53 protein-coding genes (1 of these 53 only partly in view) are annotated in these 57671 nt (G+C 71.2%); 28 read left to right on the top strand and 25 right to left on the bottom strand.

The genetic code is table 11. The annotated features are described in order from the left end of the window. Positions 1-326, top strand: partial view of a pseudaminic acid synthase gene (pseI, locus tag ABGB18_RS39730; protein WP_347700833.1) — the 3' portion only. The gene continues 718 nt to the left of window position 1, outside the view; only the last 326 of its 1044 coding nucleotides appear in the window; its start codon lies off the left edge, out of view; the stop codon is at positions 324-326. Positions 327-330: 4 nt separating this feature from the next. Here the strand turns inward: pseI and ABGB18_RS39725 are convergent, their stop codons facing one another. Then, positions 331-1305, bottom strand: coding sequence for a hypothetical protein (locus ABGB18_RS39725; protein WP_347700832.1), 975 nt, complete (start codon positions 1303-1305; stop codon positions 331-333). After that, positions 1302-2030, bottom strand: coding sequence for an NTP transferase domain-containing protein (locus ABGB18_RS39720; protein WP_347700831.1), 729 nt, complete (start codon positions 2028-2030; stop codon positions 1302-1304). The genes ABGB18_RS39725 and ABGB18_RS39720 overlap by 4 nt, the downstream gene beginning before the upstream one ends. 102 nt (positions 2031-2132) lie before the next feature. Between ABGB18_RS39720 and pseB the strand changes: the two genes are divergently transcribed. Continuing rightward, positions 2133-3110 (top strand): UDP-N-acetylglucosamine 4,6-dehydratase (inverting), encoded by a 978-nt coding sequence (gene pseB / locus ABGB18_RS39715; protein WP_347700830.1) that lies wholly within the window; start codon positions 2133-2135, stop codon positions 3108-3110. Next, on the top strand, positions 3110-4234 hold the full coding sequence (locus ABGB18_RS39710; RefSeq protein WP_347700829.1) for a DegT/DnrJ/EryC1/StrS family aminotransferase: 1125 nt from the start codon (positions 3110-3112) through the stop codon (positions 4232-4234). Before pseB ends, ABGB18_RS39710 begins: the two co-directional genes overlap by 1 nt. Before the next feature lie 31 nt (positions 4235-4265). Here ABGB18_RS39710 and ABGB18_RS39705 read toward each other — a convergent pair whose 3' ends face one another. From ABGB18_RS39705 to ABGB18_RS39695, 3 genes are read right to left on the bottom strand one after another with little or no spacing between them, the layout of a single operon-like run. Continuing rightward, positions 4266-6152, bottom strand: a complete 1887-nt coding sequence (locus ABGB18_RS39705; protein ID WP_347700828.1) for a glycosyltransferase family 2 protein — start codon at positions 6150-6152, stop codon at positions 4266-4268. Between the two features lie 36 nt (positions 6153-6188). Continuing rightward, positions 6189-7910: a hypothetical protein gene (locus tag ABGB18_RS39700; RefSeq protein WP_347700827.1), complete on the bottom strand. Its 1722-nt coding sequence runs from the start codon at positions 7908-7910 to the stop codon at positions 6189-6191. Then, entirely contained in the window at positions 7907-8662 is a 756-nt protein-coding gene (locus ABGB18_RS39695) for a hypothetical protein (RefSeq protein WP_347700826.1), read from the bottom strand. The genes ABGB18_RS39700 and ABGB18_RS39695 overlap by 4 nt, the downstream gene beginning before the upstream one ends. A gap of 343 nt (positions 8663-9005) precedes the next feature. Between ABGB18_RS39695 and ABGB18_RS39690 the strand changes: the two genes are divergently transcribed. From ABGB18_RS39690 to ABGB18_RS39640, 11 genes are all read left to right on the top strand, one after another. Beyond that, entirely contained in the window at positions 9006-9254 is a 249-nt protein-coding gene (locus ABGB18_RS39690) for an acyl carrier protein (RefSeq protein WP_347700825.1), read from the top strand. After that, positions 9229-9987 (top strand): SDR family oxidoreductase, encoded by a 759-nt coding sequence (locus tag ABGB18_RS39685; RefSeq protein ID WP_347700824.1) that lies wholly within the window; start codon positions 9229-9231, stop codon positions 9985-9987. The genes ABGB18_RS39690 and ABGB18_RS39685 overlap by 26 nt, the downstream gene beginning before the upstream one ends. Further along, positions 9984-11297 (top strand): AMP-binding protein, encoded by a 1314-nt coding sequence (locus ABGB18_RS39680; RefSeq protein ID WP_347700823.1) that lies wholly within the window; start codon positions 9984-9986, stop codon positions 11295-11297. Before ABGB18_RS39685 ends, ABGB18_RS39680 begins: the two co-directional genes overlap by 4 nt. Positions 11298-11430: 133 nt before the next feature. Continuing rightward, positions 11431-12456, top strand: coding sequence for an acyl-protein synthetase (locus tag ABGB18_RS39675; RefSeq protein ID WP_347700822.1), 1026 nt, complete (start codon positions 11431-11433; stop codon positions 12454-12456). Then, complete coding sequence (locus ABGB18_RS39670) at positions 12456-13859, top strand: acyl-CoA reductase (RefSeq protein ID WP_347700821.1); 1404 nt, start codon at positions 12456-12458, stop codon at positions 13857-13859. Before ABGB18_RS39675 ends, ABGB18_RS39670 begins: the two co-directional genes overlap by 1 nt. Positions 13860-14095: 236 nt before the next feature. Further along, positions 14096-16243, top strand: coding sequence for a hypothetical protein (locus ABGB18_RS39665; protein ID WP_347700820.1), 2148 nt, complete (start codon positions 14096-14098; stop codon positions 16241-16243). 108 nt (positions 16244-16351) lie between these two features. Next, on the top strand, positions 16352-17563 hold the full coding sequence (locus tag ABGB18_RS39660) for a glycosyltransferase (protein ID WP_347700819.1): 1212 nt from the start codon (positions 16352-16354) through the stop codon (positions 17561-17563). Positions 17564-17569: 6 nt separating this feature from the next. Next, entirely contained in the window at positions 17570-18268 is a 699-nt protein-coding gene (locus tag ABGB18_RS39655) for a class I SAM-dependent methyltransferase (RefSeq protein ID WP_347700818.1), read from the top strand. Positions 18269-18332: 64 nt separating this feature from the next. Then, a complete protein-coding gene (locus ABGB18_RS39650; RefSeq protein WP_347700817.1) occupies positions 18333-19019 on the top strand; it encodes a polysaccharide deacetylase family protein in 687 nt (228 codons plus the stop codon). Between the two features lie 27 nt (positions 19020-19046). Then, the gene (locus ABGB18_RS39645; protein WP_347700816.1) at positions 19047-20609 is read left to right on the top strand and encodes a hypothetical protein; all 1563 of its coding nucleotides are present in this window, start codon (positions 19047-19049) and stop codon (positions 20607-20609) included. Between the two features lie 192 nt (positions 20610-20801). Further along, on the top strand, positions 20802-21095 hold the full coding sequence (locus ABGB18_RS39640; protein WP_347700815.1) for a hypothetical protein: 294 nt from the start codon (positions 20802-20804) through the stop codon (positions 21093-21095). A 139-nt stretch (positions 21096-21234) separates the two neighbouring features. On the opposite strand, the gene ABGB18_RS39635 is transcribed toward ABGB18_RS39640, so the two are convergent. Next, a complete protein-coding gene (locus tag ABGB18_RS39635; protein WP_347700814.1) occupies positions 21235-21609 on the bottom strand; it encodes a helix-turn-helix domain-containing protein in 375 nt (124 codons plus the stop codon). Positions 21610-21683: 74 nt separating this feature from the next. Here ABGB18_RS39635 and ABGB18_RS39630 point away from each other — a divergent pair, with 74 nt between their 5' ends. After that, positions 21684-22541 (top strand): MBL fold metallo-hydrolase, encoded by an 858-nt coding sequence (locus tag ABGB18_RS39630; RefSeq protein ID WP_347700813.1) that lies wholly within the window; start codon positions 21684-21686, stop codon positions 22539-22541. 259 nt (positions 22542-22800) lie between these two features. Here ABGB18_RS39630 and guaA read toward each other — a convergent pair whose 3' ends face one another. Continuing rightward, positions 22801-24405, bottom strand: coding sequence for a glutamine-hydrolyzing GMP synthase (gene guaA, locus ABGB18_RS39625; RefSeq protein ID WP_347700812.1), 1605 nt, complete (start codon positions 24403-24405; stop codon positions 22801-22803). 41 nt (positions 24406-24446) lie between these two features. On the opposite strand from guaA, the gene ABGB18_RS39620 reads away from it, so the two are divergent. Next, entirely contained in the window at positions 24447-25409 is a 963-nt protein-coding gene (locus ABGB18_RS39620; RefSeq protein WP_347700811.1) for a hypothetical protein, read from the top strand. A gap of 13 nt (positions 25410-25422) precedes the next feature. Here ABGB18_RS39620 and ABGB18_RS39615 read toward each other — a convergent pair whose 3' ends face one another. Both ABGB18_RS39615 and ABGB18_RS39610 read right to left on the bottom strand, forming a co-directional pair. Further along, a complete protein-coding gene (locus tag ABGB18_RS39615; RefSeq protein WP_347700810.1) occupies positions 25423-25674 on the bottom strand; it encodes a hypothetical protein in 252 nt (83 codons plus the stop codon). Positions 25675-25676: 2 nt separating this feature from the next. Continuing rightward, positions 25677-27170 (bottom strand): DUF885 family protein, encoded by a 1494-nt coding sequence (locus ABGB18_RS39610; RefSeq protein WP_347700809.1) that lies wholly within the window; start codon positions 27168-27170, stop codon positions 25677-25679. A 75-nt stretch (positions 27171-27245) separates the two neighbouring features. Here ABGB18_RS39610 and ABGB18_RS39605 point away from each other — a divergent pair, with 75 nt between their 5' ends. After that, positions 27246-27989, top strand: a complete 744-nt coding sequence (locus tag ABGB18_RS39605; RefSeq protein ID WP_347700808.1) for an N-acetyltransferase — start codon at positions 27246-27248, stop codon at positions 27987-27989. A 146-nt stretch (positions 27990-28135) separates the two neighbouring features. On the opposite strand, the gene ABGB18_RS39600 is transcribed toward ABGB18_RS39605, so the two are convergent. From ABGB18_RS39600 to ABGB18_RS39590, 3 genes are all read right to left on the bottom strand, one after another. After that, a complete protein-coding gene (locus tag ABGB18_RS39600; protein ID WP_347700807.1) occupies positions 28136-29113 on the bottom strand; it encodes a pyridoxal-phosphate dependent enzyme in 978 nt (325 codons plus the stop codon). Between the two features lie 107 nt (positions 29114-29220). Beyond that, positions 29221-29964, bottom strand: a complete 744-nt coding sequence (locus ABGB18_RS39595; protein ID WP_347700806.1) for an MBL fold metallo-hydrolase — start codon at positions 29962-29964, stop codon at positions 29221-29223. Between the two features lie 39 nt (positions 29965-30003). After that, the gene (locus ABGB18_RS39590) at positions 30004-31509 is read right to left on the bottom strand and encodes a succinic semialdehyde dehydrogenase (RefSeq protein WP_347700805.1); all 1506 of its coding nucleotides are present in this window, start codon (positions 31507-31509) and stop codon (positions 30004-30006) included. Between the two features lie 73 nt (positions 31510-31582). On the opposite strand from ABGB18_RS39590, the gene ABGB18_RS39585 reads away from it, so the two are divergent. The 4 genes from ABGB18_RS39585 to ABGB18_RS39570 all read left to right on the top strand — a co-directional run bounded on the left by ABGB18_RS39585 (position 31583) and on the right by ABGB18_RS39570 (position 38487). Further along, positions 31583-33799, top strand: coding sequence for a protein kinase (locus tag ABGB18_RS39585; RefSeq protein ID WP_347700804.1), 2217 nt, complete (start codon positions 31583-31585; stop codon positions 33797-33799). A gap of 32 nt (positions 33800-33831) precedes the next feature. Continuing rightward, the gene (locus ABGB18_RS39580) at positions 33832-35841 is read left to right on the top strand and encodes a beta-propeller domain-containing protein (RefSeq protein WP_347700803.1); all 2010 of its coding nucleotides are present in this window, start codon (positions 33832-33834) and stop codon (positions 35839-35841) included. 109 nt (positions 35842-35950) lie between these two features. Beyond that, positions 35951-37135 (top strand): AAA family ATPase, encoded by a 1185-nt coding sequence (locus tag ABGB18_RS39575; RefSeq protein WP_347700802.1) that lies wholly within the window; start codon positions 35951-35953, stop codon positions 37133-37135. 95 nt (positions 37136-37230) lie between these two features. After that, on the top strand, positions 37231-38487 hold the full coding sequence (locus ABGB18_RS39570) for a S8 family peptidase (RefSeq protein WP_347700801.1): 1257 nt from the start codon (positions 37231-37233) through the stop codon (positions 38485-38487). Between the two features lie 139 nt (positions 38488-38626). Here the strand turns inward: ABGB18_RS39570 and ABGB18_RS39565 are convergent, their stop codons facing one another. Both ABGB18_RS39565 and ABGB18_RS39560 read right to left on the bottom strand, forming a co-directional pair. Next, positions 38627-40363 carry a glycerol-3-phosphate dehydrogenase/oxidase gene (locus tag ABGB18_RS39565; RefSeq protein WP_347700800.1) on the bottom strand — a complete coding sequence of 579 codons (1737 nt, stop codon included), beginning with the start codon at positions 40361-40363 and terminating at the stop codon, positions 38627-38629. Positions 40364-40432: 69 nt separating this feature from the next. Continuing rightward, the gene (locus tag ABGB18_RS39560; protein ID WP_347700799.1) at positions 40433-41203 is read right to left on the bottom strand and encodes a DeoR/GlpR family DNA-binding transcription regulator; all 771 of its coding nucleotides are present in this window, start codon (positions 41201-41203) and stop codon (positions 40433-40435) included. A gap of 127 nt (positions 41204-41330) precedes the next feature. Between ABGB18_RS39560 and ABGB18_RS39555 the strand changes: the two genes are divergently transcribed. From ABGB18_RS39555 to ABGB18_RS39540, 4 genes are read left to right on the top strand one after another with little or no spacing between them, the layout of a single operon-like run. Beyond that, positions 41331-42203 (top strand): sugar isomerase, encoded by an 873-nt coding sequence (locus tag ABGB18_RS39555; protein ID WP_347700798.1) that lies wholly within the window; start codon positions 41331-41333, stop codon positions 42201-42203. Beyond that, positions 42200-43336: an N-acetylglucosamine-6-phosphate deacetylase gene (nagA, locus tag ABGB18_RS39550; RefSeq protein ID WP_347700797.1), complete on the top strand. Its 1137-nt coding sequence runs from the start codon at positions 42200-42202 to the stop codon at positions 43334-43336. The genes ABGB18_RS39555 and nagA overlap by 4 nt, the downstream gene beginning before the upstream one ends. Next, positions 43333-44313, top strand: a complete 981-nt coding sequence (locus ABGB18_RS39545) for a 1-phosphofructokinase family hexose kinase (protein WP_347700796.1) — start codon at positions 43333-43335, stop codon at positions 44311-44313. Before nagA ends, ABGB18_RS39545 begins: the two co-directional genes overlap by 4 nt. Before the next feature lie 12 nt (positions 44314-44325). Then, a complete protein-coding gene (locus tag ABGB18_RS39540; protein WP_347700795.1) occupies positions 44326-45150 on the top strand; it encodes a class II fructose-bisphosphate aldolase in 825 nt (274 codons plus the stop codon). Here the strand turns inward: ABGB18_RS39540 and ABGB18_RS39535 are convergent. The 3 genes from ABGB18_RS39535 to ABGB18_RS39525 all read right to left on the bottom strand — a co-directional run bounded on the left by ABGB18_RS39535 (position 45140) and on the right by ABGB18_RS39525 (position 46869). Continuing rightward, the gene (locus ABGB18_RS39535) at positions 45140-45574 is read right to left on the bottom strand and encodes a GNAT family N-acetyltransferase (RefSeq protein ID WP_347700794.1); all 435 of its coding nucleotides are present in this window, start codon (positions 45572-45574) and stop codon (positions 45140-45142) included. The genes ABGB18_RS39540 and ABGB18_RS39535 overlap by 11 nt on opposite strands. Next, positions 45571-46347, bottom strand: coding sequence for an aminoglycoside phosphotransferase family protein (locus ABGB18_RS39530; protein WP_347700793.1), 777 nt, complete (start codon positions 46345-46347; stop codon positions 45571-45573). The genes ABGB18_RS39535 and ABGB18_RS39530 overlap by 4 nt, the downstream gene beginning before the upstream one ends. Positions 46348-46449: 102 nt before the next feature. Beyond that, a complete protein-coding gene (locus ABGB18_RS39525) occupies positions 46450-46869 on the bottom strand; it encodes a nuclear transport factor 2 family protein (protein WP_347700792.1) in 420 nt (139 codons plus the stop codon). A gap of 93 nt (positions 46870-46962) precedes the next feature. On the opposite strand from ABGB18_RS39525, the gene ABGB18_RS39520 reads away from it, so the two are divergent. After that, a complete protein-coding gene (locus ABGB18_RS39520; protein WP_347700791.1) occupies positions 46963-47649 on the top strand; it encodes a TetR/AcrR family transcriptional regulator in 687 nt (228 codons plus the stop codon). Between the two features lie 481 nt (positions 47650-48130). On the opposite strand, the gene ABGB18_RS39515 is transcribed toward ABGB18_RS39520, so the two are convergent. The 3 genes from ABGB18_RS39515 to guaB form a co-directional block, all read right to left on the bottom strand. Next, positions 48131-48403: a hypothetical protein gene (locus tag ABGB18_RS39515; RefSeq protein WP_347700790.1), complete on the bottom strand. Its 273-nt coding sequence runs from the start codon at positions 48401-48403 to the stop codon at positions 48131-48133. A 61-nt stretch (positions 48404-48464) separates the two neighbouring features. After that, positions 48465-49586, bottom strand: a complete 1122-nt coding sequence (locus ABGB18_RS39510; protein ID WP_347700789.1) for a GuaB3 family IMP dehydrogenase-related protein — start codon at positions 49584-49586, stop codon at positions 48465-48467. A 4-nt stretch (positions 49587-49590) separates the two neighbouring features. After that, entirely contained in the window at positions 49591-51072 is a 1482-nt protein-coding gene (gene guaB / locus ABGB18_RS39505; protein WP_347700788.1) for an IMP dehydrogenase, read from the bottom strand. A 498-nt stretch (positions 51073-51570) separates the two neighbouring features. Here guaB and ABGB18_RS39500 point away from each other — a divergent pair, with 498 nt between their 5' ends. Beyond that, positions 51571-52560 (top strand): helix-turn-helix transcriptional regulator, encoded by a 990-nt coding sequence (locus ABGB18_RS39500; RefSeq protein ID WP_347700787.1) that lies wholly within the window; start codon positions 51571-51573, stop codon positions 52558-52560. Positions 52561-52703: 143 nt separating this feature from the next. After that, entirely contained in the window at positions 52704-53081 is a 378-nt protein-coding gene (locus ABGB18_RS39495; protein ID WP_090930411.1) for a DUF5319 domain-containing protein, read from the top strand. A gap of 109 nt (positions 53082-53190) precedes the next feature. Here the strand turns inward: ABGB18_RS39495 and ABGB18_RS39490 are convergent, their stop codons facing one another. The 5 genes from ABGB18_RS39490 to groES all read right to left on the bottom strand — a co-directional run bounded on the left by ABGB18_RS39490 (position 53191) and on the right by groES (position 57563). After that, entirely contained in the window at positions 53191-53826 is a 636-nt protein-coding gene (locus tag ABGB18_RS39490) for a sigma-70 family RNA polymerase sigma factor (protein ID WP_132334441.1), read from the bottom strand. Between the two features lie 173 nt (positions 53827-53999). Continuing rightward, positions 54000-54725: a carboxylesterase family protein gene (locus ABGB18_RS39485; protein WP_347700786.1), complete on the bottom strand. Its 726-nt coding sequence runs from the start codon at positions 54723-54725 to the stop codon at positions 54000-54002. An 89-nt stretch (positions 54726-54814) separates the two neighbouring features. Continuing rightward, positions 54815-55417 (bottom strand): hypothetical protein, encoded by a 603-nt coding sequence (locus ABGB18_RS39480; RefSeq protein WP_347700785.1) that lies wholly within the window; start codon positions 55415-55417, stop codon positions 54815-54817. A gap of 139 nt (positions 55418-55556) precedes the next feature. After that, a complete protein-coding gene (groL, locus tag ABGB18_RS39475) occupies positions 55557-57176 on the bottom strand; it encodes a chaperonin GroEL (RefSeq protein ID WP_347700784.1) in 1620 nt (539 codons plus the stop codon). 72 nt (positions 57177-57248) lie between these two features. Beyond that, positions 57249-57563, bottom strand: a complete 315-nt coding sequence (gene groES / locus ABGB18_RS39470) for a co-chaperone GroES (RefSeq protein ID WP_197093639.1) — start codon at positions 57561-57563, stop codon at positions 57249-57251. Between the last annotated feature and the right edge of the window lie 108 nt (positions 57564-57671).

The raw sequence follows: 57671 nt of genomic DNA, 5'->3' as shown, positions 1-57671 counted from the left end.
CCTCGCGGGCGGACGGCGGGGTGGACGCGGCCTTCTCGCTGGAGCCGGACGAGCTGGCGGCGCTGGTGGTGGAGAGCGAGCGGGCCTGGGAGTCGCTGGGCAGCCCGGCGCTCGGGCCACGCGCCTCCGAGCGCGAGGGTCTGCGCTTCCGCCGCTCTCTCTACGTGGTACGCGACGTCCGCGCGGGCGACCCGGTGACCCCGCGGAACGTCCGCTCGATCCGGCCCGCCGGCGGCCTGCCCCCCGAGGCCGCCGCCCACGTCATGGGCCGGCACTTCACCAGGGACGCGCCCCTCGGCACCCCGCTGAGCTGGGACCTGATCTAGCAGGTCACGGCCGGGCGAGCGCGAGCAGGGCGTCGGCGACGCGTTCCCTGCCCCGGCCGTCCACCAGGCCGCCACCCCGCCTGCCGTGCTCCTCGCGGGTGGCGGGGTCGGCGAGCAGCCGGGCGAGCAGGGCGACGGCCCGCGCGTCGGCGGCGCGCCCGAGCCCGGCCGCGGCGCCCCGGCCCACCAGCTCCCGGTAGCCGACGAGCTGGTTGTCGGCCACCCAGCTCAGCGCCGCGGGCACACCCAGGTAGAGCAGCTCCCAGACGGCCGAGCCGGCCGCGGTGACCACGAGGTCGGCGCAGGCCATGAGCTCGGGCAGCCGGTCGGTCGGCGGGATCACGGTGATCGGCCCGCCCGCCGCGAACGGCGTCGGGCTGACGACCGTGCCCCGGAACGGCACCCCGGTGGCCAGCAGCGCGGCGGCCCAGGCCGGGGCGACGCCGGCGCTGTCGGTGCCGCCGAAGAAGCACAGCACGCGCGGCACCGGGCCGGGCTCGGGTGTCCGCCTGTGCCGCCGTACGCTGTCGCGCAGCAGGGCGTAACGTGCTCCCGCCAGGCGGCTGCCGGGCCCGGTGAAGGGGCGGTGCTCGGCGCCGAGGTTCTGGTCGAGGTAGAGGTCGGCGTGCTGGCCCGGCGGGTCGCCGTCCACGATCGCGAGCACCGGGAACCCCGTGCCGCGCAGCACCGCCCCGGTGCCCGGGGGCAGGTCGTAGGAGTCGAGGACCACGGCGTCCAGGCGCAGCTCGCAGGCCAGCGCGGCCAGGCGTACCGGTGTCTCGGGCGCGGCCACCAGCGGCAACCCGCGCCCGCGCAACTGCGCCATGGCCCACTCCGACCCGCGCACCTCACCGAGGAAGACCGCCTCGACGCCCCTGCCGCGCAACTCCTCGGCCAGCGCCACGCAGCGCACCAGGTGGCCCACCCCGCTGCCGACCCCGGCGTCGCAGCGGAAGCCCACGCGCACCATGCCTGTCACGCGTCCTGCAGGGCCTTCTGCCGCACGTGGGCGTTGAGCCCACACACCTCGGGCCGGGCCCGCAGCCAGCCGACCAGGGTCCTGACCGGCACGCACCGGTCGCCGAACTCCTCCGCCACCCGCGAGATGAGCCGCCAGTCGTCCTCGGTGTCGAGCGTGACCCGCAGGTCGTCGGCGACCGGCCGGTAGGACAGCCCGAGCAGCCGCGCGTCGCCGGGATGCTCGTAGACGTAGGAGGTCACGTGGGTGCGGTGGAAGGAGGTCGCCTCCGCGTCGGCCCGCTCCAGCGCCGCCCGGCCCACGATCTCCACGTCCAGCCCGCGCGGCAGCGTGCGCGCCAGGCTCGTGCTCAGGTAGTCGAGCCCGGGAACGGCACGGAAGACCAGTGCCGCCTCCCTGATCACGGCGGGGTCGAGCAACGGGCAGTCCGCCGTGAACCGCATCACGGCCTGCGCCCGCCGCCCCGCCGTCGCCTGCACGAACCGCGTCAGCACGTCGTCCACGGGACCCCGGTGCCAGGCCACGCCGAGCCGGCGGCACTCGATGACCACGGCGTCGTCGGCCGCCTCCGTCGTGGTGGCCACCACGAGATCGTCCACCGCGCCCGCCTCCCGCGCGGCCCGGACCACCCACCCCAGCACCGAGCGGCCGCGCAGGTCCCGCAGCACCTTCCCCGGCAGGCGCGTCGAGCCCATACGAGCCTGAACAACCCCGACAATACGCACCAAAGCCCCAATCCCCCATGCGACTCTGTGTCATTGAACGATCGCGCTATGCTACCGCCTGCTTGAACGACTACAGCGCGTAAGCGCGACTCAGGGGGCCACGTGAGCATTCTCAGTGGATCGTCCATACTCGTCACCGGCGGCACGGGGTCCTTCGGCAAGGCCTTCATCCGCCACGCGCTCGACTCACTCGGGGTGCGGCGGCTGGTGGTCTTCTCCCGCGACGAGCTCAAGCAGTACGAGGCCAGGCAGCTCTTCCAGGACGACGAGCGGCTGCGCTGGTTCATCGGCGACGTCCGGGACCGCGACCGGCTGACCCGCGCCATGCACGGCGTCGAGCACGTGGTCCACGCGGCGGCGCTCAAGCAGGTGGACACGGCCGAGTACAACCCCTTCGAATACGTCCGTACCAACATCGCCGGGTCCCAGAACGTCGTGGAGGCCGCGATCGACTGCGGCGTGCGCAAGGTGGTCGCGCTCTCCACCGACAAGGCCTCCAGCCCGATCAACCTCTATGGCGCCACCAAACTGGTCGCCGACAAGCTGTTCGTGTCGGCCAACCACTACGCCGCCGCGCACGAGACCCGCTTCGCCGTCGTCCGCTACGGCAACGTCGTCGGCAGCCGGGGCTCGGTGGTGCCGTTCTTCCGGCGGCTGGCCGCGGAGGGCGGCAGCCTGCCGATCACCGACAAGCGCATGACCAGGTTCTGGATCACGCTGGAGCAGGCCGTCAGGTTCGTGGTCGACTCGTTCGACTCGATGCAGGGCGGCGAGCTCTACGTGCCGCGCATCCCCAGCATGCGCATCACCGACCTGGCCGAGGCGCTGGCACCGGACAACCCGGTCTACGAGATCGGCGTCCGGCCTGGCGAGAAGCTGCACGAGGAGATGATCGCGCCGGACGACGCCCGCAGGACGCTGTGCCTGGCCGACCGCTACGTGGTCCAGCCCACCATCGCGACCTGGGGCTACGTGCCGCCCAACGACGGCGAGCAGGTGCCGGAGGGCTTCGCCTACCGCTCCGACACCAACGACCGGTGGCTCACGGTCGGGGAGCTGCGCGGCATGGTGACCGGCTGATGCTGCCCTACGGACGGCAGTCGATCGCGGACTCCGACGTCGAGGCGGTGATCGAGGTGCTGCGCGGCGACTGGCTGACGACCGGGCCCGCGGTCGGCGCGTTCGAGGCCGAGCTGGCCCGCTGGACGGGCGGCGTGCCGTGCGTGTCGGTCACGTCGGGCACCGCGGCGCTGCACGTGGCCTACGTGGCGGCCGGGGTGCGGGCCGGGGACGAGGTGGTGACCTCGCCGCTGACGTTCGTGGCCACGGCCGCCACGGCCGCGATGCTGGGCGCGCGGGTACTGTTCGCCGACGTGCAGCCCGACACCGGCAACCTCGACCCCGGAGCCGCCGCGGCACTGGTCACCGCGCGGACGCGGGCGGTCACGGCGGTGGACTACGCCGGCCATCCGGCCGACTACGACGAGCTGCGCGCGGTCTGTGCGCCCGCCGGCGCGAGGCTGGTGGGCGACGCGGCGCACTCGATCGGGGCGGCCTACAAGGACCGGCCGGTGGGCGCGGTGGCGGACCTGACGACGTTCTCGTTCTTCCCCACCAAGACCATGACGACGGGCGAGGGCGGGGCGGTGGCGGCCGCCGACCCCGAGCTGCTCGCGCGGGCCGCCCGCTTCCGCAACCACGGCCTGGTCAGGGACCCCGCCGCGCAGCGCGACCCCGGAGAGGGCGGCTGGCACCAGGAGGTGCACGAGTTCGGGCTGAACTACCGGCTGCCCGACGTGCTCTGCGCGCTCGGCCTCAGCCAGTTGCGCCGCCTGGAGCGGTTCCGGGCGCGCCGGGCCGAGCTGGTCGCGCGCTACAACGCGCTGCTGCGCGACGTGCCAGGGCTCGGGCTGCCGGCCCAGCGGGCATACGTGACGCCGAGCTGGCACCTGTATCCGGTCAGGATCCGCGACGGCCGCCGCCGCGAGGTCTACGAACGCATGCGGGCCGCCGGCATCGGCGTGCAGGTCAACTACCTGCCCGTATACCGGCATCCGGTGTTCGAGGACCTGGGCTACCGGCGCGGGCTCTGCCCGCGGGCCGAGGCGTACTACGCCGAGCAGCTTTCGCTGCCGCTCTTCGCCGCCCTGTCCGACGCCCAGCAGGACCGCGTCGTGAAGACGCTGACCGGCATCCTGGCCTGACCCCGGCCTTCGCCGCGTCCTGGCGTGATCGTCAGCGCTCGGCGAGCAGCAGGCAGCCGTCCTCCGCCCGGTCGACGAGGAAGCGCCGGTCGGCGACGGTCGCGACCGGCCGCTGCCGCGTACGCACCAGCGGCCGGATGGGCTTGCCCTGGTCGATGACGACCTCCCAGCACGACTCGGTCCCGACGCTCTCGTCGATGTCGGCCAGCGGCACGCGGGCGTGGAAGTCCCGGCCCGCCAGCTCCACCGGGAAGTACATCTCCTCGCCATCGCTCTTGCGCCGCAACCTGAGCACCGGATCGCCGTCGCCGACGTCGGAGATCTCCCCCGAGAACACCAGGTCGCCGTCGTCCACCCGGCACTCGCCGATGACCGCCTGGGCCGTGCGCAGCCGCAGCCCCCAAACCCCCCGGTGATTGCGTACCGGCACCAGCCACACGCCCGCCCGCCGCCGCGGCGCCGGGATCAGGGGCGGCGACCAGCGCGGCCCGGCCACCCGGCCGTCCAGCTTCAGCCCGTACCCCCGGAGCTGGACGCGCAGGTCCCAGTGGCCGCACCGGGCGAGCTGCGCGGGCGACAGCATCGCCGGGTCGAACGCGAACCTGAACGGGAACGCGTGCTCGGCCACCGGGACGCCGTCCTCCTGCTCGACGCTCTCCCAGGTGGGCGTGGCCTCCGCCGCCGAAAGCCGGACGACGTCGCCGGTCTTGCGCTCGCGCATCCATACGCGTACCCGCAACCGGCGCAGCTCGGCCATGTCGAACCTGCCGACCGCCGCCCGGCCCACCCCGGTGAGCACGCCGTCGCGCCATTCGAGGCTCACCAGCCGGGCCACCAGGCCCAGCTCGTCCGACACCTCCGACAGGTCGGCCGGCAGCCAGGGGTGATGGCCGTACCAACGCTTGCGCACGACCCCGGTGGCGCTGATCCGGGGCTGCAGCCGCCCCGCGCGGGCCTGGTCGAAGGCGTCGGCCAGCTCGTCCAGGCGGCGCCGGTGCAGCAGGTGGACCTGGAGGCGGTGCTCGAACGGGATGCTGTGCCACGCCTCGCGCGAGACGCCGTCGAGATAGCGCACGATCAGGTCGATCAGCTCCGGGTCCGGCGCGGGCCCCATCGCGGCCACGGCCTCCACGGCGACGGCCATGTCGATGTCCAGCGTGTCGCGGTCGAAGTCCGGTTTGAGCTTCGGCGCCCCCCTTTCGAGCAGCGCGGACGTCTCCAGCACCGACAGCAGGCGGTCGCGCAGGTTGCCCGGCTCCAGGCAGCGCTGGGTGATCGAGGTGCCCGGCTCGTCGCGTTGCCGCCAGTGGTAGACGACCCTGGCCAGCACGTCCACGGAACGCGCTCCGACGTGGGCGGCCATGGCCACCGGCTGGTCCTCGTACATGCGCTCGGGAAAGCTCAGGCCGAGGCGGTCCCAGAAGGAGCGGCGGTAGACCTTGTTCCACAGCATGCGGTCGCGGATCAGCAGGGGGTGGCGGGTGATGTGGGTAGCCTCCATCGGCTTGGCGAACGCCTGCCGGTGCGCCCACGAGGGCACCAGCAGGTTGTTGTGCAGGCGCATGACGTTTCCGCAGGCCAGGTCGGAGCCGGTGGACTCGAGCGAGGACACCAGCCGCCGGAACGCGTCGCGGGGGACGGTGTCGTCACCGTCCACGAAGGCCAGGTAGCGGCCCAGGGCCCGGCTCACACCGACGTTACGGGCCCGGCCGACCCCCTGATTGCGCTGCCTGACGAGGCTGATCCGGGGGTCGTCCGCCTGCCTGGCCAGGACCAGGTCGGGGCCTCCGTCGGAGCTCCCGTCGTCGACGCAGATCACCTCCAGGTCCGTCATCATCTGGGCGGTGACGGAGTCGAGGCAGGGCCCGACGTATTTCTCGACGTTGTAGAACGGGACGATCACCGAGAGAACCGGCACATGCACTCCTCAGTCGTTGGGTCGGCCATCGTGAGGTCACCCGGACAGCAGGCGTATGACGCGGCGGGCGACCTTGCCGGGGCGGGCCAGGCGGCGGGAGAGGCGGTATCCGAGGGTTCTGCGGTAGGCGGCGGCCTTGCGCTGGATCCTGCGCAGCTTTGACCTCGCCCTGACCAGCTCGCGTTCCCGGTAGGAGAGTTTGGTCTCCAGGCGCGAGATCCTGGCCAGCGCGGCGGTGAGCTGGTCGGCCAGGCGATCGCGGGCGCCCAGCAGGTCGCGGTAGGTCGGCGCCTGCTCGGCCAGCTCGGCGGGCTGGCCCAGCTCGGCGTCCAGCTTGCGGGCCAGGTCGAGGTCGCCGGGGTCGCACGGGCGGCCCGCCATGCCGCACAGCGTCAGCGCGAGCTGGTCGGCCTCCAGCGGCCAGGGCCACGGGTGGTGGTGCCCGGCCGCCTGCAGCCTGACCGCGAAGCGCCACAGGATCCGGCACAGCACCACGCGCGGGTCCGGCGTCGTGGCCGGGAGCACCGCCGGGCCGATGGCCGCGAACCGCTCGCCGTCGTAGACCAGGCCGTCGGTCGCCGCCGACGGGTCGCCGCCCGCCTCCAGCCAGGCGGCCAGCTCGGCGAGCAGCTCGCGTACCGTGCGTACGTCCTCGCGGGCGCACGCCTCGACCAGGATCTCCTCGACCACCCGACCGGCCGGGATCGGGCGCTCGTCGCCGTCGGGCAGGCGTCTGAGGCCCGCCGGGGTGAGCTCGTAGAGGGACGCGCCCTCCTCGACCAGCCCGAGTGGCAGGTCGTCGTTCGGGGCGTCATATGGAGCGTCGTACGGCTCGTCGTGCAGGTCGTCGTGCAGGTCGTCATCGTGTGGGGCTTCGTGGCGCAGGGCTTCGTGGCGCAGGGCTTCGTGGCGCAGGGCTTCGTGGTGCGGGCGGGTGGCGACGGCGAGCCAGAGGGGGGCGAGTTGCTCTCCCAGGCGGTGCCTGAAGACCAGGCGGGTCAGCCGCAGCGGGTCGGCCACCAGCATCCGGTCGCCGCCCCTGGCGCTCAGCGGGAACGTGAGCGCCTCCGGCAGGTCGCGGGCCAGAGCCTCGCGGGACAGCAGCGCCCGGGGCGCCTGCCGGCCCGGGTAGGCCGCGTAGCAACGCTGCACGCGCAGCCCGGCCGACTCCAGCCCGCTGTCCAGCGCTCCAGGCCCGCTGGGGTAACTGGGGTCGAAGCCGTGCGGCGCCCACTGGTCGTCGCCGCCCTCCCGGTCGGCCGGCCGCGCCTCCATGAAACGGTCGACGCCCAGGTCGTTGCGTACGCCGAGGACCAGCCGCCCGCCGTGCGCGACCAGCGCGGCCAGCGCGTCGAGCGACTCGATCCAGGCGGCGGCCGGGGCCTCGGCGGAGTGCGTACGCAGCAGGCCGTCGAGCGCCAGCACCAGATCGTACGGCTGCTCCGCCTCGAACACCTCCAGCCGCCCGCAGAACACCGCGAGCCCCGGATGCCGCTCGCCGAGGGCGCAGGCGTCAGGGTAGGAGCGCAGCAGCACGGCGGCGGCGGGGGCCTGGGCGACCACCTCGTCCACCAGCAGCAGCGGGTGCGGCCCGACCAGCAGCACCCGGCCGCTCTCCGGGACCATCCGCCTGATCAGCTCCAGGGCCGCGCCCCGCCATTCCGTGACGCCCCCCATGGTGGACATGTCGGACCACAGCAGCATCTCCCCGCCGATCAGGCGGACGTTCTCGGGGGCCTCGTTCGTGCGCGTGTTCATGGCCGCGCTCCGAGAGGTGGGTTCGGCCGCCCGGACGCCTTCGCCTTCGCCCGCCGCTCCGGTCGCTTCAGCCCTGCCGCTCCCCCGCCGGGCGGTGGCGCCCCCACGCTCGTCCGCTTCCATCCGAACATTCGCCGTAGCTCCTCCGGTGTCGCCTGATACTCGAATCCCAGCTCGCGCCGCGCCACCTCCGCCGCCAGCCCGGGATCGACGCTCGTGCCGTGCATCTCGGGCCAGAGCCGCAGGCGGCGGGCCGTGCCGCCGTATTCGGGGCGCTCGTCCTCGTACTGCATCGGGTCTCCGTAGACGGCCACCTCGCAGCCCACCGACGCGCCGTAGAACAGCGCGCTGCCGAGCCGGTTGGAGGCCACCCTGCGGTGGCGCCGCAACTGGACCAACTGCTTGTAGAGGAAGTCGCGCCCCTTTCCCTCCCAGCGGGATCCGCGCTCGCCATGGCAGATGACCCGGAATCCCCTTGATTCGTACGCCCGCCGAATGTCCGGATTCGCGAATTCCAGCCAATAAAGGCAGACAGTGACGGGATCAGTCTCGACATTTCGGATTTCATCGGCGAGCTGGGCATGGTCACCACTGACGGAATACTTCTCCCAGCCGTGGAAGGGATACCAGATCGTACCCTTGCGCTCGGGCACTGTGCCCAGCTCGGGTTCGAGGTAAAGGAGGTAGATCCAGGGTGCCCCGACCAGGTATTGGCCCCGGCGGCCCATCGACCAGCCCCGGCGGCGCAGCACGTCGGACCAGAGGAAACGGGGATAACCGGGGCTGCACCAGTGGTCATTTGGGGGAAATCCATGCAGATAGTTCCATCCGTGCTGAAGGAAACCCTGGATTCGTTTTGGCGTCTCGTCCCGGAGACCACAGTATCTGCCGAGTATGCGGGAGTGCCCGTACCAGTGATTGGATTCGTCCATCAATTCCCCCGTACGGTTGTCGTGTCCCTTCCGACATTCCCAGCCCGCAACACGTGCCACGCGTCGTTATACGGTTCCATTACCCGGCACGGGGCCTTGGTTTCTCATGCCACGCGATTACCGCTACACTGCGTCGTGGCTTGAGGACAGAGAGTGAGTGATCATGAGTCATCTCGATCGCCTGCGGGCCGTCTTCCGCATGGCGCTCAACCTTCCGGCCGACGGCGACGTCGACGGCCTCGAATATCGTGCCATCCCCCAGTGGGACTCCCTGGCGCACATGGCGTTGATCGCCGCGATGGAGGACGAGTTCTCCGTCCTGATCGACACCGACGAGATGATCGATATGAGCTCGTTCGCGAAGGCGGCCGAGCTGTTGGAGAAGCATGGCATCGGCGCCGCCGCCGTCTGAGGCCAGGGTCGCGCTGGTCACGGGCTCGACCTCGGGCATCGGGCGGGCCGTGGCGACCAGGCTGGCCGCGACCGGCCACGACGTCGTGCTGCACGGCCGCGGCGAGGAGCGCACCGCGAAGGCCGCCGCCGAGGTGGCGGCCGAGACCGGCGGCGTGACCGACGCCGTGCACGGCGACGTGGCCGACGCCGGGGTGGTCGCGGCCATGATGCGGCAGATCTACCAGCGGCACGGCCGGCTCGACTCGCTCGTGATCAACGCCGGCGTCCACGCGGCCGGCCTGCTCGGCCTGGTCCGCCAGGACACGATCAGCAGGCTCTTCGAGGTCAACGCCATGGGCGCCGCCCACACCCTGCAGGCCGCGCTGCGGCTGCTGCGCCGGGGCACCGACCCCGCCGTGGTCCTCATCTCCTCGATCATGGGCCGCTCGGGCGGGCCGGGTCAGGCGGTCTACTCCGCCACCAAGGCCGCGGTCCTCGGCCTGACCCTGGCCGCCGCCAAGGAGCTGGGCCCGGCCGGGATCAGGGTCAACGCCGTCGCCCCCGGCTACGTACAGACCGACATGCTGGCCACGCTCGACGAGGAGGCCCGCGCGGCCACGGTCTCGGCGACCCCGCTCGGCCGCCTCGGCAGGCCCGACGACGTCGCCGGCGCCACCGCGTTCCTGCTCTCGGCCGAGGCGGGCTTCATCACCGGCCAGGTCCTCGGGGTGGACGGCGGGCTGGTGCTGTGACGTCCTTCCCGCATCCACAGGCCCGGCTCATCGTCGCCGGCGAGCCGGACGGCCTCACCGGCGACGACCTGGCCGACCACGTCACCCGCGCCGCGGAGGCGCTGACCCGGCTGCGCCCGGGCCCGCTGTTCTGCGGGATGCGCAACAACCTCACCTCGGTCGTGCGCTATCTCGCCGCCTGGCGGTCGGAGCGGCCGATCGCGCTGCTCGACCCCGACCTGTCCGCGGGGGCGCTGGCCGAGCTGGTGGCGCGCTTCCGGCCGGCCGCGCTGCTGGGGTTCACGCACGCGAGCGACGGCTCCCCGCCGCCGCGCCGCGAGGTGCCCGCCCCCCATCCCGACCTGGCCGTCCTGCTGGCCACCTCGGGCTCGACGGGCAACCCGCGGCTCGTCCGCCTCTCCCGCCAGGCCGTGTCCGCCAACGCCGGCGCCATCGTCACGGCGCTGTCCGTGCAGCCCGGTGAGATCGCGCCCACCAGCCTGCCGCTGCACTACAGCTACGGCCTGTCGGTGCTCAACAGCCATCTGCTGGCGGGCGCGACCGTGGTGCTGACGGAGGCCGGGCTGCTGGAGCGCTCGTTCTGGACCCATCTGGACGCGCACCGGTGCACGTCGCTGGCCGCCGTGCCCTACCAATACGAGATGCTGCGCCGGCTGCGCTTCGACCGCGCCGAGCACCCGGCGCTGACCACGCTCACGCAGGCCGGCGGGCGGCTGAGCCCGGAGCTGGTCACGCAGTTCGCGGGGCAGGCCGACCGGTTCTTCGTCATGTACGGGCAGACCGAGGCCACGGCCCGCATCGCCGTCCTGCCGCCGGACATGCTGGCCGCCAAACCCGGCTCCGTCGGGCGGGCGATCCCCGGCGGGCGACTGTCCGTCGACGACGGGGAGATCGTCTACCACGGGCCCAACGTCATGATGGGCTACGCCGAGACGGCCGCCGACCTGGCGCGGGGCGACGACCTGGGCGGGGTGCTGCGCACCGGGGACCTGGGGCGGCTGGACTCCGACGGGTTCCTCTACATCACGGGGCGCATCAAGCGCATCGCCAAGATCTTCGGGGTCCGGGTCAACCTGGACGACGTCGAGCAACTGCTGCGCGACACCGGGCCGGTGGCCGCCACCAGCGGGGACGACCGGGTGACGGTGTGGGCCGAGGGGCTCAACGCGGCGGGGTGCGCGGGGCTGGCCCGACGGTTGGGGTCCGAGTTGCGGGTGCACTGGAGCGGGTTCGACGTGCGGGGCGTCGACCGCCTGCCGCTGCTGGCCACGGGCAAGGTCGACTATCGGGCACTGGAGTCACGCGCATGACGGCCCCCGGGCACCCGCCCGGGCCGACAACCGTGCGCACGGCCAGCGGGCGCCGGACCGGGGCGTATTCGGCCCGGGTGGTGTGGTGGCGGATGTGTGGGTGGGGGCAGTCGATGAGGGTGGGGGTTCTTGTGTGAGCGTGTTCGGTCTGGGGGCGGCTCAGCGGGAACCGGTGCTGGTGGAGCGGCTGGCGGAGTTGACCGAGCACCATCGGGCGGCCTGCCCGCCGTACCGGGGGATTCTGGACGCCGTCGGCGCGGCGCCCCCGTACGAGCGGGTGGTGGATCTGCCGTGGCTGCCGGTGCGGCTGTTCAAGACGCACGAGTTGCGCAGTGTGCCCGCCGAGCGGGTGTTCCGGGTGCTGACCTCCAGCGGGACCACCGGACAGCGGCCGAGCAGGATCTTCCTCGATCGGGAGGCCGCGGCGGCGCAGACGCGGATGCTGGCGGCCACGCTGCGGGTGGTGCTGGGCGAGCGGCGGTTGCCGATGCTGGTCGTGGACAGCCGGTCCGTCGTCAGCGATCCCGCTTTGAGCGCTCGCGGGGCCGGCGTGCTCGGGATGATGAGCCTCGGCCGGGACCACACCTTCGTGCTCGACGAGCAGGGGCGGGTGGACACGGAGGCGGTCAGGAAATTTCTGGCGCGGCACGGGAGCGAGCGGTTCCTGGTCTTCGGGTTCACCTTCATGGTCTGGCTCTATCTGCGGGATCTCGGGGCCGATCTGACCCATGGGGTGCTGATCCACTCCGGCGGGTGGAAGCGGCTGGCCGAGCAGGCGGTGGACAACGCCGAGTTCCGGCGGCGGCTGGCGGCCGAGTGCGGGCTGAGCAGGGTGCACAACTTCTACGGGATGGTCGAGCAGATCGGGACCATCTTCCTGGAAGGACCGGACGGGGACGGGCTTTACTGCCCTGATTTCGCCGACGTCGTGATTCGTGATCCGGAGACCTGGGCGGAGGCGCCGCCCGGGGAGCCGGGGCTCATCGAAGTGGTCAGCACGTTGCCCACGTCATACCCGGGCCACGTGCTGCTGACCGAGGACCTCGGGGTGGTGCGTGGCGTGGACGACGGGTGCTGGCCGGGCAGGCGGTTCGAGGTGCTCGGCAGGTTGCCGCGGGCCGAGGCACGTGGTTGTAGCGACACCTTCGGGCGGGGCTGATGGACGACGATCCCGGTCTCGCGCTGGATGTCAGGTTCCCGGCCGCCGCGCCCGCGCCCATGCCCGTGCCTGTGCCCGTGCTGCTGGCGCAGATGCGGGACGAGGTGGGGGCCGGCGATGCGGTGGGGCGCGTTCCTCCGCAGGCGGGCGACGAGGGCGAGGGCTCGCCGCTGGAGGCGAGTGAGACGGGCGTGGGCTCACCGCTGAAGGTGAGTGAGACGGCCGTGGGCTCGTCGCTGGAGGTGGGCGACGGGGGTGTGGGATTGCCGTTGGAGGTGGGTGACGAGCGGGTGCGTGAGTTTCTGGCGGCGTTCGGGAGGCGGCTGCTGCGGCCCTCGCTGGCGCGGAGGCATCCCGAGCTCGGGTCGCTCGGCTTCTTCCTGCGGCCCAGCGAGCTGGCCCGCACGGTCGAGGCGCTGGGCGGCCCGCACATACGCGTCCCGCGGGGCCTGGTCTTCCACATCCCGCCCGCGAACGTGGACACCGTCTTCGTCTACTCCTGGGCCCTGTCGGCGCTGATGGGCAACCGCAACATCGTACGCCTGTCGCCCCGCGCGGGCGCGGTCGCCGGGGTCATCCTCGACACGCTGCATGAGGCGCTGGCCGAGGCCGACCCGGTGATCGGTGCCACGCAGCGGATCGTCTCCTACGACCGCTCCGACGCCGTCACCGCCGCGCTGTCGGCGGCCTGCGACCTGCGGGTGGTGTGGGGCGGGGACCGGAGCGTACGAGAGATCCGGCGGCATCCGCTCGCCCCGCACGCCAGGGACCTGGCCTTTCCCGACCGCTCCTCGTTCGCCGTCGTCCGGGCGGCGGCGTGGCTCGGCGCAACGCGGGCGGCTCGGGTCATCGTGGCCGAGGGGTTCGTCAACGACGGCTACTGGTTCGACCAGGCCGCCTGCTCGTCGCCGCGGACGGTGTTCTGGGTGGGGAGCCGGGACGATTGCGACAGCGCCAGGGCCGACTTCACCGATCACGTGGAGCGGGTGGTGGCTGGGCACGGGTGGACTGTGGACGCGGCGATGGCCGTGGAGAAGCGGGTCGCCACCTACGGGCTGGCCGCCGACGGGGTGGCCGAGCGGGTCGAGTTCCGCGGCAACGCGCTGGCCAACGTGATCTTGACCGATGCGGCCGCCGCGCCCCGGTCGTGGCTGGGGGCCGGGACGTTCGCGCACGCCAGGCTCGGAGGGCTGGCCGAGCTGGTCCCGGTGGTCGAGCGGCGGGACCAGACGATGACGCATTTCGGGTTCGGCCGGGATGAGCTGGAGGAGCTGGCCAGAGGGCTGGCCGGGCGTGGGGTCGATCGCATGGTGCCGGTGGGCAGCGCGTTGAGCTTCCATCGGGTGTGGGACGGGGTGGATCTACCGGTCGAGTTCACGCGGCTGGTCACCGTGACCAGTTGACCGCCGCCCGCCGCCCACCGACCGGTGGGCGGTGACCGGTGGCCGGTGAGCGGTGAGCGCCGACCGGTGACCAGTGACCAGTGACCAGTGACCAGTGGCCGGTGAGCGGGGAGCGGGGAGTGCCGAGCGCTGCCTGTGGGCGGTGGTTTTGGCCGGGCCGTGCGTGGCCGAAGTGCGCAATCGGGCGACCGTGACCAAGCGGTTGCGACCAGACGACTGGGATCGGGTGTGATCAGATGACGTTCGCGCCGCCGGCCGAGGGTGTGGTCGTCCGTCCGGTGCCGGGGCGGTGGCCGCGCTCCGGGTGGGTGCCCGCCGCGCTCGTGTGTGCCGGGGCCGTGGGCGTGTTCCTGTGGTGCGGGGTTTCGGCTCGTGACGTGGCGGCGTTCGCGGCGTACGTCGGGGGTGGGGTGGCGCTGCCCGGGACGCTGTTGTGGCGGGCGCTGGCCGGGGGCGGGCGGTCGCCGGCGGAGGACGTCGCGGCGGGACTGGCACTGGGGTACGCGGTCGAGGTGCTCGCCTACATCCCGGCCCGGGCGGCGGGGGCGCCGCTGCTGGTCCTGGTGCCGCCGGTGGTGATGATCGGCGCCTTCGTCGCGGTGCCCGGGTTGCGGCGGCACTGGCGGGGGGACGGCTCCGGGGAGCGCATGCCGGGGTGGTGCGCCTGGGCGCTCGCGGGCGTGGTCGGCTACCTGATCGTCTGGAGCACCGTACACCTCTACCGGGTGCCGATGACCGCCGCGTACGTGGACATGCCGTACCACCTGGCGCTGGTCGGCGAGGTCAAGAACCACATGCCGCCCACGATGCCGACCGTGCTGGGCGAGCGGCTCTCGTACCACTGGTTCGTCTACGCCGACCTGGCCGCCACGAGCTGGGTCACCGGGATCGAGCCGACGACGCTGGTCTACCGGCTGGCCACGTTGCCGATGACGGCGGCCATGGTGGTGCTGGTGGCGGTAATCGGGCGGCGGCTCGCGGGCGGGCGGTGGGGGGCCGGGGTCGCGGCGGTCGGGGTCGCGTACTTCCTGTTCGGGCCGGTGTTGCAGGAGGACGTGGTCTTTCCGACGCGCTCGATGTTCACGGCCTGGGCCAGTCCGACGCAGACGTTCGGGGCCCTGATGTTCGCTCCCGTGGTGCTGCTGCTCGCCGGTGGGCGGCGGCCCTGGGCGGTGCTGGTGGTGCTGCTCCTGGCGCTGACCGGGGCCAAGGCCACCTTCCTGCCGCTGCTGCTGGCGGGCCTGGTGGTGGTGCTGGTGGTGCAGGCGGTCCTGCGGGGGCCGTGGCGCGAGTGGGTCCGGCCGGCGGTGGTCACGTTCGGGTGTCTGCTGGTCGCGCAGTTCGTGGTGTTCGGGCGGGGGGCGTACGGGACGGTGATCGCGCCGTTCGCGGCCATGCGGGAGCTGTGGGGGGCGGTGGCGGGGGTCGGGATGCCCGGGTTGGCCTCCGTGTCCGTTGCGCCGCTGCTGGTGTTGAGCCTTGTGCATGTGTTCTGCATGGCGTGCGTGTGGGGCGGTGTGGCGGGGCTGGGTGGCCGGGTGCTGGAGCCGGCCATGCTGCTGTTGCTGGGGATGGGCCTGGCCGGGGTCGGCGCGGTCATGGTGCTGGGACATCCGGCGGCCTCGCAGCTGTACTTCCTCGAAGGGGTGCGGCCCTACCTGTCCGTTGCCGCCGTGTGCGGGGTGGTGGCGGCCTGGCCCTCGCTGCGGGGGCGCCTGGTCGGGGGGATGGCGGCGGTGGGGGCCGGAGGCGCCGTGCTGGGCTTCGTGGTCGAGGTGCCCGGGGGGCCGCTCGTCCGGGTCGTGGTGCCGTACCTGGTGCTGGGAGTGGCCGCGGTCGTGGTGTGGCGGCGGGGGCACGTGCTGGCCGTGGTGGCGTTGCTGGCGGGGTACGCGATGCCCGCCTCCGCGTGGGAGGTGGTGGGGCACGTGCTACCGGAGGAGGACCGGCGGGACCGGCTGATCCCCGCTGGGGCGCAGGCGGCGGGCCGGTGGTTGCGCGAGCACTCCGCGCCCGGCGACGTCGTGGCCACCGACCTGCACTGCCGGTTCCCGCAGTGGCGGCTGTGCGACAGCAGGCATCACTGGGTGTCGGGGTTCAGCGAGCGGCGGGTGCTGGTGGAGGGGTGGGCGTACGCCGGGAGCACGCAGTCGCGGACCGAGCTGTTCGTGACCTCGTATCTCGCGGTGCCGTTCGCTGACCCGGCGCGGCTGGCGGCGAACGATGCGGTGTTCCGGGAGCCCTCAGTCGAGAACGTCCGGCATCTCGCCCAGAAATATGGCGTCAAATGGCTTTTTACCGGCCCGAATCCGAAGCTGGGGAAATTCGCACAATTGCGGTTCCGGAACGGCACCTCCACCATTTATCGGATCCCCGAACGGTAAAGTTTCTCTCCTCTCATGTAATCTTGCGGAAAAGTTGCACGCGCCTCGCTGGACGTCCCCTGCACCATTTCCGTGGACCCACGGCCACGAACACGATCAGGGGATTTCATGGACACGCGTGCCGCCCTGGCGCCGAGCCCCCGCATCCTCGACACCGGCACCGGAGCGGCGAGCGTCGACATCGTCATCCCCGTGCTCAACGAGGAGCGCGCCCTGCCCGGCTGCGTACGCACGCTGGCCGCCTTCCTCGACACCGCCTTCCCGCTGCCGTGGCGCATCACGATCGTGGACAACGGCAGCACCGACGCCACCTGGCCGGTCGCCGCCGCGCTGGCCGGACGGTTCGAGCAGGTGCACGCCCTCAGGCTGGACGTCCGCGGCCGGGGCGCGGCGCTGCGCGCGGCCTGGCAGGACAGCCCGGCCGACATCGTCGCCTACATGGACGTCGATCTCTCCACCGACCTCGGCGCCCTGTTCCCGCTGGTCGCGTCGGTGGCCAGCGGGCATTCCGAGATCGCCATCGGCACGCGGCTGGCGCACGGCGCGCGTACCCGCCGCTCGCTGCGCCGCGAGGTGATCTCGCGCGGCTACAACGCCCTGCTCAGGTACGGCTTCGGGGCCCGCTTCACCGACGCCCAGTGCGGCTTCAAGGCCGCCAGGACCGACGTGGTCGGGCCGCTGATGGCCAAGGTCGAGGACGACTCCTGGTTCTTCGACACCGAGCTGCTCCTGCTGGCCGAGCACAACGGCCTGCGCGTGCACGAGGTGCCCGTCGACTGGATCGAGGACGTCGACTCCCGGGTGCGGATCATCCGTACGGCCTTCGACGACCTGAGAGGGCTGGCCAGGGTCGCGTGGTCGATGGCGATGGGCCGGGCCCGGGTCGAGGTGGCCAGGTCGGAGCCCACGCCCACACATCCGGACGCCGTGGTCACCCGGCCCCGGGCGGTGCCGGTGACGAGATTCGCGTCGTTCACCGTGATCGGCCTGTTTTCCGCGATCCTGTACGCGCTCACCTACGTCCCCCTGCGGGACAACTGGTCGCCGGAAATGACCAATCTCGGCGCACTCGTCCTGGCCGGGGTCATCAACATCGAGGCGAACCGCCGGTGGACCTTCAAAAGGCGCACCACACCGCATTTGCGCGCGGCGATGCTCTTCACGGTCATTTACCCGCTCACCACCATGGCTGTGCTCGCGGTGCCCCCGGGCGCCGGCCGGGCGGCGGAGGTGGGCGCGGTCGTGGCCACGTACTGCCTGCTCACCCTGATCCACTTCGCCGCTCTGGACCGCTGGGTCCTCTCCCGTACGAGGTACTGACATCCGATGGATAGCACTGACATCCGCCACCTGGTCGCACTGGAGGACGGCCACTGGTGGTACCGCGAGCGCCGCGCCATCCTGCGCAGGGAGTTGCGCGAGCTGGGCCGTCCCGGGCGGGCGCTGGACGTCGGCGCGGCGGGCGGCGGGAACACCCGCGTGCTGGTCGCGGCTGGCTGGGACGCGACGGCGACCGACAGTTCCCAGACGGCGGTGGACCTGGCCAGGGAACGCGGGCTCAAAGCCGTGCTCGCGGACGCCCGGGCGCTGCCGTTCGAGCCGGACAGCATGGACCTGGTGACCGCGTTCGACGTGCTGGAGCACATCCGCGAGGACCACCTGGTCACCGAGGAGATCGCCAGGGTGCTGGCGCCGGGCGGGCACGCGCTGATCGCGGTGCCGTGCGACATGGCGCTGTGGTCCGCCCATGACGACGCCGTGGGCCACGTACGCCGCTACGGCCGCGAGTCGCTGACCGTCGTCGTGGAGAAGGCCGGGCTGAAGGTCGATCGCGTCTGGAGCTGGAACGTGCTGCTCCGCCCGCTCGTGGTGCTGCACCGCCGCCGTTCCCAGGGCAGCGACCTGCGCAGGACGCCTTTCCTGGTGAACGCCGGCCTGTCGGCGGTCGTACGGGCTGAAAGGTATCTTCCGGTCAAATCACTCAAAGGCGTGACTTTGTTCCTTCGCGCCCGTCTCGGTAGATGACAGTGTTCAGACCGAGATGTTAGGCATCAACCTGATAGGTGGTCATGGCTCTAGGCTTACGTCCGTGGTGATTAATGCCCTGATCGCGGCCTCACTGGCCCTTACCTCGACGACCGCCCCGGCAACCGCCCAGGCGACCGTGGACTGCTCCCGAGTCAAATGTCTGGCCCTGACCTTCGACGACGGACCCGGCGAGCACACGCCCACCCTGCTCAAGCTGCTCAAGAAGGAAGGGGTCAAGGCCACCTTCTTCCTGGTGGGCAGGCAGGTGGTGAAGCATCCGGAGATCGCCAAGCGGACGCTCGCCGAGGGGCACGCGATCGGCAACCACACCTACTCCCACGCCTCGCTCCCCACCCGCCTGGACGACGAGATCCTTGAGGAGCTCAAGGTCAACCAGGAGGTGATCGAGAAGGCCACGGGGTATCGGCCGACGATGTACCGTCCGCCGTACGGGAGCACCGACGCGCGGGTCCTCAACCTGGCCAACCAGGTGGATCTCGCGGAGATCCTCTGGACGGGCACGACGCTCGACTGGAGCCTGAAGGACGCCGCGAAGATCAAGGCGGCGGCGCTCAAGCTGGCCAAGCGCGACGGCGCGATCCTCATGCACGACACCGAGCCGGGCACCGTCAAGGCCATGCCCGAGATCATCAAGGAGCTGAAGAAACGCGGCTACCACCTCGTCACGGTGCCGACGCTGCTCCGGGGCAAGGGCCCGGCGGCGGGGAAGAGCTACTTCAAGAGGTAGATCTCCCGGCGATTCGGGATCTGAGCCATGCGCGACTCCATCACTGCCGCCAAGCCCGGGCCGTGGGGCGCGCTCGCGACCTTCCTGGTCCAGCAGGCGGTGCTCGCCTGCTGGTGGGCGGCCTTCTACCCCGGCCTGTTCAGCCGTGACTCGGTGCTCTACCTGAGCCACACGCTGGCCGGGCCGTGGGTGAGCGACCATTCCGTGGCCTACGACGCCCTGCTCTGGCTGAGCTTCACCAGGACCGGTGACCTGGGCGCGGTCACATTCGCACAGACGACGGCCATGGCGCTGGCGCTGACGTACCTGGCGCGCTCGCTCATCGCGCTCGGCGCGCCGCGCCTGCTGACGACCGCCGTCGCCATGCTGATGCCGCTGGCGCCGCCGGTGGGCGCGTTCGCGGTGACGTTGTGGAAGGACGTGCCGTTCACCATCTGCGCGGTGGCGGTGGCCGGGGTGTGCGCGCGCATCGCGGTCCGGCGCGCCGTGACCTGGCCGGCGCTGGCCGGGCTCGGGGTGCTCATGACGGCGCTGGGGTTGTTCCGCGCGAACGGCTTCCTCGTCGTGGGCGTCGCCACGGTGGTGCTCGTGGTGATCGTCACGACTCTGCGGGTCCGCGTGCTGCTCGTCGGCGCCGTCGCCGCCACCGTTCCCCTGCTGCTCACCGAGCTGGTGTATCCCCGGTTCGGCATCCAGCCGCCGTCCAGGACGTACGTCTTCCACACGGCGTTCGGTGACATCGCGGTCGCCTACCGGGATCGTCCGGAGCTGTTCACCGACCGGGACAAGGCGATCATGGCCTCCGTCGCACCGCTGACCCGGTGGTGGGAAGGAGGGACCTGTCACACGGTCAATCCGCTGATCTGGCGGCGGGACTTCAGCTGGACGGCGGCGGACGCGCACTCCGGCGAGCTGCTGGACCTGTGGCGGCGGCTGCTGGTGACCGCGCCCGGGATGATCGTGGACACCCGGCTGTGCCGGGGCGCCATCGCGTGGCAACCGGTGCAGGACGAGCTGGGCGCCGGCGGGATGACGTACCGGTTCTCCCGGCGGCCGAACGCCGACACCTACGTGGGTCCCACCAAGGTGCCGGACTACGCGGGGAGGTGGGTGTTCTCGCTGCGGCCGCTGTCGCAGGAGCTGTACGCGGTGGCCGATCCGTGGCTGACCGGGGCGCTGGCTCCCTCGTACGACTGGTTGCTGTGGCGGGGGGCCGGGTGGTCGTACCTGTCGTACCTGGCGGTGGGGATGGCCGCCTGGGCGCTGCGCAACCGGTACGCGGCGGGGCTGGCCGCCGTGGTGGCGGGCCAGCAACTGGCGATCCTGGCCAACATCTCGGCCCAGGACTTCCGGTACATGGCCTCACCCATCCTCATCGGGGTGCTGCTGGTGCCGCTGCTCCTGGGTGGTGTGGGACGGGTGGGGGTGGAGCTCGTACGGCGTGTCGTACGCCCGACGCACTCGCCGCAACCCGAATCCGACCCCCCGAACCCCGATACCAGCGCACACACAGAACCTGAGCGAAGCGAGACCCGCGCAGAGACCGAACCAGTCACGTCCGAGCCGCCACCCCGGCCCGAGCAGGCGTGAGGCATCAGGCGATGGACCCCGTCTCCTGGAACCGGGTGGGCCGGCCTCACCCTGGCGAGCAGGCGTTCGGCAATCGGTCGAGGGACGAGCGAGCTGAGCGGACAGCGGCCAAAGGCCTAGCCGGCGTGCTTGAGTTGATGGACTCGCTGCTTTCACATCAGCTTCCCGGTATTCAGCGAGCTCCGCGGCCGCTTGCTCGTCGCCGAGGTCGTAGGCGTACTCGACCTCGACGGCGACATCTACGGGAAGATCGAGGACGAAATGCTTGACGGCCTCGACCTCCTCGTGAAGCTCGGCCAAAGTGTCACCGGAAACACCACCGGAAGGGTGACCCTCGAACAGCGCGATCCAGTACCCGTCTTTCCGGATGGCCTGAGCAATGAGTTGGGTCATTCCAACCATTCCTTCCCGAAAATGTGCGCAAGAGCGAGTTGGAGGTCGGCAAGCGGGTCGTCGTTTCTCATCTTGATGGTGCACTGGAGCTGACCCACGCGGGCTCAATCGTCTGGAATACGGAGAGGAGGCGTGCGGGGCCGGGTTATGTGCGGGCCCACCTGAAGGGACTGTGTCACGTGCGGTGGTTGGTACGACATCGGCTTCGCCGTAGCTGAGGTCGTCCGTGAATTCAGGGGCTCTCGGCGGCACCCCAGGACCACAGCGTTTCCAGTACGGGGGCGAGGGCTCGGCCGCGTTCGGTCAGGGTGTAGGTCACCCGTGGGGGCCAGGACGGGGTGCGGTGGCGTTCGATGACGCCTGCCTCGGTCAGTTGGGCCAGGCGGTCCGAGAGCACCTTGTCGGAGAGCCTGGACAGGGCGGCGGCCAGCTCGGAGTAGCTGCGCTCGCCGTTGCGGAGGAATTCCAGCAGGACGAGCGGGGTCCAGCGGCCGCGTAGCGTGGCAAGGGTGACCTCGACGGGGCAGTCGGGGTTGGGCTCGACGGCCGGGCCCAGGCACGCGCCCAGTGGTCCGTCCTGGGCGTAACCAACCGCTTGGTGAGTCACTGCCTGGCCTCCTAGCCTTCCTGCTCGATAGGGCGTTCCTTTGTCGCCCGATCTCGCACCTAAGGAGCATTCACGTGCGTGTTCATCACCTTAACTGCGGATCGCTGTCCGCCGTCGCGCCGGTCGGCACCTCGTTGGCACCCGCGCGGGCGGTCTGCCACTGCCTGCTGATCGAGACCGATCGGGACGGGCTGGTCCTCGTCGACACCGGGCTCGGTTCGGCGGATCTGCGGGAGCCGCGCCGACGGCTCGGGTCGGCGTGGGTCGATTTCGCCGATCCGCTGCTCGACCAGGACCTGACCGCGGTACGCCAGGTCGCCCGGCTCGGGTTCGCCGCCGAGGACGTACGGCATGTCGTGCTCACCCACCTGCACCGGGACCACACCGGAGGACTCCCCGACTTCCCGCACGCCCGCGTTCACGTGCACGAGGCCGAACTCCGGGCCGTCACCGATCCGGCCGCCGAACATCATCAGCACAGCCTCGACCGCTTCATGGCCGCCCACCGCACGCACGGCCCGCGCTGGGCCGCGGCCCGGCCTGACGACACGCGCACGTGGTTCGGGATCGACGGCGTCGCCCCGCTCGACGGGCTGCCCGAGGACATCCTGCTGGTCCCGCTGCCGGGGCACACCCCGGGACACAGCGGGGTCGCGGTACGGCAGCCGGATCGCTGGCTGCTGCACGCCGGCGACGCCTACTTCTACCACGGCGAACTCACCGCGGACCCGCCCCAGCCGCACCCCGAGCTGCAACGCATCCAGGAGGGCGCGCAGGTCGACCGGGAGCGGCGCGTCGAGGTCCTGCACCGGCTACGTGAGCTGGCTCACCTGCGCAAGGATGAGGTCGAGATCTTCTGTGCCCACGATCCGTGGGAGTTCCAACGGATGAGCACCCCGGAAGAGCACGGCGCAGGGCAGGTGCCGTCTTAGCCGGGATTACCCGACCGGCTCTCGAGTACCACCCAGTCGGTGAAGGAGGCGCCGTTGCGGTGGCCCGCCACGTGCGGGTCAGCCGGCGTCACCCTGGAGGTGCCAAGCCCCGTGCGGCGGGTGGCGTGCCGTTGGCTCCGCCGTACAAGATGGGGGGTTTCACCACGCTCCACCGCACCAGACAGGGGGGTTTACACCATGCTCCACCGCACCAGATGGGGTTTTCATCACGGAAAAGCCCGTGCGGGACCAGCAAGGATCACTCCCACTCGATGGTGCCCGGGGGCTTGCTCGTCACGTCCAGCACCACGCGGTTGACGTCGCGGACCTCGTTGGTGATCCGGGTCGAGATGCGTGACAGCACGTCGTAGGGCACCCGCGCCCAGTCCGCCGTCATCGCGTCCTCCGACGTCACCGGCCGCAACACGACCGGGTGACCGTAGGTGCGCCCGTCGCCCTGCACCCCGACCGACCGCACGTCGGCCAGCAGCACCACCGGGCACTGCCAGATCTTGCGGTCCAGGCCCGCCCGCGACAGCTCCTCCCGGGCGATGGCGTCGGCCTCGCGCAGCAGCGCCAGACGGTCGCGGGTCACCTCGCCGACGATGCGGATCGCCAGGCCGGGGCCGGGGAACGGCTGACGCCAGACCATCGCGGTCGGCAGCCCCAGCTCCTCGCCCGCCCGCCGGACCTCGTCCTTGAACAGCGCCCGCAGCGGCTCGACCAGCTTGAACTGCAGGTCGTCCGGCAGGCCGCCGACGTTGTGGTGGGACTTGATGTTGGCGGTGCCGGTGCCGCCGCCGGACTCCACCACGTCGGGGTAGAGGGTGCCCTGGACCAGGAACTCCACCGGCCGGTCGGCCATGATGGCGCGCTGCTCGTCCTCGAAGACGCGGATGAACTCGCGGCCGATGATCTTCCGCTTCTCCTCGGGGTCCGAGACGCCTTCGAGGGCCTTCAGGAAGCGGTCGGCGGCGTCCACGACGCGTAGTTTCACGCCGGTGGCGGCCACGAAGTCGCGCTCGACCTGCTCGGCCTCGCCCTTGCGCAGCAGCCCGTGGTCGACGAAGACGCAGGTCAGCCGGTCGCCGATGGCGCGCTGCACGAGCGCGGCGGCCACCGCGGAGTCCACCCCGCCCGACAGCGCGCAGATGGCGCGGCCGTCGCCGACCTGGCGGCGCACGGCCGCGACGGAGTCCTCGACGATGTTGAGCATCGTCCACGACGGGCGGCAGCCGGCCGCGTCGAGGAAGTGCTTGAGCACCGCCTGGCCGTGCTCGGAGTGCAGCACCTCGGGGTGGAACTGCACGCCGTAGAGGCCGCGCCCGGTGTCCTCGAAGGCGGCGACCGGCGTCTCGTGGGTCGAGGCGGTCACCGTGAAGCCCTCGGGAGCGGCCGCGACGCTGTCGCCGTGGGACATCCAGACGGTCTGGCTCGCCGGCAGGCCCGCGAAGATGACGCCCTCCTCGAGCACCTCCAGCGCCGTGCCGCCGTATTCGGCCACGCCGGTGCGGGCCACGTCGCCGCCCAGGGCCTGCGCCATGGCCTGGAAGCCGTAGCAGATGCCGAAGGTCGGCACGCCCGTGGCGAACAGCCCCTGCGGCACCGGCGGCGCGCCCTCGGCGTAGACCGACGAGGGACCGCCGGACAGGATGATCGCCTTTGGGTTTTTGGCCATCATCTCCTCGACCGGCATGGTCGAGGGCACGATTTCGGAGTAGACGTGGCACTCGCGCACCCGCCGGGCGATGAGCTGCGCGTATTGCGCGCCGAAGTCGACCACCAGCACCGTGTCGAATTCAGACACCGAGAGAACCCCCCCAAAAGGCAAATGCGGTAAGCACAGTCTATCGGCCTTGCGCATTACACCTGGCCTGGCACCGGCACACGTGCTAACACAGAACAATGGATCTTGTCTGGCCGGCGACGGCGTGGGCGCTCTGGGTCGCCACGCTGGCCGCCGCCTTCAAGTTGTCCAGCAGGGGCAGGGCCGCTCAGGTCCCCGAGCGCCCGGCGCCCCCGCCGGTCGCCGAGCTCTTACGCGGGATGCGGGCCCAGGAGGTCTTTCACGCGGCGCTGTTCGACCTGGCCGAGCGCGGGTGGGTGGTGATCGAGGGTGACCGCCTGTCCCCCAGGCAGGAGGGGGCGGGGCGGGAGCCGCTGCGGTCGTACGAGCGGTGGGTGCTGGAACGCGTCACTGCCCTCCTGGCCGGGGCCCCGAACGCACCGGTGACCGCTCTCATGCCCGAGGGCGCCGAACTCGAGGGCGGCTTCCTCCCCCTGGTCCGCCAGAGCGCCATCGATCTCGGCCTGGCCCGGCGGCGCTGGCGGACGGTGATCGTGCCGGTGCTACTGGCCGTCGCGCTCGTCATCCCCTGGTACACCACCGTGGCGGCGGCCGGCCTGTCCTGGCCCGGGATGATCGCGACGATGGTGTCGCTGGTGGCCGGGCCCGGGCTGCTGCTGGCCGGGCGGGGGTTCGTGCCGACCACGAGCGGCAGGCGGATCGCCGGTTCGGGACCCGCGCCGGCCGACCCGCGGCACGAGTGGATCTACACGGGCAGCGGCTGGCCGGGGGTGGAGATCGAGCCCGCCGACACGCCGGGGCCCGGGCGGCAGGAGGTCGCCGGGCACGTGGTCAAGCGCTGGGTCGGGAAGGTGCCCGCCGGCCCGCACCACGATGCGGCGGCCGTGGCCCCGCCGGGCTACTACATCGCGTTGCACGACGGCCACTCACCGGCGGCCACCGCGTTCTCGGTCCAGCCGGGCCTCTACCGGGACGTGCTGCCGGGCGACTCGGTCCGGCTGCTGGTCAAGCCGCCCAGCGGCACGGTGGTGCGGGTGCTGGCCCACGAACGACACTGGTAGGCCCGGTGACAGATCACTGGTGGTCCGGCAGGTCTCCGGTGAGCAGGGACTCGGTCTGCGAGCGCAGCCGGTCGGCGTACTTGGGGTCGGTCAGCAGCAGTAACCGCTCCTCCTTGATCGCCTCCACGACCATGCCCGCGACCTCGGAGGGCTCCATGCCGCTCGCGGCGGCCCGGCCGAGCGAGGCGTGGGAGTCCAGCTCGTCCGGCGTCCGCGGCCAGCCGGCCGTCTCGGCCAGGCCGCCGAGATCGACGTCGGCGAGCACGTCTACAGGATTGCGCCGATCATGCCCAGAGGCGGCGAGCCGAGATCGAGCAGCGCCTTGTGGAACCGCAGCAGGCTGAAGCCGGCACCCCACTCCGCGCGCGCCCGTTCCCGCAGGTCCTGGATGAGCAGCTTGCCCCAGGTGTAGCGCCCGTAGGTGGGGTCGAACGTCGCCCGCCTGGCCTCGGACAGCGCGGCCGGGCCCGCCACGTGCGTGTCGGAGGAGAAGCGCCTGGCCCCCTCCTCGACCGTCATCTGCCCGGTGTGCACGCCGATCGCGCAGGCCAGCCGGGTGACCCGCAGCAGCGCCTCCACCCAGACGCCGATCTCGAAACGCGGGTCGCCGGCCTCGAAGCCCTCCTCGACGCACAGCTCCTCGGCATAGTGCGCCCAGCCCTCGACGAACGCCATCGACTGCAGCAGCCGCCGCACCTCCGACGAGGCCCGCCGCAACGCCCTGCCGTGCGAGAAGTGCCCGGGGGCGACCTCGTGCACGTTGATCGCCGACAGCGTCGTACGGCTGAAGACCTCCAGCCACTCCTCCTGCTCCTGCTGGGGCCAGGACGGCTCGGGCGGCGTGATGTAGTACCAGGAGGGCCCCTCGGACTCGCCGGGCGCGTTCCACGCCATCATGGCCATCGCCCAGCGGCGCGACTCCGGCGCCAGCCCGACCAGGCACTCGCCGTCGTGGTAGGGCACGAGATCCTTCTCGCGGGTGAACGCGATGGCCTTCTCCGTGCCGATCCTGGCGGCCTCGATCACCCCGTCGGCGTCCGGGTGGTCCTTGACCAGCTCCCGTACCACGTCCAGCGGCGCCTTGTCGCGCTCGCCCAGCTTGGCGCAGGACTCGGCGAGCAGCGCCATCAGCCGGTCGCGCTCGGCGTCGGCCCGCTCGGCCAGCCTGCCCAGGTCCACCGGCAGGCCCTCGGCCGTGCCCATGAGGCGGGCCAGCGCCGGGCCGCCGAGCGCGACGTCGGGGTCGCCGTTCGCGGCGGCGTGTTCGAGGTGGGCGACGAGCCTGCCGTGCGCTTCCAGCGCGGCCTCGTCCGTGATCCCGGCGGCCAGCCCTCTGGCCGCGCCGAGCAGGGAGTTCGCGACGGGCGCGGCGACCTGGTCGAGCGAGTCGATCGCGTGGCGCACGGCGTCCGGCCAGAGGCCGAGGTGGGCCTTCCTGGCCGTGGCACGCTCCCCGGCGGGGCCGTAGTCGCGGTCGTAGCAGGCGAGGTCGAGGTTGTTCAGGTGGATCAGCGGGTTCTTGCGATGCAGCTCCAGTTCGCCGAACTGGGTGCGCAGGCTCTCCTCGAACACCTCAAGGTGCCTGGCGTCATGCGCGTCCTCGGGTGCGGGCCCCGCGCCGAGCCGGGCCAGCCCGGCACGTACGCCGTCGGGCGACAGGTCCTGGATCCGGCCGTCGTACTCGTGTCTGCCGCCGCCCTCTCGCGCCTCGGCCACGATCAAGTCCGTGATGGCTCGCAGCCTGGCGTCTAGTTGTGTCATGCGCCGACGGTAGCGCAAGCATTTGCAGATTTAGCGAGACACATACCAGTGGGTCGGAATGTGAGAATGGCCCGCATGGCCCTGCAGATCACGACGCTCGCGGAGCGTCCAGAGTTCGCGCCGTCGTTGTGGGACATGGACCATACGTGGCAGAAGTTCATGCTGAACGATCCGATCGCCGACCTGTTCTATCCGATCGCCGCCACGGACTACGCCGAGTACGTCCTCGTCGCCGACGACGACACGGACCCGGGGGTGCCGGTGGCGCGGGCGTGCATGATCCCGTTCCGTACGGACGGGTCCGAGCTGCCCGACGACGGGTGGGACGGGGCGATCCGCTCGGGCTGGCTGGCCCGGCACCGGGGCACGCCGGCCGACAGCATCTCGGCACTGGAGATCACTGTGCGCCGCGACCTGCAGGGCACGGGGCTGTCGGCCCTGATGGTGGCGGCGATGCGGGACCACGCCGCCCGGCTCGGTTACGCCGAGCTGGTCGCGCCGGTCCGGCCCAACCGCAAGCACCTCGAACCGCACACCCCCATGACCGAGTACGCGTTCAGGACCCGCCCCGACGGCCTGCCCCACGACGCGTGGTTGCGGGTGCACGTACGGGCGGGCGGGAAGATCGTCAAGGTGGCGCCGCGCTCGATGGTGGTGGCGGGCACGCTGGCGGAGTGGCGGCGCTGGACGAACCTGCCCTTCGACCGCTCCGGGGCGATCGAGGTGTCCGGCGCGCTCAGCCCGGTCCACTGCGACGTGGAGCACGACCACGCCGTCTACGTCGAGCCGAACGTCTGGGTCAGCCACTCCCTGACCTGAGGCCGCGCCGACCAAGGGCCACCCGCCGATCCGCATTCGCCAGGTCCGAGCCACACGCTCGTACGCCGCCGCCAGGCCCGAGCCACACGCTCGTACGCCGCCGCCAGGTCCGAGCCACACGCTCGTACGCCGCCGCCAGGCCCGAGCTACACGCTCGTACGCCGCCGCAAAGTCCCCACGTGCGGCTCGACCTCCAGCCCCTTCCCGGCGGCCCACCTGTCGTCGTGGCAGGTCGCCAGATGCCGGTCGGCCGCGTCACCGATCAGCGACACCACGGTCCCGCTCTCGCCCCTGGCCACCATGCGCTCGACCAGCTCCAGCGCCGCCCACAGCGCCGTGCCCGACGAGGCGCCCACCGGCAGCCCGGTGACCTCCCGCAGGATCCGGGCGGCCGCCACGCCGGCCGCGTCGGGCACGGGAACCACCAGGTCCACGAGGTCCGGCCGGAAGCCGGGCTCGATCCGCGGCCGCCCGATGCCCTCGATCCGCGACGGCATCCCGGTGGCGTAGTCGGGCACGTCGAGGGTCCACCCCGGGAAATAGGCCGAATTTTCGGGATCCGCCACGGCCACCCGGCAAGTCTCACCGTGAGCACGGATCCACTGGCCGAGCGTGGCCGAGGTCGCCCCCGTGCCCGCGCCCGTCACCACCCAGTCCGGCCGTACCTGCTCGAAGAGCTCCTGCGCGAGATCATGCGGCGTGGCCCGCCCGAACTGGTCCAGGAAGTGCCCCTCGATCTCGCGGGCCGCGTCGTAGATCGCCAGCGGCGGCGTCACGAACCGGCACTCCCCGCCCAGCGCCTCCACCGGCCGCGCCCGGGCCTGGCTGCGCTCGCCCGGCATGACCACGATGTACGGGAGCCCGAGCCGCCGGGCGAACCAGGCCTGCGCCACGGCCGCGTTGCCGCCCGTCGCCTCCACGACGGTCGTGCCCTCGGTGATCGACCCGTCGAGCACGGACCGGCGGAACAGCGCCCTGGCGTGCCGGTGCCGCAGGCTCCCGGTCGGCTGCGCGGACTCGTCCTTCAGCAGCAACCGGATCCCCGGCGCCGGCACCGGGAAGTCGATCAGCGGGGTGGGCTCGCCCGCCGCGAGCACGTCGAGGGCTCGCGTGTTCCAGTTCACCGCCCCACCATGTCAGGTGCGGCCCGGGAGGACCGCGCCTGTTCGCCACGAGCGAGCCGCTCCGACCTGTCCGGCCGGGAAGTCCAGACCCCCCGGGGGCGAGCCGGTCAGGGGATCCGTACGCGCTCCCCCGGGGCGGGCAGCCGCAGCCGGTCGCCCAGCTCGGCGAACGCCCTCTCCACCGTCTCCCTGCCCTGCGTGAAGTGCGCCCAGTGCTCGAAGTGCAGCGGCACCACGTAGCGGGCCTTGAGGATCTGGGCGGCCGTGACGGCGTCGTCGCTGGTCAGAGTCAGGTAGCCGGACACCAGCGGTGTACGCGCCCCGCCCGCGAACAGCAGCGCCACGTCCACCGGCCCCACCCGCCCGGCCACCTCGCGGACGACGTCGAGAGAGGCGTTGTCCCCGCTCACATAGACGGTCGGCAGCCCGTCACCGGCGAGCACGAACCCGGTCACCTCCCCCACCAGGTGCTCGGTCCCGTCCGGCCCGTGCTGGGCGGGCACCCCGGTCACCCGCACCGCGCCGACCTCGACGGTCTCCCAGTTGGGCAGCGCCCGCACCGGGGCCTCGCCCAGCCGCGCGGCCGCCGACCCCGTGGAGAGCACCAGCGGCACGGAGGCCAGGTGGGCCCGGCCGGCTCGGTCGAGGTTGTCCGGATGCTGGTCGTGCGAGAGCAGCACCGCGTCGACCGGCCCGACCTCGTCGAGCCCGAAGGCGGGTCCCGCGGTCTTCGTGAGCACCCGGTCCCCGATCGGGTAGTCGCCGGGCGCGTCGAACGTGGGATCGGTCAGCAGCCGAACCCCGCCGAGGCCGATGACGGCCGTGGGCCCGCCGACATAACGAATTTCCATATCCACCATCTACACAGCGCCATCAAGGTTATTCCATAGTCACTTGACCCGAAGCCTGCGCATCGCTTTCAGGGTGGTGGCCAGCGTGCCGGCCCACCTCTCGTACGGCAGCCCGAGCGGCGGCTCGAACCCCAGCCAGCCCGCCTGCGCGGCCACGGTCTTGGACTCGGTGTAACGCAGCAGGCCCTCCTCGCCGTGCCGGCGGCCCAGCCCCGAGGCCTTCATGCCGCCCATGGGAGCGTCGTAGGAGGCGTAGGCGGAGGCGTATCCCTCGTTGATGTTGACCGTGCCGGCCTTGACGCGGGCGGCGAGCTCGCGGCCGCGCCTGCGGCTGGAGGTCCAGATGGCGGCGTTGAGGCCGTAGATGGTGTCGTTGGCCAGCTCCACCACCTCGTCGTCGGACGCGAACGGGTAGAGCGCCACGACCGGCCCGAACGTCTCGTTGCGGCAGAGCTGCATATCCTCACCCACGCCGGTGAGCACGGTCGGCTCGTAGAACAGCGGCCCGAGGTCCGGCCTGGCCCGGCCGCCGGTCAGCACCGTCGCGCCCTTGGCCACGGCGTCGTCCACGTGCGCGCTGACCGCGTCGAGCTGGCGCCGCGAGGTCAGCGAACCCATCTGCACCGACCAGTCGTGGCCCGCGCCGAGCTTGAGCGCGGCGGCCTGCGCGGTGAAGCGTTCGGCGAACGCGTCGAACACCGCGGCGTGCACGTAGAGGCGCTCGATGGACAGGCAGAGCTGACCGGCGTTGGCGAAGCAGGCGCGGACGGCCCCCTGTACGGCCCTGTCCAGATCGGCGTCGTCGAGCACCACCATCGGGTTCTTGCCGCCGAGCTCCAGCGAGCAGCCGATGAGCCGCTTGGCCGCCTCCTCGGCGATCTTCCGGCCGCCGCGGGTGGAGCCGGTGAAGGCCACGTAGTCGGCGTGGTCCAGCAGCGCGTCGCCGATCTCGGCCGGCTCACCGAGCACGACCTGCCAGATCTCGCGCGGCATGCCCAGCTCGGCCAGCAGGTCGATGGTCCACAGCGTGGACAGGCAGGTCTGGGTGTCGGGCTTGTGCACGATGGCGTTGCCGGCCAGCAGCGCGGGCACCGCGTCGGTGACGCCGAGCGCCAGCGGGAAGTTCCACGGGGAGATCAGCGCGACCACGCCCTTGGGCTGGCGCAGCTCGGCCACCCGGGTGGCGCCGGGGAAGATGCCCTTGCGCGCGCGGGGGGCGAGCAGCCCGGGGGCGCGGCGGGCGTAGTAGAGGCTGCAGCCGGCGACGTCGAGCACCTCTTCGAAGGCGTGCTTGCGGGCCTTGCCGGTCTCGTTCTGGACGATGTCCAGGATCTCGCTCCTGCGGTCCAGGATCGCGTCGTGCAACAGCAGGAACGGCTTGGCTCGTGCCGCGGCGGATTTCGCCGACCACTCGAGCTGAGCTGCCCTGGCCTTCTCATATGCCCGGCGAACGTCATCGGCGTCCGATATAGGGAGCTCAGCAAGATTTTCGCCAGTAAATGGCGCAGTGATGTGCCGTGTCCTACCGCTGGTCGTCACGTGCATGACAGAAGGATATTCCGCCTCGCTACTCGCAGGTAGTTTTTGCGGATGCTCGGCGTAGGGCCAGAATCCCTACATGGCATCCTTCGCTCCGCTTCGACCCGGAGATCCACAGCGGCTCGGGGGCCTGGAACTCCAAGGCAGGCTCGGAGAGGGCGGCCAGGGCGTCGTCTACCTCGCCAAGGACCCGTCCGGCACGCACCTGGCAGTCAAGTGGCTGCGCCCCGACCTGTCGGGCGACCAGGTGAGCGTCGAGCGGTTCCTGCGCGAGGTCCAGGTGGCCCAGCAGGTTGCGCCCTTCTGCACCGCCGCTGTCCTCGGCACCGGGGTCGAGCAGGACCGGCCGTACATCATCAGCGAGTTCATCGAAGGACCCTCGTTACACCAGATCGTGCAGGAGGAGGGGCCCCGCACGGGGTCCGTCCTGCACCGGCTGGCCATCGGCACCGCCACCGCGCTGGCCGCCATCCACCAGGCCGGGATCGTGCACCGTGACTTCAAACCGGCCAACGTGATCATCGGGGCCGACGGGCCCAGGGTGATCGACTTCGGCATCGCGCGGGCGCTCAACGCCACCGCGACGATCAGCGGCATGGTCGTGGGGACGCCCGCGTACATGGCACCCGAGCAGATCATGGGCGAGACCGCCGGGCCGGCCGCCGACCTGTTCTCGTGGGCCAGTGCGATGATCTTCGCGGCGTCCGGCCGGGCGCCGTTCGGCAGTGACACGATGCCCGCAGTGATCAACCGGGTGCTCAACCAGCAGCCCGATCTGGACGTGCTGGACGGGCAACTGCGTGACGTGGTGGCAGCCTGCCTGGCCAAGGACCCGGCGCAGCGGCCCACCGCCGAGCAGGTGATCATGCGCCTGCTGCAGCGGCCCGAACCGAACCCCGGCATCCTCGCCCAGGCCGCCGCGGAGGCCGCGCCCAACCCGCCCTTCACGCCACAGCCCGGTCCCGCGTCCCGCCCCAGCCCCACGGCCCGTCTGGGGCCCGCTCAGCACCTGGGGCCGCACTCCGGGCCGGTGCCCCACCACCCCCCGTACTCGGGACCCGTCCAGCACCCCGGGCCGCGTCCCGGGCCCGTCCCGCACACCGGCTCCGTCGCCCAGCACCCGCACGGCCCATGGTCGCCGCCCGGGCCGCCCGGGCCGCACGCGCAACCGACCTATCCGAGCAGCCATCCCCAGCCGCCGAGCAGGAGCCGGGGCCCGCTGATCGCGGGCGCCGCGGTGGCGGTGGCGCTGCTGGTGCTCGCGGGCGTGGTCGTGGTCATCCAGCTGGACAAGGCGTCGTTGGCGGACCCGGCCCCGGCGCCCACCCGGTCGAGGAACGCCAAGCGATCCCCCAGCCCGTCCGCGACGGCGGCGGCCGTGCCGAGATCGGGCACCAAGAAGACGCTCCCCGGCGCCGACGTCTCCCTCTACGAGAACCCGAACGACGCCATCGTCCTGACCTCGTACGAGGTCTACGACAAGGAGACCGAGGACTGGGTCGACTACGCCAGGAGCGCACTGCACGGCAATTTCACTAAATACGCTCAAAACTGGGAGTCGCTGGTCTCCCCCGACGGCCGCTATCTGGCGGCCCGGGGCCACAGCTACAGCTCAGACGGCTTCGACTTCGTCGTGATCACCGACCGGGACTCGGGCGAGAAGACCACGATCAAGACCGTCAAGAAGCCGCTGATCAGCAGCATCAGGGCCTGGTCGAAGGACGGCAGCAAGATCCTGCTGAACATCGAGCGGAAGAGCGGCAAGAACTGGCTCTACCCCGGCTTCGTCCTCGTGGACGTGCCGGCCAAGGACTCCACCACCGTCAACGTGTCCGACGCCTCCGTCCAGCGGACGACCTTCGGCTTCGACGGCGCCGAAGAGGGCGTGGTCAACGTCTACGGCGACGAGAAGAACCGCGGCCTGCGCTTCTTCGACGCCGAGGGCAGGACCACCCGCTCCGCGCCGGGCATCGGCACGCTGGCCGCCGGCACCCAGGACATCTTCTCCCCCTCCGGCAAGGCGTTCGTCACCAACTGCCCCAACGGCGGCGACGGCGACCACTGCATCTGGGACACCGCCTCGGGCGAGCGCCGGCGCAAGTTCTCCTCCGACTGCGACAAGGTCCTCGGCTGGTACGACGAGAGCCACCTCTACTGCTGGGAGCAGGACAACAACACCGACTACGAGGTCCAGGTCGTCGACTTCGCCGGAAAACTGGTGCGCAAACTGCTGGAAGTGCCGGGCAAGACCGATTTCAGCCCCACGTTCACCGTCAACCCGAACAAGGTCTCCTGAACCGTCCGGACCCTGACAGCCGTCAATAGGTCATGAAGACGCTGATCCGGACGGCCGTGACCGCCGTCACGTTCGCGACGGTCACGGCCGCCTGCACCTCGTCGCCAGGAGGAACGGCGCCACCCCCCAAGATCGATCTCGGCGCCGTCCGTCTGGTGGCCTACGACAACTGCGAGGAGCTGCTGTCCGGCCTGCGTGAACACACCGCGCGCAACGTCACCCCGTACAGCCTCTTCTCCGGCCGGCCCATGATGGCCGCGAAGGACAGCAGGGCGGCGACGCTCCCGAACCAGAGCACGGCGAACGCCCCCGAGCACTCCACCACGAACGTCCACGAAACCGGCGTGGACGAGCCGGACCTGGTGAAGACGGACGGCAACCGCGTCATCACGGTCACGGACGGCACCCTGCGGATCATCGACACCGCCACCAGGAAGATCACCGCCACGCTCGAACTGGCCAGGCCGAACACCGGCGTCGTCTCCCCCGCCGACCTGCTGGTGGCGGGCGACCGGGCGCTGGTGCTGCTGCACGACGGCGGCATGATCGCGGATCGGCCGTACCTGGGCGACACCCGGTACACGCTGGTCGACCTGACCGCCGAACCCAAGGTCCTGGGCACGGTCCGGGTGGAGGGCGGCTACCTGGACGCCAGGATGGTCGGCTCCACGGTCAGGCTCGTCACCCGCAACATGCCGGACATCATGTTCCCGGAGTGGCAGGAAGGCTTCGTGGACTCCGAGCGGACCGAGGCCAACCGGGCCGCGGTGCGGCGGGCCCCGATCGAGGCATGGCTGCCCGAGATCGAGATCACCGACGCCTCCGGCGCCGTCAGGAAGCAGACCGTCGGTTGCGAGCGGGTCAGCCACCCCGCCGACTACACCGGCACCTCGCTGCTGACCGTGCACACCATCGACCTCGCGCGGGGCCTCACCGCCGCGGGCACCGACCCGATCAGCCTGGCGGCCGACGGCGACATCGTGTACGGCACCGGCACCAGCCTCTACGTGGCCAGCAACCCGCGCTGGTGGCTGCCGATCCTCCGGCGGCCGATCGACGACACGCCTCCGGCGGACACCGTGGCACCCACCCCCTCACCGAGCACCGCTCCCCCGGCCGCGGAGCCCACGCCGACCGACCCCTCGGTCACCACCACGCCCATGGACCCCCCGGACACCGTCACGCCCGGCCCGCGGCCGTCGATCCCGCCGGAGGAGACCGAGGTGCACAGATTCGACATCTCCTCGCCGGGGCCGCCCGCCTATGTGGCCTCGGGCAAGGTGAAAGGACGTCTGCTGAACCAGTACTCCCTCTCGGAGTACGAGGGCCACCTCCGCGTCGCCACCACCCTCAACACCGCGGGCGACCGCGTCAGCTCCAGCACCGTCCACGTGCTCAGGGCCGACACCATGGCCAAGACGGGCGAGGTCGGCGGCCTGGGTGAGGGCGAGCGCATCTACTCGGTCAGGTTCATCGGCCCGGTCGGCTACTGCGTGACGTTCCGGCAGGTGGACCCGCTCTACACGCTCGACCTCCGCGACCCGGCGACGCCCAGGGTCACGGGCGAGCTGAAGATCACCGGTTACTCCGCCTACCTGCACCCCGGCGCCCCCGGCCGGCTGATCGGCATCGGCCAGGAGGCCAGCGGGCAGGGCATACGGCTGGGCGCGCAGGTCTCGCTGTTCGACGTGAGCGACCCGGCCGTCCCGCGCAGGCTGTCGCGGTTCTTCCAGAAGGACTCGGGCTCGGAGGCCGAGTGGGACCCGCACGCGTTCCTGTACTGGCCGAAGACCGGGCTGTCGGTGATCCCACTGACCCAGGAGTCCGGGACGGGCGCGCTCGTGCTGAGGATCGACGATTCGGGCGTGTCACGGCTCGGCATGATCCGGCATCCGGAGCAACGGCAGGAGGGCCGTTCCTACCAGCCGGGCATCCAGCGCTCGCTGGTCATCGGTGACTCGCTGTGGACGGTCTCGCTGGAGGGCATCCAGGTCAACGACGCCGCCACGCTGGCGGAACAAGCGTGGATTCCGACCCGCTAATACTCCATGATTGCTTACTTGGGGCAAATCAGCACCCTTCTATGGACACACCCCCACAAATAATGAAAAATCACCTGACAATGTGTTGTCGGGACCGGGCGGGTACGTCATGCCTTTCGTGGGTCGAGAGCGCGAACTCCGTCAGCTCAATGACGCTCTCTTGCGCCCTCCGGTCATCGTCCTCATCGAGGGCGAGGCGGGTGTCGGCAAGACCCGCCTGCTGAATGAGCTGAACGGGCACCCCGTACTGTCCGGCAACTGCCATCCCATGCGCTTCCCGTACGGGCCGATCGTCGAGGCACTGCGCGCGGCCCGCCCGCCGCGGGGCCTCAACCCGGTCACCGGCGCGCTGCGCCCGCTGCTGCCGGAATGCGCCCACCTCCTCCCGCCCGCACCGCCCCCGCTGCACAACGCCCAGCTCGAACGGCACCGCCTGTTCAGGGGCGTGCTGTCGCTGCTCGACGCGCTGCGCCCGATCACCCTGGTGGTGGAGGACGTGCACTGGGTGGACCAGGACACCAGGGAACTGCTGGCGTTCCTGGCCCGCTGCCTGCCCGAGTCGGTCAACCTCGTGCTCACCTATCGTGCCGAGGACCTGCGCCACCCGGTGACCGAGCTGATCGCGCACCTGCCGCCGCGCATCGACCACGTCGAGCTGGCCCTGCCGCCACTCAGCCCCGAGGAGACCGAGCTGCTGGCCAAGCACCTGCTTCCGGGCTCGACCGACCTCTGGCCGCTCACCGGCGGCCTGCCGCTGGCGATCGAGGAGCTGGCCCGCATGCTGGCCCAGGGCATGGAGCCGGGCACACCGCCCGCGCTGCGCGACGCCGTACGGCTCCGGCTGGACGCGCTGCCGCCCGTGGCGCGCAGAATCGTGCAGGCCGCCGCCATGCTGGAGGAGCCGGCCTGCGCGCGCACGCTGACCACCGTCGCGGGCATGCTGCCCGAGCAGGGCGAGCGCGGACTCACCGAGGCGATCAGGCGCGGCCTGCTGCGCGAGTGGACCCCCGGCGCGTACGGCCTGCGCCAGCCCCTGGCCAGGCAGGCCGTCCGCGAGTCGATCACCCCCACCATCAGGCGCCGGCTGAGCCGCCGGATCGAGGCCCCCGCCCAGCCGGTCGGCGTCCTGTCCCCCCGGGAGGAGCAGGTGATCGGGATGGCCGCGGACGGGCTCACGAACAAGGAGATCGCCGAGAGCCTGTTCCTGTCGCGGCGGACGGTCGAGGTGCACGTGGCGAACGCCCTGCGCAAGCTCGGCCTCACCTCGCGGCGACAACTCACCAGAACTAAGTAGTCGCTTTACGTATCGGATACGTATGGCGGCAAGTCTGATCCTGGCTCATGTTTCAAGGGTCCGTACCTCGCAGACCCCAGAAAGGTGCAGCCGTCATGCGATCACGCACCCCCCTGCTCGCGCTGCTCGTGACCGCGCTGGCGTTACTCGCGGCGCCCCCACCCGTCTCCGCCGTCACGGCACCGGAGGAGGAGACCTACATCGTCGAGCTCGATCCGCGGCTGCGCACCACGGCCCGCGAGAACGCCCAGGTCCAGGTGGACCGCCTCGGCGGCCGGCTGATCGGCGTCTACGAGCACGCCTTCAAGGGCTACACCGCCCGCCTGACCCCGGCCGCCGCCGAGGAGCTCCGGCGGACCCCGAACGTGCTCACCGTCGAGCCCGACGCCGTGGTCTCCGCCTTCCCGCAGACGGTGCCCACCGGTGTCCGGCGGATCTTCGGCCCGGCCAACCCGAACCTGGACATCGACTCCACCGACGACGTACGCATCGACGTGGACGTGGCGGTCGTCGACACCGGATCTGACAACACCCACCCCGATCTGAACGTGGTAGCCCGCGCCAACTGCGTGATCGGCGCGTGCGTGAACAACTCCGGCACCGACGACAACGGCCACGGCTCACACGTCGCCGGCATCGTCGGCGCGCTCGACAACACCGTCGGCCCGGTCGGCGTCGCGCCCGGCGCCCGCATCCACAGCGTGAAAGTGCTCAACGCGGCGGGCTCGGGCAGCCTGGCCGGCATCGCCGCCGGCATCAACTGGGTGGTGGCCCGCGCCTCGACCATCGAAGTGATCAACCTCAGCCTCGGCTGCCAGGGCTGCAGCAGCAGCGCCATCAGCAACGCGATCACGAACGCCACGAACGCCGGCATCGTGGTGGTCGTGGCCGCGGGCAACAGCCACCTGAACACCTCCTCGTTCTTCCCCGCCAACCACCCTGACGTGGTCACCGTGTCGGCGCTGACCGACAACGACGGCCTGCCCGGCGGCGCCGGCGGCAACAGCCTGTCCTGCCGCAGCGAACTCGACCAGGACGACACCTCTGCCTTCTACTCCAACTACGGCGCCACCGTCGAGATCACCGCACCGGGCACCTGCATCTACTCGACCTACCGCAACGGCGGCTATGCCACGATCAGCGGCACCTCGATGGCCAGCCCGCACGTGGCGGGCGCCGCCGGCCTGCTCACCTCTGGGACCAACAAGCCGACGACCAGGGCGGGCGCGCTCGCCGTACGCAGCACGCTGATCGCCACGGGCAACGGCAACTGGACCGACGACTCCGGCGACGGCGTCAAGGAGCCGCTGCTCGACGTGCACGACGCCACGCGCTACCCGCCGGCGGGCTGACCGAACTGACGTCCGGGCCCGGCCCGGACGTTTGATCAAAGCCTCGTGGGTAGATCATTGCCGATGACCATCCTGGAACGGGCGGTCCGTGGATCCCGCAGCGCCGCGGGCCGCCCACACACGCCGGCGGGACACCGGGTCATGAGTGCTCGGGCGCGACGACGGGGACGATCTCCGGCGCGCCGAGCCTGATCGCGTCGGCCTCCTGGTCGGAGTCCTGCTCCTGGGAGCGGCGTTCGGCTTCCACCCGCTTGGTGAAGTATTCGACCTCCCGTTTGACCTGCTCACCGTCCCAGCCGAGCGGCTCGGCCAGCAGCTCGGCGGCCTCCTGCGCTACCGCCTGCCCGCGGTGGAAGGTCTCGATGGAGATGTGCGTACGCCTGGTCAGCACGTCGTTGAGATGCCGGGCCCCCTCGTGGGTGGCGGAGTAGACGATCTCGGCCCGCAGGTAGTCGTCGGCCCCCGCCAGCGGCCTGGCCAGCGACGGGTCGTGCTCGATCAGTGCCAGCACCTCGTCGATCAGCGAGCCGTAGCGCTGGAGCAGGTGCTCGATCCTGGCCACGTGCAGGCCGGAGCGCTGGGCGAGCCGGTGCCGGGAGTTCCACAGCGCCTGGTAACCCTCGGCCCCGACGAGCGGGATCCGGTCGGTGCACGAGCGCGGCACCCGCTGGTCGAGCCCATGCGCCACGGCGTCGACGGCGTCCTCGGCCATGACGCGATAAGTCGTGTATTTTCCTCCGGCGATCATCACCAGGCCGGGCACCGGATGGGCCACCACGTGCTCCCGGGACAGCTTGGACGTCTCGTCGGACTCCCCTGACAGCAGCGGCCGCAGCCCTGCGTAGACGCCCTCGACGTCGTCGCGGGTCAGCGGCACCGACAGGACGGCGTTGACGTGGTCGAGCAGGTAGTCGATGTCGATCCGGGAGGCGGCGGGGTGGATCTTGTCGAGCGTCCACTCGGTGTCGGTGGTGCCGATGATCCAGTGCCGGCCCCACGGGATCACGAACAGCACCGACTTCTCCGTACGCAGGATGATGCCGGTCAGCGAGTGGATCCGGTCCCTGGGGACCACCAGGTGGATGCCCTTGGAGGCGCGTACGTGGATCTGCCCGCGGCCGCCGACCAGCTCCTGGATGTCGTCGGTCCAGACGCCGGTGGCGTTGACGACCTGCTGGGCGCGTACTTCGAAGCGGTGGCCGTCCTCCTGGTCGCGCACGCGCACGCCGGTGACCCGCTCCCCCTCCCGAAGGAACCCCACCACCTGGGCCCGCGGCGCGACCAGGGCGCCGTAGGTGGCCGCGGTGCGCAGCATGGTCATCACGTAGCGGGCGTCGTCCACCTGCGCGTCCCAGTATTGGATGGCGCCCGTGAACGCGGTCCGTTTCAGCGCCGGAGCCAGCCGCAGCGCCCGCGCCCTCGACAGGTGCCGGTGCGCCGGCACCCCCCGGGTGAGCCCGGCGGCGTAGCCGAGCGAGTCGTAGAGGGCCACGCCCGCTCCGACATAGGGCCGCTCCCACACGTAGTGGGTCATCGGGAACAGGAAGGGCACCGGCCGGACGAGGTGCGGCGCGATCCGCTGCAGCAGCAGCGCCCGCTCCCGCAGGGCCTCGCGCACCAACTCGAAGTTGAGCTGCTCCAGATAACGCAGCCCGCCGTGGACGAGCTTGGACGAGCGCGAGGACGTGCCCGAGGCGAAGTCACGGGCCTCGACCAGGGCCACGTCGAGCCCCCGGGTCGCGGCGTCCAGGGCGACCCCCGCCCCCACCACGCCGCCGCCGACCACGACCACGTCGAGCTCCCGCCTGGACATGTCCGCCAGCGCCTCGGCCCGCTCCGCGGGACCGAGCCGGGCCACACTCCTTCCCGACGTCATGACTCCCCCTGGGATCGGCTGCCCTCCATACCTACCCGCCGCGGACTGGACCTGTAACGCCTGCGGCGCTCAGGCGCGTACGACCTTGACCCCCGCGTCGGCGAGCCGGTTGGCCTCGGTGTCGGACAGCTCGGTGTCGGTCACGAGCGTGTCGATCTGCTGGATCGGGCAGATCCGGGAGAAGGCCCGCTTGCCCACCTTCGAGGAGTCGGCCACCACCACGACCTGGGCGGCGCGGCTGATGAGCAGGCTGTTGACGCTGGCCTCGCCCTCGTTGTGGGCCGAGGCACCGAGCTCGACGTCCAGCGCGTCCACCCCGAGAAAGGCCACGTCCAGCGTCACCTGCTCCAGGACCCCGGTCGCCAGCGGCCCGATGAGCTCGTAAGACTGCTGCCTGGCCACCCCGCCGGTCACCACGATCTTGACGTGCCGGCGCACGGTCAGCTCGGCGGCGATGTTGAGCGCGTTGGTGACGATCGTGAAGCCGCTCTCCAGGCCGGACTGCGTGGCCAGGGTGCGCGCGAGCTCGGAGGTCGTGGTGCCGCCGTTGAGCCCGACCACGGCGCCGGGCGTGACCAGCTCGGCCGCGGCGGCCGCGATGCGGTGCTTCTCGTTGGCGTGCCTGGCCGTCTTGTAACGCAGCGGCAGGTCGTAGCTGACGCTCTGCGCGACCGCGCCGCCGCGCGTGCGCATGAGCATCTGCTGCTGGGCGAGCTGGTCGAAGTCACGCCTGATCGTCGCGGTGGACACGTCGAGCGCCTGAGAGGCCTCCTCCACCGACAGCCTGCCCTCCTGGGCCAGTAGCTCCAGGATGCCGTTCCAACGGTCGTAGCGGGACACGAGGGCCTCCCTGGGGACGGTCGAGAGGTAAGCGTGGCACAACCGGGAGTGCCAGGCCAACGGTGTTCATTACTGCGCTTTCTTGGTATAAAAACAGCACAAACAATCAATCATGTGGAGGCAAGTGGTGACCACCCACACCGAGGCCGAGATCGCGTCGCAGCCGGAGTGCTGGCGCCGCGCCGTCGCGAACGTGCCCGCTGACGTGCTGCCGCGCCGGGGCGAGCGGGTCGCCGTCGTCGGCTGCGGGACCTCGTGGTTCATCGCGATGGCGTACGCGGCGCTGCGGGAACGGGCCGGGCACGGCGAGACCGACGCGTTCGCCGCCTCCGAGGCCCCGATCGGGCGCCGCTACGACCGGGTGCTCGCGCTCACCCGCTCAGGCACCACGACCGAGGTGCTGGAGCTGCTGGCCAGGACGGACACGAGGACCACGGCCATCACCGCCGACCCGGACACGCCGATCATGTCGGCCGCCGACGAGGTCGTCGTGCTCGACTACGCCGACGAGCGTTCGGTCGTGCAGACCAGGTTCGCCACCACCCAACTGGCCATGCTGCGCGCCTCGCTCGGCGAGGACCTGGCCGGGGCGGTCGACGACGCCGAGCGGGCCGTGGCCGCGCCGCTGCCCGACGCGCTGGTCAACGCCGAGCAGTTCAGCTTCCTCGGCACCGGCTGGTCGGTGGGCCTGGCCCAGGAGGCGGCGCTGAAGATGCGCGAGGCGTCCCGCTCGTGGACGGAGGCCTACCCGGCAATGGAATACCGGCACGGCCCGATCAGCATCGCCGCGCCGGGGCGGGTGACCTGGATGCTCGGCACCGCGCCGGACGGCCTGCGCGCGCAGGTCGAGGGGACCGGCGCCACGTTCTTCGAGAGCGGGCTCGACCCGATGGCCGAGCTGGTCCGCGCCCAGCGGGTGGCCGTGGCCAGGGCGTTCGCCCGCGGGCTCAACCCCGACGAGCCCATGCACCTCACGCGATCTGTGATCCTTTCTTCATGAGCCTTACTCTTGCCGACGCCAGGATCGTGACCCCCGAGGGAGTTCACGAGGGGTGGCTGACCATCGAAGACGGCCGCATCACGCATGTCGGCCACGGATCCGCCCCGAGTCCCGGCCTGAGCGTGGGCGGGCGGCACGTGGTGCCCGGGTTCGTGGACATCCACAACCACGGCGGCGCGGGCGGTTCCTTCCCGACCGGCGAGCAGGACAAGGCGCGTGAGGCGGTGGCGCTGCACCGCCGCCACGGCACCACGACGATGATGGCCAGCCTGGTGACCGACTCGATCGACGGGCTCACCAGGGCCGCCGCCTCGCTGGCCGAGCTGTGCGAGGAGGGGCTGCTGGCCGGGATCCACTTCGAGGGCCCCTACATCGCCAGGGCCCGCTGCGGCGCGCACGACCCGACGCTGCTGCGCGAGCCGTCGCCGCGGGAGTTCGCGGAGCTGGTGAAGGCGGGGCGCGGGCACGTGCGCATGCTGACCGTCGCCGCCGAGCTGCCCGGGGCGCTCGACACGATCCGCCTGGCGACCGCCGAGGGCGTCATCGCCGCGGTGGGGCACAGCGACGCCGACTACGACCAGACGCTGGCCGGCATCGAGGCGGGCGCGAGCGTGGCCACGCATCTCTACAACGCGATGCCGCCGCTGGGGCACCGCGCCCCGGGACCGGTGGCGGCGCTGCTGCAGGACGAACGGGTGACGGTCGAGCTGATCAACGACGGCGTGCACGTGCATCCGGCCATGCTGCGGCTGGCCTACGAGGTGGCGGGGCCCGGCAGGACCGCGCTGATCACGGACGCGATGTCGGCCACCGGCCTGGGCGACGGCGACTACGTGCTCGGGCCCATGCGGGTGCGGGTGGCCGGCGGCGTGGCCCGGCTGGCCGAGGGCGAGTCCATCGCGGGATCCACGCTGACCATGGACGTCGCGTTCCGGCGCAGCGTCCAGGAGGTGGGGATGTCCCTGCCCGACGCGGTCCAGGTGGCCTCGCTGACGCCCGCCCGGGTGCTCGGCCTGGCCGACCGGATCGGCTCGATCGCCGTCGGCAAGGCGGCCGACCTGGTGGTGCTGTCCGACGCGCTGGAGGTGACCGGAGTGATGAAGGACGGCGGCTGGATCTCGGAGCCGCGATGATCCTCACTGTGACGCTCAACGCCGCGCTCGACGTCACCTACCAGGTGCCCGCCGTGGACTGGGACGGGGTCAACCGGGTGCGGGCGGTGCACCGGCGGGCCGGCGGCAAGGGCGTCAACGTGGCCAGGGTGCTCGCCGCGCTCGGCCAGGACGTGCTGGTCAGCGGGCTGGTGGGCGGTCCCATCGGCCAGGCGATCGAGGCGGACCTGCGGGCGGCGGGCCTGCCCAGCGCGCTCACCGGCATCACCGCCGACTCCCGCACGACCCTGGCGGTCTCGGAGACCCCGCCGACAGGGCCCTCCGGCACGCCTGCGACACCGGAGGGCCCGGAGGCGTCCGGCGGCCGGGCGGAGGGCGGGTCCCGGCGGACGGCCCTGTTCAACGAGCCCGGGCCCGAGGTCACGCCGGGCGAGCTGGCGGACTTCACCCGGTGCTACACCTCGCTGCTGTCCGGCGCCGACGTGGTGGTCATCTCGGGCAGCCTGCCGCGCGGGATCCCGCTGGACACCTACGCCGCCCTGGCCGCCATCGCGGCCGACCGGGGCGTGCCCGCCATCGTGGACGCCGACGGCGAGCCGCTGCGCCACGCGCCCAGGGGCCGGCCCGCCGTGCTCAAGCCCAACGCGGAGGAGCTGGCCAGGGCCGTGCCCGGCGGCACCCCGGCCGAGGGCGCGCGGGCACTGCGCGACCAGGGCGCGGAGTCGGTGGTCGTGTCCATGGGCGCCGCCGGGCTGCTGGCCGTGACCGGGGAGGGGACCTTCCGGGCGCGGATGCCGTACGAGGTGGCGGGAAACCCGACCGGCGCCGGCGACTCGCTGGTGGCGGGGCTGGCGCTGGGCCTGGCCGAGTCGGCACCGTGGCCGGAGCGGCTGCGGCGGGCGGCGGCGCTGGGCGCGGCCGCCGTGGCCGCGCCGGTGGCCGGCGAGTTCGACCGGGACGTGTACGCCGACATCCACCCCCAGATCATCATCACGTAAGGAGCACACGTCATGCCCCTGGCCGCCCTCGGCGACATCATCGGCGCGTCACCCACCGGGGTGGGCGCGTTCAACGTGATCCAGCTCGAACACGCCACCGCCATCGTGGCCGGCGCCGAGGCCCTGGGCCTGCCGGTCGTGCTGCAGATCAGCGAAAACTGCGTGCGCTACCACGGCGCCCTGGAGCCCCTCGCCCAGGCCACGCTCGCCGTCGCCAGGCGCGCCGAGGTGCCGGTGGCCGTGCACCTCGACCACGCCACCGGCCGCGCACTCGTGGAGGAGGCGGTGGAGCTGGGGCTGGGCTCGGTGATGTACGACGCCTCGGCGCTGCCCGACGAGGACAACGTCCGCACCACGACCGAGGTGGCCGCCTGGTGCCACGAACGCGGCGTGTGGGTGGAGGCCGAGCTGGGCGAGGTCGGGGGCAAGGACGGGGTGCACGCGCCCGGGGCCCGTACCAAACCGCATGAGGCGGTCGACTACGTGGCCAGGACCGGCGTGGACGCGCTGGCCGTGGCCGTGGGCACCTCGCACGCCATGACCACCAAGGACGCGGTGCTGGACCTGGAGCTCGTCGCCGAGCTGCACGCGGCCGTGCCCGTGCCGCTGGTGCTGCACGGCTCGTCCGGAGTGCCGGACGACGTGCTGCGCGAAGCCGTACGGCACGGCATGAAGAAGATCAACATCGCGACCCACCTGAACAAGGCGTTCACCGGAGCGGTACGCGACTACCTGGCCCACGACGAGCGGGTGGTCGACCCCCGCAAATATGTCAAAGCCGGCCGGGACGCCGTGGCCAGGGAGGTCACCCACCTGCTGGGCGTGCTCACGAGCTGAGCCGCTTGCGCATCAGCACGGCCGAGCGGCCCTCGATCCCCGCCCGGCCGGTCTCGACGTAGCCGAGCGACTCGTACAGCGCGATGTTCGAGGTCATCTTGACGTTGGTGTAGAGGCGCAGGTCGGGCAGCCCGAGCCGGCGCGCCTCCCGCTCGGCGTGGGCCATCAGCCCGCGCCCGATGCCCCTGCCGTGGCGGTCGGGGCGTACGGCGACGTTCTCCACCAGCAGCACGCCGTCCTCGGGCACGAGCACGATGAGCCCGTCGAGGTCGTCGGTGACGTGCACGTGGCCCGCGGCGATGAGCGCGGCGTAGTCGGCCTCCATCGGCAGCGGCCGCATGCCGACGACCTCGACCCACGGCTCGTAGGCGGCGTGCACCAGCCGCTCGACTTCAGCTCTGTCCTCAGGGCGCGCGAGTCTCACGCGCCCAATGTTGCCAGCACCCGTTCGACCTGCCGCTCGAAGGTCCCCGGCGGATTGCGCGGGTGCTCGTGCGAGAGCAGGAACAACCAGACGAGCGCCTGCACCTTCCGGCACTCGCGCATCCGACGCTCCTCGTGCGGGCTCAGCTCGAAGCGGCGGGCGATCTCCACCTCGCCGTCCACCCACATCGACACGTGCTCGGCCAGCTCGGCCAGCTCGTACGCCAGGTCGCTGCGGCCGGAATCCTCGAAGTCGACGATGCGTACGCGGCTGCCGTCCCACAGGAAGTTGGCCAGATTGCCGTCCCCTGCCCCGAACACCGGGGTGATCCCCGCCTCGCCCGGCGACCACCGCTCCAGCCAGCGCAGGCCCTCCTTCACGGCCCGGTCGGACAGCGGGTCCCGGGGCCGCCAGCCGGCGCCCCGCCGGCTGACCCAGTCGACGACCGCCTGGCGCTGCCACGGGCGCACCGGCAGGGTCCGCAGAACCTGGGCCGGAACGGCGGCGTACAGCTCGGCCAGGGCGTCGGCCATGGCCGCGAGGTGCACGCCGCGCTCGAACAGCCCGCGCAGCGGCACTCCGGCGATCCTGGACATCCGCACGACGCCTTCCTCGAACATGATCGGCTCCGGCGCCAGCCCGGGTGCATGTTCCGCCAGCAAGGTGAGCGCCCGCCACTCACGCTCGGCGGCGCCCGGCTTGCTGTCCACGAACCGCTTGGTCACGACGTCGTCGTCGTAAGCCAGCTCGTGCGTGTGCTGGAGATCGGCCATGTCCGCATGCTAGGACACGAGCCAGGGCCCCAGCCGCTCGACAGCGCTGGTCAGAAGCCTGCGCATGTCTCCTGGCCTCTGGCCGATCGGCGACGGCCGGTGCTAAGTCTGCTCGGACTTCAACTCCCCTACGAGCTCCTCCCGGAACCTGGCCGCGGCCAGCGGGTTGCCGTAGTCCCGCGAGTGCACGATCAGCCCGTCCCGCACGCGCATCACCATGATGTACGAGAGCACGACCGGCCGGCCGGAGCCGATGAGCGTACTGTGCAGGTCGTATTCGAGGACGACCACCTCGGGATCGGCGGTCTCGTGGATCACCACGTTGTCGACCCTGTCACGGCGGATGGTCCTCGCCGCCCGCTCGAACCTGTCCCGGTGCCCCTCCCGCCCCTCGAACCTGGTCGGCACGCCCTCCGGCACGAAGGGGATCTCGATCACCGAGTCCTCGGCGTACAGGTCGGCGAGCCCGCCGCCGATCGGCGTGTCCAGGAACCGCTCGGCCATCTCTCGTGCGGACGACATCACATACCTCCAAGGTGAACTAGAATTCGGAACGCACTGTCCGCTTAGACGTTACGGAACATTCGTTCCGGTTGTCAATCCTGGAGCCGCCACATGACCGTCGCGGGCCGCGCGGACGCCCGCCGCAACCGCGCCCAGATCCTGGCGGCGGCGCAGGCCGCGTTCGCCGAGCAAGGGTCGTCGGTGCCGCTCGACGCCATAGCCCGCCAGGCCGGCGTGGGAGCGGGCACCCTCTACCGGCACTTCCCCGACAAGCAGTCGCTGTTCGCGGCGGTGGTGCGCGAGCGCGTCGAGCGACTCGTCGAGGAGATCTCCGCCCTGGCCCACACCGGCCGCTCCGACCCGGGCGGGGCCTTCTTCGCGGCCTTCGAGCGGTCGGTCGAGCAGGTGGGCTACAACAAGGCGCTGTGCGAGTCACTGGCCTCGGACGCGCGGCTGTCGGCCGCACCGGACGCGCGCGACGGCTACCGGGCCGCGCTGGCCGCCCTGCTGTCGCGCGCCCAGGAGGCCGGGGCCGTCCGCCCCGACGTGACGGCGACCGAGGTGATGGGCCTGGTCGCGGGCTGCGCCGCCATGGCCGGCTTCGCCACCGTCGGGTCCGGGCGCATCACGTCCATCGTCATGGACGGGCTCAGACCGACTGCCGTAACGAAACATAACGAAACTAGCTGCGCGGAGTGCGGCTCCCCCATCCCCTCCACCGGCACCGGCCGCCCGGCCCGCTTCTGCGGCAACGCCTGCCGCCAGCGCGCCCACCGCCGCCGCCACGCCCGCGCGTGACCACGCTCACACGCCCACCCGATCGCCGTCCGGCCTCGATCACCACGGGACGGGGCGGCCATCGCGGAAGAAGCCGCCGGTCGGCCCGTTGCCGGGCAGGTCCACCGCCCAGAGCACGCTCCACCTCCCGATCCGCCTCGGAGGCCCGCTGCCACGTGTCGTAGTGGATGGCCGCGTTGTTGACCAGCACGTCCACCCGCCCGTACGCCCGGCCGACATCATGGGCGAACCGCTCGACGGAGCCCGCGTCGGACACGTCGAGCTGCCACGCCTCCACCACCCCGCCCGCGCCGGACCGCCCTGTCTCCAGGGCCCTGCCCAGCTCGGCGGCGGCCTTCTCCGCCTTGCCCAGGTCCCTGGCCGTCAGCACCACGAGGTCACCAGCCCGGGCGAGCTGCCCCGCCACCTCACGCCCGATCCCCCGATTGGCCCCTGACCACGCACACCCGACGCCGCGTCATCACAACTTCCTCCGGCGGCATCAGCCGCGTGCCTCCCGCGCCATCATCTCGACCGCGCGCTTGGCGTCCAGCAGGGAAGCCCCGGTCGCCTGCCGGTAGATCTTGATCGCCGTAACCGTCTTGCCGCCGCGCAACGCGTCGTAGAACTCCGGCGGCAGGCGCGGACCCCTGGCCTGGACGGCACCGCCCGCGGAAGCCTGGACGGCACCGCCCCTGGAATCGGCACCGAGCAGCCGCTGCAGGTGGGCCACCTGTTCCTCGAGCCGGGCGACTCTCTCCTCAAGGGACTCCATACCGGAACATTACTTCACCATTGGGCGGCCCCTCAGCCACGGACGGGCCGCCCCAGGTGTTTCAGCGCTGGATCGGGGCGACCACGACCTCCACCCGCTGGAACTCCTTGATGTCCGAGTAGCCGGTCGAGGCCATCGTCCGCCGGAGCGCCCCCATCAGGTTCATCGAGCCGTCCGCCACGCTCGACGGCCCGTGCAGGATCTGCTCCAGCGTGCCCACCGTGCCGAACTCGACCCTCCGCCCCCGCGGCAGGTCCGGGTGGTGGGCCTCCGAGCCCCAGTGGAACCCGTGCCCGGGCGCCTCGGCCGCCCGCGCCAGCGGCGAGCCCACCATCACGGCGTCGGCGCCGCACGCGATGGCCTTGGCGATGTCGCCCGACGTGCCCATGCCGCCGTCCGCGACCACGTGCACGTAACGCCCGCCCGACTCGTCCATGTAGTCGCGCCGCGCCGCCGCCACGTCCGAGATCGCCGTGGCCATCGGCACGGCGACGCCCAGCACGTTGCGGGTCGTGTGCGAGGCACCGCCGCCGAAGCCGACCAGCACCCCGGCCGCGCCCGTGCGCATGAGGTGCAGGGCGGCGGTGTAGGTGGCGCAGCCGCCCACGATGACCGGCACGTCCAGCTCGTAGATGAACTGCTTGAGGTTGAGCGGCTCGGCCCGCCCCGACACGTGCTCGGCGGAGACTGTGGTGCCGCGGATGACGAAGATGTCCACACCCGCGTCGATCACGGCCTTGTGGTACTGGACGGTGCGCTGCGGCGACAGCCGCACGGCCGTGGTGACCCCGGAGGCGCGGATCTCCTCGATCCGCTGCCCGATCAGGTCCTCCCTGATCGGCGCGGCGTAGATCTCCTGGAGCCGCTTGGTGGCCGCGGCCGCGTCGAGGGTGGCGCACTCCTCCAGCAGCGGCGACGGGTTCTCGTAGCGGGTCCAGAGCCCTTCGAGGTCGAGCGGCGCGAGCCCGCCGAGCCGGCCGATCTCGATCGCGGTGGCGGGTGAGACCACGCTGTCCATGGGGGCGACGACCACGGGCAGCTCGAACCGGTAGGCGTCGATCTGCCAGGCGATCGAGACTTCCTCCGGGTCACGGGTGCGCCTCGATGGCACCAGACCGATCTCGTCAAGTGAGTATGCCCGCCGCCCGGTCTTCCCCCGGCCGATCTCCACCTGCTGAGTCATGAAGTTACCTTCTGTGATAGTTCGGAGCTTCCACGGTCATCTGGATGTCGTGGGGGTGGCTCTCCTTGAGCCCGGCGGCCGTGATCGGCATGAGCTCGCAGTCGGTGTGCATCTGCGTGATCGTCCGGCAGCCCGCATACCACATGCCCTGGCGCAGCCCGCCGACGAGCTGGTGCGCCACGGCCGCCACCGGGCCCCGGTAGGGCACCTGACCCTCGATGCCCTCGGGGATGTATTTGTCCTCGCCGCCCACCTCGGCCTGGGCGTAGCGGTCCTTGCTGAAGGAGGTGCCGCCGCGCTCGCGGTTGCGCACGGCGCCCAGCGACCCCATCCCCCGGTACGACTTGAACTGCTTGCCGTTGATGAAGATCAGCTCACCGGGCGACTCCTCGCAGCCGGCGAGCAACGAGCCCAGCATGACCGTGTCCGCCCCGGCGGCGATGGCCTTGACGATGTCGCCGGAGTATTGCAGCCCGCCGTCGCCGATCACCGGGATCCCGGCCGGCCCGCACGCCTTCGCGGCCTCGTAGATGGCCGTGACCTGCGGCGCCCCGACCCCGGCCACCACCCGGGTGGTGCAGATGGAGCCCGGCCCGACGCCCACCTTGACCGCGTCGGCCCCGGCGTCGACCAGCATCTGGGCGCCGGCCCTGGTGGCGATGTTGCCGCCGATGACCTCGACCTTGCTGTTGGCCTTGACCTTCGCGATCATGTCGGCCAGCCCCTTGGAGTGCCCGTGGGCCACGTCCACGACCACCACGTCGACCCCGGCCTCGATCAGCGCCTTGGCCCTGATCTCGGCGTCGCCGCCGACGCCCACGGCCGCCCCCACGATGAGCCGGCCGTCGGCGTCCTTGGTGGAAAGCGGATATTGCTCGCTCTTGGTGAAGTCTTTGACCGTGATCAGCCCGCGCAGCCGGCCGTCAGCGTCGACCAGCGGCAGCTTCTCGATCTTGTTCTGTCCGAGCAGGGCGAACGCCTCGTCGCGCGAGACCCCCACCCGCGCGGTCACCAGCGGCATCTTGGTCATGACCTCGCGCACGGGCCGCGAGTGGTCGGTCTCGAAGCGCATGTCGCGGTTGGTCACGATCCCCACCAGCGTGCCGGACTCGTCCGTCACAGGCACACCCGAGATCCGGTATGTCGCGCACAACCGCTCGACGTCGGCCAGCGTGTCATCCGGGCTGCAGGTCACCGGGTTGGTGACCATCCCGGCCTCGGACCGCTTGACCAGGTCGACCTGCTGGGCCTGCTCCTCGACCGACAGGTTGCGGTGCAGGATGCCGATGCCGCCCTGCCGCGCCATGGCGACCGCCATGCGGGCCTCGGTGACGGTGTCCATGGCCGCGGAGACCAGCGGGATGGACAGCGTGATGCCGCGGGACAGGCGCGACCTGGTGTCGGCCTCACCCGGCTGGAGATCTGAATAGGCCGGGACCAGCAGCACGTCGTCGAAGGTCAATCCCACCTCGGTGAACTTGGACATGCTGCGGCCCCTCCTGCCATCTGTGCTGATTGACACAAGTCTAGGGCCTGCCGCCAAACCCGTCTTCAGGGCCTCACCGGCACCATGGGCCCGATCCCGCAGGGGAGGCGAGGGGACCCGCCTGATGCCGGGAGCACGATGACCCCCACGGCCCGTCGTACCCCCGGCATCAAAAAAGTGCCGGGGGATGGAACGGTCGGTGATCCGTCCCATCCTCCGGCCACCGGCATCCGAGCATGGCGGCGCGTCACGCCACCGAACCCCCCTCCGCGTCCTGATGGCCCGCCCCGCCGTGCTTTTTCCGGATGCCGACGCTAGGTAAAGCCTGCGTTACTCAACGGAACACCGCAATGTGAAAACGTGCAATTGCACGAAGTTGCATGTCCGCGCCGACGAGTCATCGCAACGAGAAGACACGGAAGTAATGCGGGGTTATCCTCGCGGCACGCCCGTGTCCCCCCAACGGAGCCGCCCATAATGCCCAACGAGCCCCGAACCGTGTCCGACCCCTTCGAGACGCTGGGTCTCGACCCTGCCCAGAGCGCGCTGTACACGGCGGTTCTCCGTCTGCACCGAGCCACCCGCACCGACATCGCGCTGGCCATGGACGATCCGGTCGAGAAGGTCGGTCACCAGCTCGACGACCTCGTCAAGCTGGGCGTGATCCACGAGCAGTCCGGCCACTATCTCGCCAGGCATCCCGCGGCGGCGCTGGGGCGGGTGATCGCCGAGCGGCTCGACCGGCTGGCCGCGGAAAGCCGCATGATCGACTCGGCGCTCGGCTCGATCCGGGGCCTGATTCGCGACTATGACGCCGGGCGCGACTACCAGAGCGGCTCTTTCATGGTCGAGATGGCCAGCGGCGCCGACATCCTGTACGAGAGCGTCGTGGGCATCGCCATTCAGTCGCCGCCGATGACATTACTTACCGGCATTCCCGACGAACGCACTATGATCGATTTTGCCCGCAAATTTGCGGATCCCTGGATTGATGCGCAAAAACGAAACCTTCTCACCGTTCATGCCGTCGTCCCGGTCTCCACTCTCATGCTGCCCGGCGTCCGCGACCAACTCACCCGCCTGCTCGAAACCGGGGGCAAAGTACGCACGCTGGACCGGGTGCCGAGCTGGTTCATGACCGCGGGCCCGGAGGTCGCCGGCCTGCCCTCCGTGTGGGGCGGCAACCTGCCCGACAATGCCTACAACTTCTACCTCGTACGCACCCCGGTCGTCGTGGGCGTCCTGCGGACGCTCTTCGACGAGCTGTGGGCCAAGGCCCTGCCCCTGCCCTGGGGGCGCCGGGGCGACGGGGCGATCCGGGTGCTGCGCCTGGCGGCACAGGGCATGTGCGACGAGTCGATAGCCCGCCAGCTCGGGATCTCGGTGCGTACGGTCCGGGCCAGATTCGCGGACGCCATGGCCGAGTTGGGCGCCCAGTCCCGCTTCCACGCCGGCGCGGAGGCGGCCAGACGCGGCTGGCTCCGCTGAGCCCGGACATCGCCGAAAACACCACCTGAGCCGCACGGCGAGCAACGGCCCGGCCGCTGCCGGGATGGCCGGAAGCGGGCAGTGGCCCTCATGGGCTGAGGTATTACCCACCGCTCGGGCCGCATCGGTCATATGGTGGGAAGGTGCTGGAAGACGTCCCCCGCGACCCGTTCGCGGACGACCCGAACGACCCTTCCTCGGCGATGGGCGCGCTCGACGACGCCGAGCCACTCACCGCGGCCGAGCGTGACGAGGCCATCACCGACCTCGCCGACGTCGAGGTCTTTCGCTCCCTGCTCGAACCGCAGGGCGTGCTCGGCCTCGTGCTCGACTGCCCTGAATGCGGCGAGCAGCACTTCTTCGACTGGGAGCTGCTGCGCGGCAACCTACGACAAATGATCGAGAAAGGCCAGCCCCAGGTCCACGAACCGGCCTTTCACCCTGACCCGGCCGACTATGTCAGCTGGGAGTACGCCAGAGGCTATGTCGATGGCGTCATCGACACGGAGGAACGCCGCTGACCGACATCATCGAGCAGCACGGCCAGCACCCGCACCGCTGGATCGGCTGAGTCAGGCATCTCCCCACGACCGAGCGCATCAAGCAGCGCGTCGGTCTCGTCCTCTGGCGTCAAGCTGACTCCAGCTCCGCCATCTGCCGCAACCTGGCCAGCGCCCGATGCTGGGCGACGCGGACCGCACCTGGTGACATACCGAGTACATTACCGGTCTCCTCAGCGGACAGCCCCGACACCACCCGCAACAACAGCAACTCCCGCTGGTTTTCCGGAAGCCGGGCCAGCAGTCTGCGCGCGTGCTCGACCTCGATGTAGCGGACCACCGTCTCCTCGGGCCCGGGCCCGTCATCCGGGCCGTCGGGCAGATCCTGGGTCGGCACGGCGGACCGCACCGAACTCCGCAACGCGTCGGCCACTTTGTGCGAGGCGATCCCGAACACGAAGGAGGCGAACGGCCGCCCCATGTCCCGGTATCGCGGCAGCGCGGACAAGACCGCGATGCACACCTCCTGAGCTACGTCATCGGCAATGTGATATTGCCCAGAAACCCTGCCCAGCCTGGCGCGGCAATACCGCACCACCATCGGACGCAACTCACCGAGCAGGGATTCGATCGCACTGCGATCTCCCTGCACGGCGAGGCTCGTCAGTTCTCTAAGGTCGGAGTCATCCGTCCGTGCCGGAAGTCTCGACGCGAGCCTTACCCCAATTTTGGCGTCGGCGACGCTTCCCTCGCTCACGATAGGCATGATGCCCGCACTGATCCGGCCTGTCGTCATGGCGAACGGCTACGGATTGGTCACATTGAAGCGACGATAACCACCAGTAATCAAATGACCACACTAAGCCTTAACTGCTGACATAATGTTTCATCCCATAACCCGGAATGCACGACAATTGCCAGCCCCCAGACGCTTATCGCTCACTCCCGGTTTACTCCAATAATCCACCTTTCCCCCCCATTTCCCCCCAGAAGCCGCCATGGCGATACACGTCCACTGGCCTGACGGCGTCCGCTAGCCGTCGTCGAGGAGGCCGGACCGGTGGGCGAGCAGGCCGGCCTGGGTCCGGTTGGCCAGGCCCAGCTTGTCGAGCAGGCGGGAGACGTAACTCTTGACCGCGCCAGATAGCCGAGCACACCGAGCCGGAACTCCACCGTGACCACCACCACGCCGCCCTCGGCAGCCAGGCGGCGCGGGTCGTAGTCCGCGCCGCGGCCGGCGTTGAAGCCGCCGCCGTGCAGCCACACCATCACCAGCCTGGGCCCGCGAGCCGCCTTCCGCGGCACGGTCACGTCCAGCGTGAGGCAGTCCTCGGCATCGCTGCTCTCCTTGGGATTCGGACTCGCCTGCGGGCAGGCCGGGCCGGAGGTGGTCGCGGGCACGACGCCCGGCCAAGCGGCCACGGGCTGGGGCGGCCGCCAGCGGAGGGCGCCGACGGGCGGTTTCGCGTAGCGGATGCCGCGGAACCGCAGCACGTCGTCGTCGTCGGCGCCGCAGATCCTGCCGCTGTCGAGCGCCACCACCGGTCCGGCGGCGCCGGCCCCCGCCGGGCGTCCGGCCTGTGGGACGGCCGTCCCGCAGGCCGGTAGGAGCAGGAGCGCCACGGCGCCCAGGCTCGCCATGATCCCGTTCTGTCGTGAACACATGCTCGGCACGCTAGGCACCGGCGCCCACCCGCCGGTACGACCGGAGGTCGCGACCCGGCGCCCGATGGTTGACAGCCGGGCGCCCCCGGTCATCCCGCCTGATCGTCCTGTACGTCGAGCAGATCCAGATACCCCTGGACGGCCTCCCACAGATGGTGCTCCGGATATCGGCCCAGCCCGCGATGCTCCCGCCGCCACCGCCGGTCCCAGTAGGACCCGTGCACGGCCCGCAGATGCTCCAGAGCCGTCCTGAGCTCGCCGGCGGCCTCGGCCCGCTCCTGCCCGGCCGCGGGCGCCACCCGGCGCGCCAGGTCCAACCGGCGCTCCCCCAGGGCGTCGAGCACGGCCTTCTCAACCCCGTCCAGCGACCAGAACCGGACCGGCCCCCGGATGAACGGGTTTCCGACCGGATCCTGGTGGGAGCGCCACCAGAAGGCGACCCCGCCCCGGTCCAGCCGCAGGAAGTCCACCAGCCAGGCGGTGCCCGGCGGGTGGGATCCCCAGGTCACCTCCTCCGGCGGCAGGTTCAGCACGAAGACGACCTCGATCTCCTCGATCGGATCGGCCCCGTCCAGCAGCGCGCCGAAGACGTAAGCCTCCCGCAGGAACGGCTCGTCCACCGGCACGCGCCTGGTCTGCTCGCACGCCTCGGCGAGCATCCGCAACCGCTCCACCGCCCGCCGATACCGCACCCCTGCTCCCTCCGCCGTCGCCGGTCCGCCACCTCACGAGCCGCCTGCCACCCCGGCTCCGCAAGCCCCCCGGCACACCCCCGCAAAAACCACACGGCCCGCATCCCTCAAGGATGCAGGCCGTGATGAGCAGGAAAGGTCAGTGGCCGTGGCCGTGACCGTGACCCTGGCCGGCGGCCGGGGCCTCCTCCTCGGGCTTGTCCACCACGAGCGCCTCGGTGGTGAGCAGCATGCCGGCGATCGAAGCCGCGTTCTGCACGGCCGACCGCGTGACCTTCACCGGGTCGATGACACCCTGGTCGATCAGGTTGCCGTATTCACCGGTCGCGGCGTTGAGGCCGTGACCCGCCTCGAGCTCGGCGATCTTGTGCGTGACCACGTAGCCCTCGAGACCGGCGTTCTCGGCGATCCAGCGGGCCGGCTCGACCAGCGCGCGGCGCACGATGGCGACACCGGTGGCCTCGTCGCCCGTCAGGCCGAGGTCGTCGAGCTCCTTGGAGACGTGGATCAGCGCGGTGCCACCGCCGGAGACGATGCCCTCCTCGATGGCGGCGCGCGTCGCGGAGATCGCGTCCTCCAGGCGGTGCTTCTTCTCCTTCAGCTCCACCTCGGTGGCGGCGCCGACACGCAGCACGCACACACCGCCGGCCAGCTTGGCCAGGCGCTCCTGCAGCTTCTCGCGGTCCCAGTCGGAGTCGGACTGCTCGATGGCAATCTTGATCTCCTTGACCCGGTCCTCGATGGCCTGCGCGTCGCCGGCGCCGTCGACGATGGTCGTGTTGTCCTTGGTGACCACGATGCGGCGGGCCGTGCCGAGCACTTCGAGACCGACGTGCTCCAGCTTGAGGCCGACCTCCTCGCTGACGACCTGGCCGCCGGTGAGGATGGCCATGTCCTGCAGCATCGCCTTGCGGCGGTCGCCGAAGCCCGGGGCCTTGACGGCCACGGAGGTGAACGTGCCGCGGATCTTGTTGGTGACCAGCACGGCCAGGGCCTCGCCCTCGACGTCCTCGGCCACCACGACCAGGGGCTTCTTGGTCTGGGCGATCTTCTCCAGCAGCGGCAGGAAGTCCGCGATGGAGGCGATCTTGCCCTGGGTGAGCAGGATGTAGGCGTCCTCGAGCACCGACTCCATCCGCTCGGGGTCGGTCACCATGTAGGCCGACAGGTAACCCTTGTCGAACTGCATGCCCTCGGTGAACTCGAGCTCCATGCCCATGGCGTTGGACTCTTCGACGGTGAGCACACCGTCCTTGCCCACCTTGTCGAACGCCTCGGCGATCAGGTCGCCGATCTGCGCGTCCTGCGCGGAGATCGTCGCGACGTTCGCGATCTCCTTCTTGTCCTCGACCGTGCGGGCGGAGGCGAGCAGCTTGTCGCTGATCTCCTTGGCGACCTTGTCGATGCCGCGCTTCAGCGACAGCGGCGAGGCGCCGGCCGCCACGTTGCGCAGGCCCTCGCGGACCATGGCCTGGGCCAGGACGGTCGCGGTGGTGGTGCCGTCGCCCGCGATGTCGTTGGTCTTGGTGGCAACTTCCTTGGCGAGCTGGGCGCCGAGGTTTTCGTAGCGCTCCTCCAGCTCGATCTCACGAGCGATGGTCACACCATCGTTCGTGATCGTCGGCGCACCGAACTTCTTGTCGATGACGACGTTGCGGCCACGCGGGCCGAGGGTAACCTTCACGGCGTCCGCGAGGGCGTTCACGCCACGCTCGAGCGCGCGGCGGGCGTCCTCGTTGAACTCCAGGATCTTCGCCATAGCTGAAAGTCCTCTCCTCGCGTCGAAAGCCCCGGCCGCCCACATGAGCGCCCGGGGCTCGACACATCCGACTTACTTCTCGATGATCGCGAGAACGTCGCGGGCGGAGAGCACGAGGTACTCCTCGCCGCCGTACTTGACCTCGGTGCCGCCGTACTTGCTGTAGAGGACGATGTCGCCCTCCGAGACGTCGAGCGGAATCCGCTTGTCGCCGTCCTCGTCCCAGTTGCCCGGGCCCACCGCGAGGACCTTGCCCTCCTGCGGCTTCTCCTTGGCGGTGTCCGGGATGACCAGGCCGGAAGCGGTGGTCTGCTCGGCCTCAAGCGGCTGAACCACAATGCGGTCGCCGAGCGGCTTAACGGGAACCTTGGTGGCGGTCGTCACGATCGGACCTCCCCTTCAGATTTGAATGATCTAGAAGAGGCGACCAGCTGGGCCTGCCGTCGCGGGTGTCAGACCTGCCTCGTCGCACGTTGGCACTCTCAAGGGGAGAGT

The sequence above is a fragment of the Nonomuraea sp. B12E4 genome, assembly GCF_039871825.1.
GTDB lineage: Bacteria > Actinomycetota > Actinomycetes > Streptosporangiales > Streptosporangiaceae > Nonomuraea.
This window is presented reverse-complemented; position numbering and strand designations above follow the sequence as displayed.

Bases quoted from the DNA above. Each gene is read 5' to 3' on its own strand.
- ABGB18_RS39710 (WP_347700829.1), top strand. From the start codon at position 3,110: ATGCTGCCCTACGGACGGCAGTCGATCGCGGACTCCGACGTCGAGGCG.
- ABGB18_RS39700 (WP_347700827.1), bottom strand. From the start codon at position 7,910: ATGAACACGCGCACGAACGAGGCCCCCGAGAACGTCCGCCTGATCGGC.
- ABGB18_RS39690 (WP_347700825.1), top strand. From the start codon at position 9,006: ATGAGTCATCTCGATCGCCTGCGGGCCGTCTTCCGCATGGCGCTCAAC.
- ABGB18_RS39685 (WP_347700824.1), top strand. From the start codon at position 9,229: ATGGCATCGGCGCCGCCGCCGTCTGAGGCCAGGGTCGCGCTGGTCACG.
- ABGB18_RS39670 (WP_347700821.1), top strand. From the start codon at position 12,456: ATGGACGACGATCCCGGTCTCGCGCTGGATGTCAGGTTCCCGGCCGCC.
- ABGB18_RS39665 (WP_347700820.1), top strand. From the start codon at position 14,096: ATGACGTTCGCGCCGCCGGCCGAGGGTGTGGTCGTCCGTCCGGTGCCG.
- ABGB18_RS39660 (WP_347700819.1), top strand. From the start codon at position 16,352: ATGGACACGCGTGCCGCCCTGGCGCCGAGCCCCCGCATCCTCGACACC.
- ABGB18_RS39655 (WP_347700818.1), top strand. From the start codon at position 17,570: ATGGATAGCACTGACATCCGCCACCTGGTCGCACTGGAGGACGGCCAC.
- ABGB18_RS39645 (WP_347700816.1), top strand. From the start codon at position 19,047: ATGCGCGACTCCATCACTGCCGCCAAGCCCGGGCCGTGGGGCGCGCTC.
- guaA (WP_347700812.1), bottom strand. From the start codon at position 24,405: ATGCGCAAGGCCGATAGACTGTGCTTACCGCATTTGCCTTTTGGGGGG.
- ABGB18_RS39620 (WP_347700811.1), top strand. From the start codon at position 24,447: ATGGATCTTGTCTGGCCGGCGACGGCGTGGGCGCTCTGGGTCGCCACG.
- ABGB18_RS39610 (WP_347700809.1), bottom strand. From the start codon at position 27,170: ATGACACAACTAGACGCCAGGCTGCGAGCCATCACGGACTTGATCGTG.
- ABGB18_RS39605 (WP_347700808.1), top strand. From the start codon at position 27,246: ATGGCCCTGCAGATCACGACGCTCGCGGAGCGTCCAGAGTTCGCGCCG.
- ABGB18_RS39595 (WP_347700806.1), bottom strand. From the start codon at position 29,964: ATGGAAATTCGTTATGTCGGCGGGCCCACGGCCGTCATCGGCCTCGGC.
- ABGB18_RS39590 (WP_347700805.1), bottom strand. From the start codon at position 31,509: ATGCACGTGACGACCAGCGGTAGGACACGGCACATCACTGCGCCATTT.
- ABGB18_RS39585 (WP_347700804.1), top strand. From the start codon at position 31,583: ATGGCATCCTTCGCTCCGCTTCGACCCGGAGATCCACAGCGGCTCGGG.
- ABGB18_RS39580 (WP_347700803.1), top strand. From the start codon at position 33,832: ATGAAGACGCTGATCCGGACGGCCGTGACCGCCGTCACGTTCGCGACG.
- ABGB18_RS39575 (WP_347700802.1), top strand. From the start codon at position 35,951: ATGCCTTTCGTGGGTCGAGAGCGCGAACTCCGTCAGCTCAATGACGCT.
- ABGB18_RS39570 (WP_347700801.1), top strand. From the start codon at position 37,231: ATGCGATCACGCACCCCCCTGCTCGCGCTGCTCGTGACCGCGCTGGCG.
- ABGB18_RS39565 (WP_347700800.1), bottom strand. From the start codon at position 40,363: ATGACGTCGGGAAGGAGTGTGGCCCGGCTCGGTCCCGCGGAGCGGGCC.
- nagA (WP_347700797.1), top strand. From the start codon at position 42,200: ATGAGCCTTACTCTTGCCGACGCCAGGATCGTGACCCCCGAGGGAGTT.
- ABGB18_RS39545 (WP_347700796.1), top strand. From the start codon at position 43,333: ATGATCCTCACTGTGACGCTCAACGCCGCGCTCGACGTCACCTACCAG.
- ABGB18_RS39540 (WP_347700795.1), top strand. From the start codon at position 44,326: ATGCCCCTGGCCGCCCTCGGCGACATCATCGGCGCGTCACCCACCGGG.
- ABGB18_RS39530 (WP_347700793.1), bottom strand. From the start codon at position 46,347: ATGGCCGATCTCCAGCACACGCACGAGCTGGCTTACGACGACGACGTC.
- ABGB18_RS39525 (WP_347700792.1), bottom strand. From the start codon at position 46,869: ATGTCGTCCGCACGAGAGATGGCCGAGCGGTTCCTGGACACGCCGATC.
- ABGB18_RS39520 (WP_347700791.1), top strand. From the start codon at position 46,963: ATGACCGTCGCGGGCCGCGCGGACGCCCGCCGCAACCGCGCCCAGATC.
- ABGB18_RS39515 (WP_347700790.1), bottom strand. From the start codon at position 48,403: ATGGAGTCCCTTGAGGAGAGAGTCGCCCGGCTCGAGGAACAGGTGGCC.
- ABGB18_RS39510 (WP_347700789.1), bottom strand. From the start codon at position 49,586: ATGACTCAGCAGGTGGAGATCGGCCGGGGGAAGACCGGGCGGCGGGCA.
- guaB (WP_347700788.1), bottom strand. From the start codon at position 51,072: ATGTCCAAGTTCACCGAGGTGGGATTGACCTTCGACGACGTGCTGCTG.
- ABGB18_RS39490 (WP_132334441.1), bottom strand. From the start codon at position 53,826: ATGCCTATCGTGAGCGAGGGAAGCGTCGCCGACGCCAAAATTGGGGTA.
- ABGB18_RS39485 (WP_347700786.1), bottom strand. From the start codon at position 54,725: ATGTGTTCACGACAGAACGGGATCATGGCGAGCCTGGGCGCCGTGGCG.
- groL (WP_347700784.1), bottom strand. From the start codon at position 57,176: ATGGCGAAGATCCTGGAGTTCAACGAGGACGCCCGCCGCGCGCTCGAG.